This window comes from Kitasatospora sp. NPDC093679, from assembly GCF_040683455.1.
GTDB classification, from domain to species: Bacteria; Actinomycetota; Actinomycetes; order Streptomycetales; family Streptomycetaceae; genus Kitasatospora; species Kitasatospora arboriphila.
On sequence record NZ_JBFBDW010000023.1, the window covers coordinates 52711 to 110381 of the forward strand.

General features: G+C 73.7%; 47 protein-coding genes (2 of these 47 only partly in view). 36 read left to right on the forward strand and 11 right to left on the reverse strand.

The window, feature by feature from the left end:
* From AB0O09_RS20300 to AB0O09_RS20320, 5 genes are all read left to right on the forward strand, one after another.
* Positions 1 to 589, forward strand: the 3' portion of a protein-coding gene (locus tag AB0O09_RS20300) for a universal stress protein (RefSeq protein WP_363543120.1). The gene continues 212 nt to the left of window position 1, outside the view; only the last 589 of its 801 coding nucleotides appear in the window; its start codon lies off the left edge, out of view; it ends in the stop codon at positions 587 to 589.
* Positions 590 to 806: 217 nt separating this feature from the next.
* Positions 807 to 3443 (forward strand): bifunctional acetaldehyde-CoA/alcohol dehydrogenase, encoded by a 2637-nt coding sequence (gene adhE / locus AB0O09_RS20305; protein WP_363543122.1) that lies wholly within the window; start codon positions 807 to 809, stop codon positions 3441 to 3443.
* A gap of 58 nt (positions 3444 to 3501) precedes the next feature.
* On the forward strand, positions 3502 to 5769 hold the full coding sequence (pflB, locus tag AB0O09_RS20310) for a formate C-acetyltransferase (protein ID WP_363543123.1): 2268 nt from the start codon (positions 3502 to 3504) through the stop codon (positions 5767 to 5769).
* Positions 5770 to 5820: 51 nt separating this feature from the next.
* Complete coding sequence (gene pflA / locus AB0O09_RS20315; protein ID WP_363543125.1) at positions 5821 to 6612, forward strand: pyruvate formate-lyase-activating protein; 792 nt, start codon at positions 5821 to 5823, stop codon at positions 6610 to 6612.
* A gap of 210 nt (positions 6613 to 6822) precedes the next feature.
* The gene (locus tag AB0O09_RS20320) at positions 6823 to 7521 is read left to right on the forward strand and encodes a CBS domain-containing protein (RefSeq protein WP_363543126.1); all 699 of its coding nucleotides are present in this window, start codon (positions 6823 to 6825) and stop codon (positions 7519 to 7521) included.
* 178 nt (positions 7522 to 7699) lie between these two features.
* On the opposite strand, the gene AB0O09_RS20325 is transcribed toward AB0O09_RS20320, so the two are convergent.
* The 3 genes from AB0O09_RS20325 to AB0O09_RS20335 form a co-directional block, all read right to left on the reverse strand.
* Complete coding sequence (locus AB0O09_RS20325; RefSeq protein ID WP_363543128.1) at positions 7700 to 7939, reverse strand: hypothetical protein; 240 nt, start codon at positions 7937 to 7939, stop codon at positions 7700 to 7702.
* Positions 7903 to 9039 carry a hypothetical protein gene (locus AB0O09_RS20330; protein WP_363543130.1) on the reverse strand — a complete coding sequence of 379 codons (1137 nt, stop codon included), beginning with the start codon at positions 9037 to 9039 and terminating at the stop codon, positions 7903 to 7905. Before AB0O09_RS20330 ends, AB0O09_RS20325 begins: the two co-directional genes overlap by 37 nt.
* 307 nt (positions 9040 to 9346) lie before the next feature.
* Positions 9347 to 9880 carry a DUF4383 domain-containing protein gene (locus tag AB0O09_RS20335; protein ID WP_363543132.1) on the reverse strand — a complete coding sequence of 178 codons (534 nt, stop codon included), beginning with the start codon at positions 9878 to 9880 and terminating at the stop codon, positions 9347 to 9349.
* A gap of 254 nt (positions 9881 to 10134) precedes the next feature.
* Here AB0O09_RS20335 and AB0O09_RS20340 point away from each other — a divergent pair, with 254 nt between their 5' ends.
* From AB0O09_RS20340 to AB0O09_RS20355, 4 genes are all read left to right on the forward strand, one after another.
* The gene (locus AB0O09_RS20340; RefSeq protein WP_363543134.1) at positions 10135 to 10314 is read left to right on the forward strand and encodes a hypothetical protein; all 180 of its coding nucleotides are present in this window, start codon (positions 10135 to 10137) and stop codon (positions 10312 to 10314) included.
* Positions 10308 to 10448, forward strand: coding sequence for a rhodanese-like domain-containing protein (locus AB0O09_RS20345; protein WP_363543135.1), 141 nt, complete (start codon positions 10308 to 10310; stop codon positions 10446 to 10448). Before AB0O09_RS20340 ends, AB0O09_RS20345 begins: the two co-directional genes overlap by 7 nt.
* A 25-nt stretch (positions 10449 to 10473) precedes the next feature.
* On the forward strand, positions 10474 to 10863 hold the full coding sequence (locus tag AB0O09_RS20350; RefSeq protein WP_363543137.1) for a DUF302 domain-containing protein: 390 nt from the start codon (positions 10474 to 10476) through the stop codon (positions 10861 to 10863).
* Between the two features lie 104 nt (positions 10864 to 10967).
* Positions 10968 to 13127 carry an MMPL family transporter gene (locus tag AB0O09_RS20355; protein ID WP_363543139.1) on the forward strand — a complete coding sequence of 720 codons (2160 nt, stop codon included), beginning with the start codon at positions 10968 to 10970 and terminating at the stop codon, positions 13125 to 13127.
* Between the two features lie 561 nt (positions 13128 to 13688).
* Here the strand turns inward: AB0O09_RS20355 and AB0O09_RS20360 are convergent.
* Complete coding sequence (locus AB0O09_RS20360; protein ID WP_363543141.1) at positions 13689 to 14588, reverse strand: universal stress protein; 900 nt, start codon at positions 14586 to 14588, stop codon at positions 13689 to 13691.
* Between the two features lie 718 nt (positions 14589 to 15306).
* Positions 15307 to 15840: an ester cyclase gene (locus tag AB0O09_RS20365; protein WP_363543143.1), complete on the reverse strand. Its 534-nt coding sequence runs from the start codon at positions 15838 to 15840 to the stop codon at positions 15307 to 15309.
* Between the two features lie 814 nt (positions 15841 to 16654).
* Between AB0O09_RS20365 and AB0O09_RS20370 the strand changes: the two genes are divergently transcribed.
* Entirely contained in the window at positions 16655 to 19714 is a 3060-nt protein-coding gene (locus tag AB0O09_RS20370) for a glycosyl hydrolase (protein ID WP_363543145.1), read from the forward strand.
* Positions 19715 to 20028: 314 nt separating this feature from the next.
* Positions 20029 to 21054, forward strand: a complete 1026-nt coding sequence (locus tag AB0O09_RS20375; RefSeq protein ID WP_363543147.1) for a beta-1,3-glucanase family protein — start codon at positions 20029 to 20031, stop codon at positions 21052 to 21054.
* Positions 21055 to 21119: 65 nt separating this feature from the next.
* Here AB0O09_RS20375 and AB0O09_RS20380 read toward each other — a convergent pair whose 3' ends face one another.
* From AB0O09_RS20380 to AB0O09_RS20390, 3 genes are all read right to left on the reverse strand, one after another.
* Positions 21120 to 21848 carry a pyridoxamine 5'-phosphate oxidase family protein gene (locus AB0O09_RS20380; protein WP_363543148.1) on the reverse strand — a complete coding sequence of 243 codons (729 nt, stop codon included), beginning with the start codon at positions 21846 to 21848 and terminating at the stop codon, positions 21120 to 21122.
* A 73-nt stretch (positions 21849 to 21921) separates the two neighbouring features.
* Positions 21922 to 22203, reverse strand: a complete 282-nt coding sequence (locus AB0O09_RS20385) for a dsRBD fold-containing protein (protein WP_363543149.1) — start codon at positions 22201 to 22203, stop codon at positions 21922 to 21924.
* Positions 22200 to 23042 (reverse strand): slipin family protein, encoded by an 843-nt coding sequence (locus AB0O09_RS20390; RefSeq protein ID WP_363543151.1) that lies wholly within the window; start codon positions 23040 to 23042, stop codon positions 22200 to 22202. The genes AB0O09_RS20385 and AB0O09_RS20390 overlap by 4 nt, the downstream gene beginning before the upstream one ends.
* Before the next feature lie 705 nt (positions 23043 to 23747).
* Here AB0O09_RS20390 and AB0O09_RS20395 point away from each other — a divergent pair.
* The 10 genes from AB0O09_RS20395 (at position 23748) to AB0O09_RS20440 (ending at position 36190) form a co-directional block, all read left to right on the forward strand.
* Positions 23748 to 26282 (forward strand): cation-translocating P-type ATPase, encoded by a 2535-nt coding sequence (locus AB0O09_RS20395; protein ID WP_363543153.1) that lies wholly within the window; start codon positions 23748 to 23750, stop codon positions 26280 to 26282.
* A gap of 102 nt (positions 26283 to 26384) precedes the next feature.
* Complete coding sequence (locus AB0O09_RS20400) at positions 26385 to 27665, forward strand: DnaJ C-terminal domain-containing protein (protein WP_363543155.1); 1281 nt, start codon at positions 26385 to 26387, stop codon at positions 27663 to 27665.
* A gap of 247 nt (positions 27666 to 27912) precedes the next feature.
* Entirely contained in the window at positions 27913 to 28374 is a 462-nt protein-coding gene (locus tag AB0O09_RS20405; protein ID WP_363543157.1) for a universal stress protein, read from the forward strand.
* Positions 28371 to 29585 carry a SpoIIE family protein phosphatase gene (locus tag AB0O09_RS20410; RefSeq protein ID WP_363543159.1) on the forward strand — a complete coding sequence of 405 codons (1215 nt, stop codon included), beginning with the start codon at positions 28371 to 28373 and terminating at the stop codon, positions 29583 to 29585. The genes AB0O09_RS20405 and AB0O09_RS20410 overlap by 4 nt, the downstream gene beginning before the upstream one ends.
* Positions 29586 to 29721: 136 nt before the next feature.
* Positions 29722 to 31500, forward strand: a complete 1779-nt coding sequence (acsA, locus tag AB0O09_RS20415) for an acetate--CoA ligase (RefSeq protein WP_363543160.1) — start codon at positions 29722 to 29724, stop codon at positions 31498 to 31500.
* Complete coding sequence (pdhA, locus tag AB0O09_RS20420) at positions 31497 to 32516, forward strand: pyruvate dehydrogenase (acetyl-transferring) E1 component subunit alpha (RefSeq protein ID WP_363543163.1); 1020 nt, start codon at positions 31497 to 31499, stop codon at positions 32514 to 32516. Before acsA ends, pdhA begins: the two co-directional genes overlap by 4 nt.
* Complete coding sequence (locus tag AB0O09_RS20425; protein ID WP_363543164.1) at positions 32513 to 33508, forward strand: alpha-ketoacid dehydrogenase subunit beta; 996 nt, start codon at positions 32513 to 32515, stop codon at positions 33506 to 33508. Before pdhA ends, AB0O09_RS20425 begins: the two co-directional genes overlap by 4 nt.
* 1 nt (position 33509) lies before the next feature.
* Positions 33510 to 34931: a 2-oxo acid dehydrogenase subunit E2 gene (locus AB0O09_RS20430; protein WP_363543166.1), complete on the forward strand. Its 1422-nt coding sequence runs from the start codon at positions 33510 to 33512 to the stop codon at positions 34929 to 34931.
* A complete protein-coding gene (locus AB0O09_RS20435) occupies positions 34928 to 35170 on the forward strand; it encodes a phosphopantetheine-binding protein (RefSeq protein ID WP_363543168.1) in 243 nt (80 codons plus the stop codon). Before AB0O09_RS20430 ends, AB0O09_RS20435 begins: the two co-directional genes overlap by 4 nt.
* Positions 35171 to 35527: 357 nt before the next feature.
* On the forward strand, positions 35528 to 36190 hold the full coding sequence (locus tag AB0O09_RS20440) for a DUF4389 domain-containing protein (protein ID WP_363543170.1): 663 nt from the start codon (positions 35528 to 35530) through the stop codon (positions 36188 to 36190).
* 87 nt (positions 36191 to 36277) lie between these two features.
* Here the strand turns inward: AB0O09_RS20440 and AB0O09_RS20445 are convergent, their stop codons facing one another.
* Complete coding sequence (locus AB0O09_RS20445; RefSeq protein ID WP_363543172.1) at positions 36278 to 36946, reverse strand: hypothetical protein; 669 nt, start codon at positions 36944 to 36946, stop codon at positions 36278 to 36280.
* 414 nt (positions 36947 to 37360) lie between these two features.
* On the opposite strand from AB0O09_RS20445, the gene AB0O09_RS20450 reads away from it, so the two are divergent.
* From AB0O09_RS20450 to AB0O09_RS20490, 9 genes are all read left to right on the forward strand, one after another.
* Positions 37361 to 38872, forward strand: a complete 1512-nt coding sequence (locus tag AB0O09_RS20450) for an amino acid permease (protein ID WP_363543174.1) — start codon at positions 37361 to 37363, stop codon at positions 38870 to 38872.
* Between the two features lie 20 nt (positions 38873 to 38892).
* Positions 38893 to 40116, forward strand: a complete 1224-nt coding sequence (locus AB0O09_RS20455; RefSeq protein ID WP_363543177.1) for an arginine deiminase — start codon at positions 38893 to 38895, stop codon at positions 40114 to 40116.
* 23 nt (positions 40117 to 40139) lie between these two features.
* Positions 40140 to 41144 (forward strand): ornithine carbamoyltransferase, encoded by a 1005-nt coding sequence (argF, locus tag AB0O09_RS20460; protein ID WP_363543179.1) that lies wholly within the window; start codon positions 40140 to 40142, stop codon positions 41142 to 41144.
* A gap of 2 nt (positions 41145 to 41146) precedes the next feature.
* The gene (locus tag AB0O09_RS20465; protein WP_363543182.1) at positions 41147 to 42109 is read left to right on the forward strand and encodes a carbamate kinase; all 963 of its coding nucleotides are present in this window, start codon (positions 41147 to 41149) and stop codon (positions 42107 to 42109) included.
* 22 nt (positions 42110 to 42131) lie between these two features.
* Positions 42132 to 42917: an HPF/RaiA family ribosome-associated protein gene (locus tag AB0O09_RS20470; protein ID WP_363543184.1), complete on the forward strand. Its 786-nt coding sequence runs from the start codon at positions 42132 to 42134 to the stop codon at positions 42915 to 42917.
* A 434-nt stretch (positions 42918 to 43351) separates the two neighbouring features.
* Complete coding sequence (locus tag AB0O09_RS20475) at positions 43352 to 45739, forward strand: phosphoketolase family protein (RefSeq protein ID WP_363543186.1); 2388 nt, start codon at positions 43352 to 43354, stop codon at positions 45737 to 45739.
* A gap of 174 nt (positions 45740 to 45913) precedes the next feature.
* Positions 45914 to 46771 carry a universal stress protein gene (locus AB0O09_RS20480; RefSeq protein ID WP_363543188.1) on the forward strand — a complete coding sequence of 286 codons (858 nt, stop codon included), beginning with the start codon at positions 45914 to 45916 and terminating at the stop codon, positions 46769 to 46771.
* A gap of 372 nt (positions 46772 to 47143) precedes the next feature.
* Positions 47144 to 47605 carry a universal stress protein gene (locus AB0O09_RS20485; RefSeq protein WP_363543190.1) on the forward strand — a complete coding sequence of 154 codons (462 nt, stop codon included), beginning with the start codon at positions 47144 to 47146 and terminating at the stop codon, positions 47603 to 47605.
* A gap of 33 nt (positions 47606 to 47638) precedes the next feature.
* A complete protein-coding gene (locus AB0O09_RS20490; protein ID WP_363543192.1) occupies positions 47639 to 48310 on the forward strand; it encodes a CBS domain-containing protein in 672 nt (223 codons plus the stop codon).
* 127 nt (positions 48311 to 48437) lie between these two features.
* On the opposite strand, the gene AB0O09_RS20495 is transcribed toward AB0O09_RS20490, so the two are convergent.
* Complete coding sequence (locus tag AB0O09_RS20495; protein WP_363543194.1) at positions 48438 to 50795, reverse strand: isoamylase; 2358 nt, start codon at positions 50793 to 50795, stop codon at positions 48438 to 48440.
* Between the two features lie 488 nt (positions 50796 to 51283).
* Here AB0O09_RS20495 and AB0O09_RS20500 point away from each other — a divergent pair, with 488 nt between their 5' ends.
* Both AB0O09_RS20500 and AB0O09_RS20505 read left to right on the forward strand, forming a co-directional pair.
* Positions 51284 to 51859 (forward strand): hypothetical protein, encoded by a 576-nt coding sequence (locus AB0O09_RS20500; RefSeq protein ID WP_363543196.1) that lies wholly within the window; start codon positions 51284 to 51286, stop codon positions 51857 to 51859.
* Between the two features lie 96 nt (positions 51860 to 51955).
* Positions 51956 to 52318 (forward strand): TetR-like C-terminal domain-containing protein, encoded by a 363-nt coding sequence (locus AB0O09_RS20505; protein WP_363543197.1) that lies wholly within the window; start codon positions 51956 to 51958, stop codon positions 52316 to 52318.
* Positions 52319 to 52440: 122 nt separating this feature from the next.
* Here AB0O09_RS20505 and AB0O09_RS20510 read toward each other — a convergent pair whose 3' ends face one another.
* Positions 52441 to 52680 (reverse strand): DUF1918 domain-containing protein, encoded by a 240-nt coding sequence (locus tag AB0O09_RS20510; protein ID WP_363543199.1) that lies wholly within the window; start codon positions 52678 to 52680, stop codon positions 52441 to 52443.
* 228 nt (positions 52681 to 52908) lie between these two features.
* Here AB0O09_RS20510 and AB0O09_RS20515 point away from each other — a divergent pair, with 228 nt between their 5' ends.
* The 4 genes from AB0O09_RS20515 to AB0O09_RS20530 all read left to right on the forward strand — a co-directional run.
* Positions 52909 to 53640 (forward strand): ABC transporter ATP-binding protein, encoded by a 732-nt coding sequence (locus tag AB0O09_RS20515; protein WP_363543201.1) that lies wholly within the window; start codon positions 52909 to 52911, stop codon positions 53638 to 53640.
* A gap of 2 nt (positions 53641 to 53642) precedes the next feature.
* On the forward strand, positions 53643 to 56564 hold the full coding sequence (locus tag AB0O09_RS20520) for an FtsX-like permease family protein (protein WP_363543203.1): 2922 nt from the start codon (positions 53643 to 53645) through the stop codon (positions 56562 to 56564).
* Between the two features lie 332 nt (positions 56565 to 56896).
* On the forward strand, positions 56897 to 57418 hold the full coding sequence (locus tag AB0O09_RS20525) for a flavodoxin domain-containing protein (protein WP_363543204.1): 522 nt from the start codon (positions 56897 to 56899) through the stop codon (positions 57416 to 57418).
* 47 nt (positions 57419 to 57465) lie between these two features.
* Positions 57466 to 57671, forward strand: partial view of a hypothetical protein gene (locus AB0O09_RS20530; RefSeq protein WP_363543207.1) — the 5' end (the start) only. 436 nt of this gene lie beyond the right edge of the window; the window shows 206 of its 642 coding nt (coding positions 1-206); the start codon lies at positions 57466 to 57468; its stop codon lies off the right edge, out of view.

The following is a 57671-nucleotide window of genomic DNA, read 5'->3' on the forward strand; positions in this document are numbered from 1 at the left end:
CCCGCGGCTGCGGATGCGCACCGAGCAGGCCCACGACACCGCCGCCCCGGCGCTCCTCGCGGCGGGCGAGGACGCGGACCTCCTGGTGCTCGGGGCAAGGGGGAACGGCGGCTTCCCGGACCTGCGGGTCGGCTCGACCGCGCTGCAGGTCGTCGCCCGGACGGGCTGCCCCACGGTGGTGCTGCCGGTGGAGGCCGCCGGGCCGCATCCCCGCGAGTTCGTGGCGGTAGGGGTGGACGCGCGGCGCCCCGCCGACGCGGCCCTCGGCTTCGCCTTCGCGGCCGCGCACCGGTACGGCCTGCCGCTGCGGGCCGTCCACGCCGGGGCCGCACGCCCGGCCGGCTCCGGCGGTGAGGCCCGGCTGCTGGCCGCCGCCCTGGAGCCGTGGAAGGCGCTCAATCCCGAGGTCGAGGTGCTGGAGGACGTCGAGGGCGGGGGGCCGGCCGGGGTGCTGGTGGACGTGTCCGCCAAGGCGCGGTTGATGGTGCTGGGGCGTCGGCCCGTCGGCTCCGTGATCCCGCTCGGCCCGGTCGTCCATGCCGTTCTGCACCACGCCGCCTGCCCCGTGGCGGTCGTGCCCGGGTCGTGAGCACGAGCGCGCGGACTCCCACCCGGGCGGACCGGCGGACCAACGGCCCTGCGGCCGGCTGCCGAGAAGGGACCTTCGGCCCGAAGACCCGGTCCCCATCGGCGCATCCCCGGCCCGTGCCGCGCGCAGGAAGCTTCTCGTCGAGAGCCGGGCACGACCCGCCGGCCGCCGCTCTCCGGACGATCCCCGGACGATCCCACTGAAAGGTGGTCCTGCCATGACCCGCCGCCCGCACACCGTGCAGCCGCCCGCTCCGGGCGGCGCCGCGCCGGCCGTCGACACGCTCGTGGCACACGCCCTGACGGCACTTCGGGAGTACGCGGACTCCACCCAGGAACAGATCGACCACATCGTCAAGAAGGCGTCCCTGGCCGCGCTGGCCCAGCACACCGGTCTCGCGGTCCTGGCGGTGGAGGAGACCGGGCGCGGGCTGTTCGAGGACAAGGCGGTCAAGAACGTCTTCGCCTGCGAGAACGTCACCCATGTGATGGCCCGGACGAGGACGGTCGGGGTGGTGCGCCGCGACGACATCGAGGGCATCGTGGAGATCGCCGAACCGGTCGGCGTCGTCGCCGGTGTCACCCCGGTGACCAACCCCACCTCGACCACGATCTTCAAGAGCCTGCTGGCCCTGAAGACGCGCAACCCGATCGTCTTCGCCTTCCACCCGGCGGCGCAGCGCTGCTCCGCGGAGGCGGCGCGGATCGTCCGCGACGCCGCGGTGGCGGCCGGGGCGCCCGAGCACTGCATCCAGTGGATCGAGGAGCCGTCGATGGCGGCCACCCAGGCGCTGATGAACCATCCGGACGTCGCCACGATCCTGGCCACCGGCGGCAACGCGATGGTCCGCGCCGCCTACTCGTGCGGCAAGCCGGCCCTCGGCGTCGGCGCGGGCAACGTCCCCGCGTACGTGGAGCGGAGTGCCGACCTGAAGCGGGCGGTCAACGACATCGTCCTGTCCAAGACCTTCGACAACGGGATGATCTGCGCCTCGGAGCAGGCGGTCGTCCTCGACGCGGAGATCCGCGACGCCGCACTCGCCGAGTTCCGCACGCTGAAGGCGCACCACGCGAGTGCCGAGGAGAAGGCCCTGCTGGAGCGCCACCTGTTCGGCTCCGCGGACGGCACCTCCTGCGCCGGGGAGCGGCTGAACCCCGGGGTGGTGGGCCGCTCCGCGGCGCAGATCGCCGAAGCGGCGGGGTTCGAGGTGCCGGCGGACACCTCGGTGATCCTGGTGGACGTCGAGCGGGTGGGGCCGTTCGAGCCGCTGACCCGGGAGAAGCTGTGCCCCGTGCTGGCGGTGCTGACCGCGGGATCGCGCCGTGAAGGCGTCGAACTCTCGGCCGCCATGGTGGAGTTCAACGGGCTCGGGCACACGGCGGCGGTGCACACCGAGGACGCCGCGTTCGTCGAGGAGTTCGGGCACGCGGTGAAGGCCTGTCGGATCATCTGGAACGCGCCCAGCTCCCAGGGCGGCATCGGCGACGTCTACAACGCCTTCACCCCCTCGCTGACGCTCGGCTGCGGCAGCTACGGGCACAACTCGGTGTCGGGCAACGTGTCGGCACCGAACCTCCTCAACATCAAGCGGATCGGCCGGCGGAACACCAACATGCAGTGGTTCAAGGTCCCGCCGAAGATCTACTTCGAGCGCAACTCGATCACGTACCTGGCGAGCATGCCGAACGCCCGCCGGATCGTCGTCGTCACGGACCGGACGATGGTCGAGATCGGCCACCTGGAGCGGATCAGGGGCGTCCTCGACCGCCGCAGCGAGCCCGTCGAGGTGCGGGTGGTCGACTTCGTCGAGCCCAACCCCAGCATCGACACCGTCCGCAAGGGCGCCGAGCTCATGCGGGAGTTCCGGCCCGACACGATCGTCGCGCTCGGCGGCGGGTCGCCGATGGACGCCGCCAAGGTGATGTGGCTGATGTACGAGCACCCGGAGGTCGAGTTCGCCGACCTGAAGGAGAAGTTCTTCGACATCCGCAAGCGCGCCTTCACCTTCCCCGACCTGGGGGAGAAGGCGAAGCTGGTGTGCATCCCCACCACCTCGGGCACCGGGTCCGAGGTCACCCCGTTCGCGGTGATCACCGACACCGCCACCGGCCAGAAGTACCCGCTGGCGGACTACGCGCTCACCCCGAGCGTCGCGATCGTCGACCCGGCGCTCACCACCCGGTTGCCGAAGGACGTCACCGCGGACTCCGGCTTCGACGCCCTCACCCACTGCATCGAGACCTACGTGTCGGTCTACGCCAACGACTTCACCGACGGCCTGGCGTTGCAGGGCATCCGGCTGATCTTCGAGCACCTGGAGCGGGCGGTGTCCGACGGGCCGAACGACACGGTGGCCCGCGAGAAGATGCACAACGCCGGCACCATCGCCGGCATGGCCTTCGGCTCCGCCTTCCTCGGCGTGGTGCACGCCATGGCGCACACCCTCGGCGCCACCTTCCACATCGCGCACGGGCGGACCAACGCCCTGCTGCTGCCGCACGTCATCCGGTACAACGGCGCCGCGCCCGGCAAGGTCACCAGCTGGCCCAAGTACCGCAGCTACGCGGCACCGGAACGCTACCGGGCCGTCGCCGAGGCGCTCGGCCTGCCCGCCACCACGCCGGAGCAGGGCGTGGAGTCGCTCGCCGCGGCCGTCGAGGACCTGCGCGACCGGGTCGGCATCCCGCGGTCCTTCAAGGAGGCGGGCGTGGACGAGGCGGCGTTCCTGGCGGCGCTGCCCCGGCAGGCGATGAACGCCTACGAGGACCAGTGCGCCCCGGCCAACCCGCGGCTGCCGATGCTCGCCGACATGCAGCAGCTCATGACCCAGGCCTACTACGGCACCCGGGGCTGAGCACCGACGGCCCGAGCAGCACGACCGTTCCGACGACAACACGACGGGAGCAACGACGATGACGGTCCGGCAGACGGAGACGGCCACCCGCGGAGCCTGGGACGGCTTCCGGGGCGGCCTGTGGCGAGACGCGATCGACGTCCGCGACTTCATCCAGCACAACTACACCCCCTACGAGGGCGACGCCGCCTTCCTGGCCGGCCCGACCGAGCGGACCCTGGCGGTGTGGAAGCGGATCACCGACCGCTTCCCCGAGGAGCGCGCCAAGGGCGTGTACGACGTCGCGTACGACGTCCCGTCCGGCATCACCGCGCACGCACCCGGATACATCGACCGGGAGCGGGAGTTGATCGTCGGCCTGCAGACCGACGCCCCGCTGAAGCGGGCGATCATGCCGAACGGCGGCTGGCGGATGGTGGCGGGCGCCCTGCGCGCCTACGGCTACCCGGTGTCGCCGGAGCTGGAGAAGGTCTTCACCACCTACCGCAAGACCCACAACGACGGCGTCTTCGACGCCTACACCCCCGAGATCCTGGCCGCCCGCAAGGCCGGTGTCATCACCGGCCTGCCGGACGCCTACGGCCGCGGCCGGATCATCGGCGACTACCGCCGGGTCGCGCTGTACGGCGTGGACCGGCTGATCGAGGCCAAGCGGGCCGAGAAGGCCGGACTCGACGCCGCCCCCCGCGACCCCGGCGCACTGGAGGAGACGCTCCGCGAGCGCGAGGAACTCGCCGAGCAGATCAGGGCGCTGGACGAGCTCAAGCGGATGGCGGCGTCCTACGGGCACGACGTCTCCGGGCCGGCCGCCACCGCCCGGGAGGCCGTCCAGTGGCTGTACTTCGCCTACCTCGCGGCGGTGAAGGAGCAGAACGGCGCCGCGATGTCGCTCGGCCGCACCGCCACCTTCCTCGACGTCTACCTGGAGCGCGACCTCGCGGCCGGGCTGCTCACCGAGGAGCAGGCCCAGGAGCTCGTCGACGACTTCGTCGTCAAGTTGCGGATCGTCCGCTTCCTGCGCACCCCCGAGTACGACGAGCTGTTCTCCGGCGATCCGACCTGGGTCACCGAGTCGATCGGCGGCATCGGCGAGGACGGCCGGCCGCTGGTCACCCGCACCTCCTTCCGGTACCTGCAGACCCTCTACAACCTGGGCCCGGCGCCGGAGCCGAACATGACCGTCTTCTGGTCGCCCGAACTGCCGGAGGGCTTCAAGGAGTTCTGCGCCAAGGTGTCGATCGACACCTCCAGCGTGCAGTACGAGTCGGACGAGCTGATGCGGCCCCGCTTCGGCGACGACACCGCGATCGCCTGCTGCGTCTCGGCGATGGCGGTCGGCAGGCAGATGCAGTTCTTCGGCGCCCGGGTGAACCTCGCCAAGACCCTCCTCTACGCGATCAACGGCGGCCGGGACGAGGTGTCGGGGGCGCAGGTCGGCCCGCGGACGGGCGCCGTCACCGCCGAGGTCCTCGACTACGAGGAGGTGCTCGCCCGGTTCGACGAGCAGCTGGAGTGGCTCGCCGAGACGTACGTGCACGCGCTCGACGTCATCCACTACATGCACGACAAGTACGCCTACGAGCGCCTGGAGATGGCCCTGCACGACCGGGCGGTGCGGCGCACCATGGCCTGCGGCATCGCCGGCCTCGCGGTGGCCGCGGACTCGCTGTCCGCCGTCAAGTACGCGACGGTGCGGCCGGTCCGCGACGCGAGCGGCCTCGCGGTGGACTACGTCGTCGAGGGCGACTACCCCGCGTACGGCAACAACGACGACCGGGCGGACTCCATCGCGGTGTGGCTGGTCGAGGAGTTCATGCGCAAGGTGCGCAAGCACCCCACGTACCGGCAGGCGGAGCACACCCAGTCGGTGCTGACCATCACCTCCAACGTGGTCTACGGCAAGAAGACCGGGGCCACCCCGGACGGCCGGCGGGCCGGCGAGCCCTTCTCCCCGGGCGCCAACCCGATGAACGGCCGGGACCGCCACGGGTACGTCGCCAGCGCCCTGTCGGTGGCCAAACTGCCGTACGCGCAGGCCGAGGACGGCATCTCGCTGACCAGCACCGTCACCCCCGACGCGCTCGGCCGCACGGAGCAGGAGCGGGTGCGCAACCTGGTCGGCGTGCTGGACGGCTACACGGCCTGCGGCGGCTTCCACATGAACGTCAACGTGCTGAACCGCGACACCCTGCTGGACGCGATGGCGCACCCGGAGAAGTACCCGCAGCTGACGATCCGGGTCAGCGGCTACGCGGTCAACTTCGTCCGGCTGACCCGTGAGCAGCAGCTCGACGTGGTCAACCGCACCTTCCACGGCTCGCTGTAGCAGCGGCCCGCCACACCCCGGGAGCCTGCCATGTCCGAAACCCCCGTTCCCATGAGGACACCGGACCGACCCGGGTCCGCCGCCACACCGGCCGCCGCCGTCACCCGCCGCGAGCCGGGCGGGATGTTCCACTCCTGGGACCTGTCCACCGGCGTCGACGGCCCCGGCACCCGCTTCGTGGCCTTCCTCGCCGGATGCCCGCTGCGCTGCCAGTACTGCCACAACCCCGACACCCGGTACATGCGGGACGGGCGGCGCGTCCTCGCGGACGAGGTCGTCGGGGAGGCCGCCAAGTACGTCGACTTCATCGCCGTCTCCGGCGGCGGCGCCACCGTCAGCGGCGGCGAGCCGCTGCTGCAGCCGGTCTTCACCGGGGAACTCCTGCACCGCTTCAAGCACGAACTCGGCCTGCACACCGCACTGGACACCTCCGGCTACCTCGGTTCCCGGGCCACCGACGCGCTGCTCGCCGACACCGACCTCGTCCTGCTGGACATCAAGTCGTGGGACCGCTCCCTCTACCGCCGGCTGACCGCCCGCGAGTTGGGGCCGACGCTGACCTTCGCCCGCCGGCTGGCCGACCTCGGCAAGGAGGTGTGGGTGCGCTTCGTCCTCGTCCCCGGGCTGACCGACCGCCCGGAGAACGTCGAGGGCGTGGCCGCCTTCACCGCCTCGCTGGGCAACGTCTCGCGGGTCGACGTGCTGCCCTTCCACCGGCTCGGCGCGGAGAAGTGGCGCGCACTCGGCCTGGAGTTCACGCTCGCCGACACGCCCGTGCCCACCGCCGGGCAGACCGCCGCCGCCCGCGCGGTGTTCGCCGCCCACGGCCTGTACGCCGTCTGACGCCCCGCCGCCGCGTCGTGACCGGCCCCGGCCGCCGGCGCGGGCGGGCTGAAGGTCCCGGCGCGGCGGGCCCGCACGGCCCTCACCGACCGCCGCCGGACACAGCACGGTTGAGGGGACAGGCCGGGCCCGTGAGGAACGACGGCCGTGCACGACCGTACCGACGCGGCGGCCGTACCGGGCCGCCGGAACCAGAAGGGAACAGAGCCCATGCGACACCGCCTCGTCGGCGAGCTGATGACCTCCGCCGTCGTCCACGTACGGCCCGACACCGCCTTCAAGGAGATCGTCCGGCTGCTCGCCGAGCACGACATCACCGCCGTGCCCGTGCTCGACGACGAGGACCGGCCGCTCGGCCTGGTCTCCGAGGCCGACCTGCTGCTCAACGAGGCCGCCCGGGAGGACCCCGCCGGACTGCTGCTCACCCCGCAGCTGGCGGCCGCTGAACGCGCCCGCAGCCGGGCCACCACCGCGGAGGGCCTGATGACCGCGCCGGCGGTGTGCGCCCGTCCGGAGTGGACGGTGGTCGAGGCCGCCCGGCTGATGCAGAGCAAGGGGCTCAAGCGGCTCGCGGTGGTCGACGAGGCGGGACGGCTCGTGGGCGTCGTCAGCCGCAGCGATCTGCTGCGCGTCTTCCTCCGCCACGACCGGGCGATCCGCGAGGAGATCCGGCACGACGTCCTGCGCCGCACGCTGGGCATCGACCCGGACACCCTCGGCGTCCGGGTGCGCGACGGGCTCGTCACCCTGACCGGCACCGTCGACCACCGCGGCCAGGTGCCGGTCGTGGAGCGGCTGTGCCGGAGCGTGGACGGCGTCGTCGGCGTGAACTGCCTCCTCGACCACCGGACGGGTGCAGTCGTCGCCCCCGCCCGCCGCGCCGACGGGCCACAGGCAAAGACGCCCTGACCGTCCGTCGGCCACCGCCCCGTGGCCCGGGGACCGGGAGCCCGGCACCGGACTCCCGGCCAGAACGCCCGTCCCACGGGTCCGGTACCGGCCGACACCGCCGGTGCCGCCCGTCGCCCCGCCGGTGCCGTCCGCCGCCCCTCCGCCGTACGAGGCGCGGCGGAGGCTTCCCCGGCGGCTACCTGAAATCGGTGACCGGGGGCTTCTCGTGGTTCGCCAGGGCAAGGCCGAGGGCGAAGAAGGTCGGTGCCCACTCGCCGACGAAGATGCCCCAGCGGTCGGCCCGTTCGACGCCGGCCTGTTCCGCCTTCATCGAGATGCCCCAGCTGAGCAGGGACAGGCCGATCGACGCGAAGGCGGCCGTGTAGGCGTGCTCGCTGGTCAGACCGGCCTCATGAAGCTTCCGAACGACGGACATGATCTGCTCCTTCTCGTGAACTTCTTGCTTTCCACCATCTGCGGCTCCGTCGCCGGACCGTACTCGCAGCGCTCCTGCATCGAGTCACGCCGACGACTTCTCGCGGCGACGAACCGCGCCCCGGGCACAATGGCCCGGCACCACGGTTCGACGGGGCGCCAAGGTGCCGCCGTGTAGGCGCGGGCGAGTGCCCCCGCCATGGCATCGACGGAGTAGCCGCGCCGAACGGTCCGTCGGGCGCGCGCGGCCATCGCGTCCAGCTCCGCCCGGGGCGTGGCGCACACCGGCACCAGCCCGGCCCCAGGGCCGTACCCGAGCCGGTGTCCAGCAGGAACCCGTTGACGCCGTCCCGGATGTAGGGCGGGACCCCGCCGCGTTCCGGCCCGGCCGCGGCGAGACCGGCGTCCATGACCTCCAGCACGGCCGGGCCGAACTCCTCCTTGGCGTTCGCACACGTAGACGGCCGAGCCGGCCTGCCGCTCCGCGAGCGCCCGCTCCAGGATGCGCACGCGCCGGTTGGGCAGCGCAGGCCACAGTGCCGTCCGCCGGCGGACGAGCGGCTGCCCGTCGAGGAGCTTGGCAATGGCGGCGCGCACACCGGCCTCCACGGCCGTGGGGCTGTTCGGGGATCCGCCGACAAGGAGGAGGGTCGTCGAGCGGTGCGGCCCGGTGTCCAGCCAGGCCTCGACGAGCCGGTCCTGTTGCTTGACGGGATGCAGGTGCCCGACGTACAGGAGAAGCCGAAGATCCCGGTCCTCGGGGTCGAGCCCGTCCGGCAGACCCCCACCGGCGAACAGCCGGGCCATCGTCGCATCCGCGACCGCGGAGTCGCCGGGGCGGGGAACGAAGGGCGGGAGCCCTTCCGGGACCTCCGCGCGCCCCGCCCCGGCGGTGGGGGAGAGCTGCGGGAAGTGCGCGGCGAGATCGTCAGCGCCGGCCCGGGCCGGGACGGTCACCAGGAGACCGGCACGGGCGACCAGCCGGTCCGCGACGAAGACGCGGTGCAGGTGGGTGCGGATCGGCCGGGCCGCTGCGTCCTCCGCATGAAGCGGAAGGCCGGCGTGACGCTCGGCCGTCGTGCGGTGCGGATCGGGCGTCACGGTGAACGTCAGACGGGCGCCGCAGCGGCGAGCCGTCGTCCGCGAACCGGATGCTCCGGCTCATGCGCTGACGTGCGATCCGCCCGGACGGCGGCGCGCCCGTGCCGACGGGCTCCCGTCCCCGGGCCCGGTGAACCGCACCGGCGGCGGAGCCCCGACCGGTGGCGGGCGCAGGGCGGGTCCGCGGACGTGCCAGGGCCCTGTCGCCGTGTTCCGCCGGGTGCCCGGCGCGTCGGTGCGGCGACGGAACGCGGTGCCGCCCGCAAGAAGGTGCCCGGCGCTCGCGGCGCCGGGCAACCCACCCGTCTCAGACCTTCTGGCCGCTGATTTCCGGCCGTGCTGCGGCGGCGGTCAGGGCCGCCGGGCGGGCCGGTTTGGCCGCTGCGGGGTGGCGGTGGCGGTAGTAGGGGTTGTCGAGCGGCAGTCTGCCGCTGACCCGGCCGTACATGCCGAAGGTGGCGATGATCAGTCCCATGACGAAGCTGAAGAGCACGTTGGGCATCCGGAAGGCCAGGACGTTGGCGTCCGAGTCCAGCAGCGCCAGGTTGGCGAATCCGCTGAGCACGAACAGGGCACCGACCGTCATGTTGATCGTCGAGGCGGTGTTGCCGCCGACGACGGCGCCGAGGATGAGGACGAGGGCGGTGACGATCGAGACGAGGCTCAGCAGACCGTTGCTGGACAGTCCGGCGATGCTCGGGCCCTGGGTGCTGAAGAGTTCGAGACCGTCGGCGAGGCCCAGGCAGCCGAAGACGAGCAGAGCAGCGCCGCAGAGGCCGGCGCCGATCCGGTAGACCTGGGCGAGCCGGTGGTCGACGGGGAGTTCGTCGCGAAGGTCCATGACCACACTCCAGTCGGTGTTCGAGCGGGACCGTTGTGCCCACTCTGTCCGGGGATGCCCGCCGCCCCCATGTCGCAGCGTTCCCGCATCGACCGCCTGGCGGCGCCGGGCACCACGACGGGGGACTGCCGGCGCCGGCGGCACCGCGTCGGGGCACGCCCACCGCGGACGGTGGCGCGCCGCCGAGGGAATGCACTCCTCCCGGTGGGGGTTGTCCTGGTATATATACCCCCCAGGGTATTGAAAGGTGAACCATGGTTCAGCAGGTCGACATCGAGGCGTTCACCGTGGCGCGAACGGCGGGCGCACTGGTACTTGACCTGCGTGAGGCGTTCGAATTTGCCGCAGGCCATGTGTCGGGCGTTCGTTGGATTCTCTCGGCATGCTTGCGGGCGGCCTCACCGGTCCGCCCCGTGATCGTGCTCTCATGGTGATCTGCGCTTCCGGCAACCGGAGCCGGGCCGGGGCCGAACTTCTCGTTCGGGCCGGCTTCGACGCGGCCTCCGTACAGGGCGGCGTCGCCGGCTGGTCGCTCTCCGGCCGTGACCTGGCAGCCGAATCCGCCTGACCGTCCACCACGAATGGAGCTCAGCATGGACTACGGGATCCCCGTCACCCTCGACCTGCCCTTCGCCCCCGCCGTCGAGCGGGTGCGGGCCGCACTCGCCGAGCAGGGTTTCGGCGTCCTCACCGAGATCGACGTCCGCGCCACGATGCAGGCCAAACTCGGGGAGGAGATGGAGGACTACCTGATCCTCGGTGCCTGCAACCCGGCGCTCGCCCACCGCGCCCTCGGGGCCGACCGCCGCATCGGGCTGCTGCTGCCGTGCAACGTCGTGGTGCGCGCGACCGACGGGCACACCGTGGTCGAGGTGATGGACCCCCGGCTGATGGTCCGGGTGACCGAGCAGCCCGCGCTGGAACCGGTGGCCGACGAGGCGGCCGCCCGCCTGCGTGCGGCACTGGACGCCCTCGCCGGGTGACCGGTACCTCCGGGCCCGCCCTGTGCGGGCCCTTTTCCCAGCCTTTTCGCATACCCCCACCCGTATTTTGCGCCCCGTCGGGCCGCCCAGGAACGGAGCACCACGTGAAGCACCCGGACACCGCCGTCGCCCGGCCGTCCACCCCGAAAGCCGCGCAGCTGCCGGGCCTGCTCGGCCGCCTCGGCGCCTGGTCGGTACGGCACTTCAAGCTCGTGCTCGCCGGCTGGCTGCTGGTCGTGATCGGGCTCGGAGCGTTCGCCCCCCAGGTCACCACCGCGCTGTCCGGCGCCGGCTGGCAGGCCGACGGCTCCGAGTCCGTGAAGGTCAGGCAGGTCGCCGAACAGCACTTCGCGGGCAACGCCTCCACCGCGCTGCAGATCGTGGTCACCGCCGACCGCCCGGTCACCGAACCCGCCGTCCAGCAGGTCGTCACCAAGGCGGGCGAGCTCGCCGCCGCCGACCCGCGGATCTCCACCGTCGTCCCGCCCCAGCCCGGCGCCACCGTCAGCCAGGACGGCCGCACCGCGATCCTGCTCGCCGGGGCCAAGGCGTCCCCGGACGACATGGTCCGCGCCGCCGACGACCTCAAGGGACCGCTCAACGCCCTGTCCGCCGACGGGATCAGCGTCCACGCCACCGGCGCGTCCGTCCTGTGGAGCGACTTCAACAAGGCCAACCACGACGCCATGATGAAGTCCGAGATCATGTCCTGGCCGGTGACGCTCGCCATCCTGGTGCTCGCCTTCGGCTCGCTGGTCGCCGCCGGACTGCCGCTGCTGCTCACCATGGCCGGACTCGCCGCCTCCGCCGGCTCGCTGGTGCTGATCAGCCACCTGTTCCCGGTCTCCATCTGGGCGATGAACTTCGCCATGATGTTCGCCCTCGCGCTGGGCATCGACTACGCGCTCTTCCTGGTCGTCCGCTTCCGCAGCGCCCGCATGGGCCGCTCGCTGAACAGCGCCGAGGCGGTCGCGGAGACCATGGACACCGCCGGCAAGGCCGTCCTGCTCTCCGGGGCGACCGTGCTGGTCAGCCTGTCCGCGGTGATGCTGGTGCCGTCCCCGGCGTTCCGCTCGATGGCCGGCGGCATCATGCTCGCCGTGCTGTTCGTCCTGGCCGCCACCCTCACCCTGCTGCCCGCCGTCCTCGGCAAACTGGGCCACCGCGTCGACGCCCTCGCCCTGCCCTGGGTGAAGACCGGCGAACACCGCTCCCCGCGCTTCGCCGCCTGGGGCGAGCGCCTGTGGAAGCACCCGCTGCGCTACGGCGCCCTCGCCCTGGCCGCCCTGATCGCCCTCGCCGCACCGGTGATCGGGCTGCGCACCGCGATGCCCTCGATCACCGTCGTCCCCGCCCACGACAGCGCCCGGGCCGGCTACACCGCCGTCCAGCAGGCCTTCGGCCCCGGCGCGCCCGGCACCCTGCAGATCCTCACCCCCACCGGCCAGGCCGCCGCCGTCGGCACGCAGATCGCCCACACGCCCGGCATCGCCGGCGTCATGCCCGCCCAGGGCGCCGCCGACGGCTCCGGCTGGTCGATGATCCAGGCCGTCCCCACCGTCGACCCGTCCAGCCCGCAGCTCGGCTCCACCGTCCACACCCTGCGGGCCGAACTCCCGCACGACACGCTGGTCGGCGGCGCGGCGGTGGAGAACCTCGATCTGCAGTCACTGCTGACCGAGAAGACCCCGCTGGTGATCGGCGTGGTGATGGGCCTGGGCTTCGTGCTGCTGCTCGTCGCCCTGCGCGCGCCGCTGATCTCCGCGCTCGGTACGGCGGCCAGCCTGCTGTCCACCGGCGCGGCGTTCGGCGTCGCCCGGCTGGTCTTCCAGGACGGACACGGCTCCGGCCTGCTCGGCTTCAAGCCGCAGGGCTTCCTGGACGGCTGGGCGCCGGTGTTCTTCTTCGCGATGATCTTCGCCATCGCGATGGACTACACCGTCTTCCTGCTCGCCTCCGCCAAGGAACACTACGAGCGCAGCGGTGACCCCAAGGAGGCCATGGTCGGCGCGCTCGCCCACTCCGGACGGGTGATCTTCGCGGCCGCCGGCGTCATGTTCGCGGTGTTCTTCACCTTCGCGATCTCCGGGCCGCTGCCGCCCAAGGAGATGGGCATCGTCCTCGGCGTCGCCGTGCTCCTCGACGCCGCCCTGGTCCGCTTGGTCCTCCTCCCGGTCGTCCTCCGGCTGACCGGCCGGGCCGCCTGGCACACCCCCGCCTGGCTCGACCGCATCCTGCCGAAGGTCACCTTCTCCCACGGCTGACCTGGACACCGACCGCCGGTGGCGGGGACGCAGTCCGGCGTTCCCGCCACCGGCGGCTCCGTCATGCCGGCGGCGGGTCCGTTCGAGCCCGGGGACACCCGGTCTGCAGGGCGCGGGCCCGTGGAGAAAGCGGCCGGTCCGAACCGCAGCGCTGCACCGGGTGCTGCCACCGCAGCAGGGCGGAGTACCGGCCGGCGGTGCGCCCGACACGAATCCTGCCGGGAGGATCAGGGAGTGCCGGGGTTGCGGGGCCGTGCCCGCGCAGTTTCACCCGCAGGGAACCACGGGACGGCCGGACCGGGCAGGAATCCGACCGAGTCCCGATGAACGGTGGCGCAGGCGGTGGTCAGTCCGGTTCCGGTCACGCCGACGACGTGACGGCACCGGCTCCCGGAGGCGGCCCGGTCCACCCGGGGCACGCCGGGCCGCGTCCGTCGACCTGGCCCGTTCGTGCCCCCGCCGTCCGTCGGTGCCGGTGCCGAGGGACGACAGGGGGCGGGCCGGCCGTCGTAGCGGTGCACCGGGGGCAGAGCCGGAACCCGTCCCGGGAGCGCGTGGGCGTCAGGTGTAGGGGACGACTGCAAGCGGGCTGCGGACGTGGTGGACCGCCGCCTGCGCAACCGGCCCCAGGCGGGTGCCGAACCCTCGGCCACGGGTGCGTCGGCCGACGACCAGGAGATCGGGCCGGCCCGCGGCCTCGACGAGCGTCGCGGCGGCACTGCCCCGTAGCAGGGAGGCCACCACCTCGACGTCCGGGTACTTCTCCTGCCAGGGGTGGACCGTGCCGGTGAAGTGCTGCATCGCCTCGGTCGCCAGTTCCTTGCCGAGGGTCGCCGCGGCAGCCGGTGCCAGATCACCGCCCATCGGCGGCCGCCAGGCATGGACGATCCGCAGCGGCACCGAGCGCAGGGCGGCGGATTCGAAGGCGAAGTGGAGCACCTCGTCGCAGCGGTGGTCGAGGTCCAGTCCGAGGACGACCTCTCCGGCGGGCCCCGGGGCCTCCTCCGACGCGCGGACGAGGACGACCGGGCACCGGGCGCGGTCGAGGACGTGCCGGGTGACCGACCCGACGAGGAAGCCGTGGAGCACGCCCAGGCCGCGGGAGCCCAGTACGAGCACGGAGGAGCGCTCGGTCGCGGCGACCAGCGCCTTCTCGGCGCTGCCGGTGCGGTAGAGCGCGGTCACCTCGACGCTCGACAGTTGCGCCCGCAGGTCGGCCTCCTGCCGGCCGAGCCGTCTGCGGCTCTCGGCCACGGCGTCCGGCTGCCCGAGTACCTCCTGGGCAGTCCACGGCCAGGCGAGCAGCAGTTCCAACCGGGTCCCCCGCAGTTCGGCCTCGGACACGGCCCACTCGGCGGCAGCGATGCTTTCGGGTGATCCGTCGTATCCGACGGTGATCGGGACGTCCACGGCGACCTCCGAGGGCTTCGGACGGGTGGCTCTGCGGTCAGTCTCGCTCACCGTCACCGCCGTGTCCGGTGCCGTTCGGCCCCGATGGCACGGCTGATCGGCCCGAAACCACCACGGACCGCCATGACCTGAGACCTCGCCGCCACGCCGGACACCCGGGCACCGGGGCCGGGCGGTCATGCGGTGCGTCCGGGCCCGTGCGGAGGCGGTCGCGCCAGCAGCAGGGCGGCCGCCTCGGCGCCGGTCCGCGTGTCCGGTCCGGCGCCCGGGACGTGGGGCCGGACGCCGTCCGCCGGTGCCGGGCCACCGGCGGGCACCGGCACGCCCGGCAGGTCTCGGCCGTGCGGTACACCCGGGGAAGCCGTGCCGCGGGCAAGCAGGACAGCGCGATCGGATCGGCACGGTTCTGGCGCTGGCACGTGGGCGGACGCGCGGTGGGCACGTCCGGTGCCGAGGAAGTCCACGACATGTCCGGGCAGCCGCGGCACCTTCGCGACGAGGCAGGCAGGTGTGCCACGCCCCGTCAGGGCCGGCAGCGCGCTGCTCCCCCGAGGACCGGGGTCGCCGAACCGTACGCCACGGCGCCGCCCCAACTGCGCCGGGCGAGCCCGCCACTCGGAAGGGGGCGAGGGTGACGCAGGCCGGGTCCTCGGCGGGCCAGGGATTCGTGAGGAGCCGGTGGGCCGTGCGGTCCCGGCCGACGCGGTGCGGCCGTGAGCCGTTGTTCCCCGGTCACCGGCGCCGGGGGCGTCGGGGGTCTGATCGAGGTTCAGGTGTGGCTGTCGTGCCGTCCGTGCGTGCGCTCCTGCCAGTGCTTCGCGATGCGGGTCTTCGTGTTGAAGGCGGTGACCATCGCGCGCTCGGCCACCGAGTCGTGGCGCGGCAGCAGCCCCAGCTGGCGGGCCCACTCGGCGCCGTCGAAGGCCGTCCGGTCGTGCCGGATCCGACCGGAATGGATCTCCAGGAAGTCGATGCCCCGGATGTCGAACCGGCGTCCGTTCGGCGTGAATCCCTGGAACGGCTTTCCGTCGAACGTGCCGCGGATCCGCCACTCGACCGCCGCGTGCTGCTCGTCTCCGGTCACTGCCTCGGCGGTGAACGAGAAGTCGGGCAGAGCTTCCCGGAGGTCGTCGAAGAAGCCGCGGACAGCGGTGCGACCGCGCCGCTCGCCGAACGGGAGGACCTCGAAGACGGCGTCGTCGTGGAGCAGTTCGCCGTATCGGTCCAGATCGCCGGCGGCAAGGGCCTGTGCCGCGCTGCGGGCCACATCCACGGGAGGGAGAGGCAGTGAGGGTGCGGCCATGTCGTCTCCCGGCAGTGATCTGCGGTTTACCGTGGGTCTCCTACCAGCCTGGCGCGGTGGGGACGGCGCCGCCAGTCAGGTCGGAGGGACCGGCCCCGGCCAGTCGTCACTCACCCGTCGCCGACAGCCGCCGTCGGGCCGGGGCGGCATCGAAGCCGGGGTCGTCGGGGCGGAAGGGGTAGGCCGGTGCAGGACGCCGGCCCCGTGAGGAACCGGGTCGGCGGCGGTCGGGGCCGCCGGCGCGGCCGGGTGCAGGTCCTTCGGCCGCGGGCTGACCGGCGGCGTCCGGCGGCGCCCGAAAACATGAGAGCGCTCTCACGCTGCGCCGGCGGGTATGCCGGACTCGATGTGTCGGCCGGCCGGCGGTGCGCATGTCCCTGACTGTCCGACCGGGTTTTCCGGCATGCCTGGTCCCGTCCTGTCCGGCTTGCCGGATCGGCGCCTCCGGGGGTGTCGTCCGCCGGTTCGAGTATCCACGATTTCCGCTGTTCAAAGAGGTTTTGACGCCCAGGCGGAAGCTGTGGTCGCTCCGTGTCGAACCGCGCGCCTGCGGGCCGGCCGGCCCCCGGTTCGGCCCGCCTCGGCGCAAGGGGTGCCGTTTCCGGTCGAAGGGTGTCCTTTCGCCTCGGCGCGTCGGAGTCATTGACTCCTCTCGGACGCGCCCCTAACCTCCTCCACTTGAGAGCGCTCTCAACCGGGCGGCCGGGCTCACGTATTCCGCAGGCCGTCCCGGAAGCTCCTCCCGCACGTCCTCCGGTCCTCCCCTCCGCGCATCCCGTCCCGATGCGCGGTCCAACCCCAGGGAGTTCTCATCGTGCTCAGACCTCATGACCGTTCCCGCAGAGCCGTGCCCGACCACCGCCCGTCCGAAGTCGCCCTCCCCCGCGGGGCGGTGGTGTCCCGCCGCCGCCGGCGGCTGCTGCGGCCGGGCACGGTCGCCCTCGTGGTGGCCCTGCTCGGAGCGGCCCTCGCCGCGCTCGGCCCGCAGACGGCGTCCGCCGGCACGGTCGGTGCCGGCAGCTACACCACCCAGCCGCCGGGCCCGCTGCCGTCGGGGTGCGGAAACCTGTCGACCAATCCCCGGCAGTGGGTGACGGCGAACGCGCCTGCGGGTGCGGTGCCCACCAACGACTGGTGGTCCTCGATCCTGTGGAAGAAGACCAACTGTGCCTACGGCGAGCCGCTGTTCGCGCACCCGCTGGGCTACCGCGCCCAGTCGGCGGGACTCGGATTCTCCTACACCACGGCGCCCGCGATCTCCGGCAGCGGGACCGGAGTCGGCGAGTACCACTTCCCGTACAGCGAGGACTTCGTCGCGGGTGTGACGGGTCTGGGTGCCCCGGAGGTGAAGGTCGACGGGTGGAGCGACTGGACGGTCAGTCCGTACTTCTCCGACGGTGCGCGCACGGTGCGGGCGACGATCGGTGAGGGCCTGCCTTTCGCCTACTTCCAGGTGACCGGCGGCAACGCGCAGATCTCCGTCGCACCTGGTGCGAGTGCCGCCGTCTGGTCCAACACCGGCTCGGCGATCGGCTACACGATCAAGGGGCACGACTACGTGGCGTACGCACCGACCGGTGCGACCTGGTCGGTGAACGGCTCGGCCATCACCTCCCCGCTCGCCGGCAAGGGCTACTTCTCGATCGCGGTGCTGCCGACCACGTCCACGACGCCGGCCTCCGAGCGCGCGGCGCTGGCGGATTCCTACGGCCGGTACGCGCACAGCCACGTCACCGGCAGCACCGTCGACTACCGCTACGACGAGGCGAGCAGCACGGTCACCACCGACTACCGGTTCACCACGGTCGCCCGTGAAGGCAACGAAACCGGCACCGTCGCCGCCCTGCTGCCGCACCAGTGGCGGTACCTGGCCGGCGGCAGCCCGCTCCCGCAGACGTACGTCTCGGCGCGCGGCGCGCTCAAGGTCCTCAGCGGCGTCTCGTCGTTCACCACCTCGATGGTCTACCACGGCGTCCTGCCCGAGGTGCCGGCCGTCGGTGACGGCAGCGGCACGGACGCCACCGTGCTGCAGACCTACCTGAACGCCGAGAAGGCCGACCCCGCGAGGCAGGTGAGCGACGACACCTACTGGACGGGCAAGGGCCTGGGACGGGCCGCGCGGATCGCGGAGATGGCCGACCAGACGGGGAACACGGCCGTCCGCGATTCGGCGCTCGCGACGATCAGGTCGAAGCTCACCGACTGGTTCACTGCCCCGCAGGGCAAGACGGCGCACCTGTTCTACTACGACCAGAACTGGGGCACGCTGATCGGCTACCCCGCCTCGTACGGCTCGGACCAGGAGCTGAACGACCACCACTTCCACTACGGGTACTACGTCGCGGCGGCCGCGACCCTCGCCAAGTTCGACCCCGCGTGGGCTGCGGAGGGCCAGTACGGCGGGATGGTGGACATGCTGATCCGGGACGCGAACAACTACGACCGCAGCGACACGCGCTTCCCGTACCTGCGGGACTGGGACATCTACGACGGCCACGACTGGGCGTCGGGCCACGGCTCGTTCGGTGCGGGCAACAACCAGGAGTCCTCGTCGGAGGGCATGAACTTCGACAACGCCCTGATCCAGTGGGGCGAGGCCACCGGCAACAGGGCCGTCCGCGACGCCGGCATCTACATGTACACCACCCAGGCCGCGGCCATCCAGGACTACTGGTTCGACAGCAGCCACCAGACCTACCCGGCCGCCTTCCCGCACGACGAGGTCGGCATGGTGTGGGGCGACGGCGGAGCGTACGCCACCTGGTTCTCCAGCGCTCCGGAGCAGATCCAGGGCATCAACCTCCTTCCGATCACCGGCGGCCACCTCTACCTCGGCCAGGACCCGGCGTACGTCAAGGCCGACTACCAGGACATGCTCACCAACAGCGGCCACACCCAGCCGACGATCTGGACGGACATCTGGTACGAGTTCCTCGCCCTGGGCGACGGGGACAAGGCCCTCGCGGCCTTCCGCGCCAACAACTCCTTCACCTCGGAGGAGGGGGAGAGCAAGGCCCACACCTTCCACTGGGTCCGCAACCTGGCAGCCCTCGGCACCGTCGACACCACCGTCACCGCCGACACCCCGCTCGCCTCGGTCTTCGTGAAGAACGGCGCCCGCACCTACGTCGCCGCCAACATCACCGGTACCGCCCGCACCGTCCACTTCTCCGACGGCACGGTCGTGGACGTGCCGGCCGGCAGGACGCTGGCCAGTGGTGCGAACACCTGGAGCGGCGGTACCGCGACCGGGGGCAAGGGCATCGGTGACGGTGGTGGCGGCTCCACCTCCAGCGCCTCACCGTCCGCGTCGCCGTCGACGAGCGCCTCGGCCAGTGCGTCAGCCAGTGCTTCGACCAGCACCTCCGCCTCGCCCTCCGCGTCATCGACGGGTGGCACCCCCTCCTCGCCGACGCTGTACCTGCAGTCCGACGGCACCCTGACCGGCAGCACGCAGGCGGCCGGGACGGCCACGGTGGCCTCGGCGGGCGGGGCGAACCACGACGGCGCGCCGTCGAACCCGCTCACCCTGACCGCGACCGGCCTCAACCTCACCCACAACGGCGGCACCACCGCCTTCGACCTGGCGGTCGACGCGAACACCGCGGTCGGCAACGCGACGCAGATCCGGCTGTCCTACGACTGTGCGGGCAACGGGACCTGGAACCGGGTGGAGACGTACCACTACTTCGCCACCGACCCGGTGGCCGGGTGGGAGCACTACACCCAGACCGCCGGCCTCGTCTCGGCCACCGGCACGGCCTGCGACCTGGTCAACGGCACGGTCAAGGCGGAGATCTGGAACGCCCTCGGCTCCGGCCCCAGCGTCCTGGGCACCGGCAACCTCACCGTCCTGCGACTGCCCTACAGCTGACCTGACAGCAGCAGTGGGCGAATCAGGGCCGGGGCCCGCACGCGGGGCCCCGGCCGACCACCCATCACCCCGGCTGCACCGGCCGTTCGCTGTGCTGCACCAGTCCCGTACGGTCCCCGTCGTGCACTGCCGGGGCTCGTGCACCGGCCGCGGACACAGCCGACTGGACACTCCCCACCCACGCATCTGTTCGGAAGGGCACCCGTCCGTGACGAGAAGACCTTAGGCCCGGCCCGGCCGCAGGGCCGCTGCCGGCATGCCGGCCGCAGGCCTGCTGGCGGCCGGTCTCACCACGGCCCCGGCTTCAGGGAGCGGTGCCGGACACCATCCCGCTCACCCCGACCAACCAGTCCGGCCTGGCCGACCAGGTGTTCATCTACGACCTGGGTACCGAGCTGTCGACCGGACGGCAGGGCTGGGCCGACGCCACCGGGACCTTCCATCCGTGGCCCGGCGGCGCCGTGCCGCCCGTCCCCGCCCCCGATGCGGCGATCGCGGGTCCGGCGAACGGCCAGTCGATCACCCTCAGGATCCCGAAGTTCTCCGGCCGGATCTACTTCTCCTACGGCCGCAAGCTCGACTTCAGGCTCGCCACCGGCGGCCGTTCAGCCTGCGGTGCAGAACCCCACGGACCCGAACCGGGACATCCTCTTCAACTGGTCCGGTTGGCCGAGCGGCTGAGGCATCTCGCGGGCGGGGACGTGGTCGTGGACGCGGAAGGGGCCCGGCTCGGCGGTCAGCTGGCCCTGCCCGAGGAGGCGAAGGGCATCGTGCTGTTCGCCCATGGCAGCGGCAGCAGTCGGCACAGCCCACGCAATCGCTTCGTCGCCCGTGCCCTGAACCGGGCGGGTCCGGCCACCCTGCTGTTCGACCTGCTCACCGAGGACGAGGAGCTCGACCGGGCAAACGTCTTCGACACCGCGCTGCTCGCCCGCCGCCTGACCGACGCCACCCGCTGGCTGCCCGGCCGACCGGAAGCCCGTGGCCTCGCGGTCGGCTACTTCGGTGCCAGCACCGGAGCCGCCGCTGCGCTGAGGGCGGCGTCGGAGCCGGACTCCCCGGCGGCAGCGGTCGTCTCGCGCGGCGGACGGCCCGACCTCGCCGGAGCGCGGCTCCCGGGGGTGACCGCACCCACCCTGCTCATCGTCGGGGGCCTCGACGACGTGGTGATCGACCTCAACCGGCAGGCGCAGGCCCGACTGCGCTGCGAGAACCGGCTGACCGTCGTCCCCGGCGCCACGCATCCGTTCGAGGAGCCCGGCGCCCTGGAGGAAGTGGCGGACCTCGTCACGCGGTGGTTCACGAGCCACCTGCTCCCTGCGCCCCACGCGGCGGCCTGACGTTCGGACAGGCACCGGCCGGTGGCGGGCGCCCCTGACGACGGTGTGCTGTCCGACCGAGGCCGTCAGTCCCCCCGCCCTCCCGGGCGGTCGGGGCCGTCCCCGGGTGCCGCCACCGGCGGCGGCCCGATGGTCCGGCCCGTGACGACGGAGGGCGCGATCCCGATCCACACGTGGCGTTCACCCCCGGCCCACGGGTCCGGGTCCCCCTGCCGTGTCAGCTGCTCGACCGCCTCCGGGTCGTCGACACGGACCGCCATGCCCGAGACCAGGACGCTCCATCCGCGGCGCGCCGCCTCGTCGAGATGGTCCACCTCGAAGGCGACCCGGTGGCCCGCGGCGCTCGCGGGGGTGCTCCCGATGCTGGTGCGGTAGACCACGGTGCCGTCGTGGACACGGTAGTTGACCGGCATCACGACGGGACCGCGGCGGGTCGACAGGGCGACCCGGCCGATCCCGCCCGGCGCCAGCTTCGCCCAGCACAGCTCCTCCGGCAGCTCCGCCAGCACCGCCCCGCCCGCCGCCGGGGCAGGGCCGGGCGCCACATCCGGCACGCCGCCCAGGAGTTCCCCGGGGGACGTGCCGAGTGCTGCCGCCAGGCGGGTGAGCGTGACGGCGTCGACGGGGCCGGACGACGACTCCACGTGGTCCACGTACCCCGGTGCCATGCCTGCCCGGTCGGCCACGTCCCTGCGGCTGAGACCGAGCAGTTGCCTGCGCCGGGCCACTCGCAGGCCGATGTCTCCGGGGCCGGGCAGGCCGGGGTCACCTGTCCTTCCGCCTGCGGATGCCATGGGCACGTTCCCTCCGTGGGGGGCGGACGCCGCCGCGCCGACAAGCCGCTGCGACGGGCGGGCGTCCTGGCGATCAGCCGTGCAGCGGCGGCTCGTTGGCGTCGGCGTCGGCCGTGCCGGCGCGGAGCAACTGGTGGCCGAGGTCGACCAGGGCACGTCCGGCCGCGTACTCGTCGCCGATCTCCGGCACCGGGGGGTCGTGCGGGTTGCGATGGGCGTCGGTGCGGCTTTCGAGCCGTCTGCCACCGGTGTCGAGGACGGCGTGCACCCAGGTGAGGTCGCCCTCCTCGAAGAGGTCCAGGTGCAGCGTCCACCTCCTGGTGCGCACCGGTGTGTTCGTCGTCCGGTCGTTCATGTCCAGACCTGTCCTTTCAGCGGATCGGTGAGGGTTTCGTCCTGGGGGACGGGCCAGTCCGGCCTCGGGGCCTGACCGCCGTCGGGGTCTGGCGCGGTGACCGACCGCGGGTAGGCCGCGGACCGGCTCTCCTGGCCGACGAAGCGGGTGAGCGCCCGTGCGCTCTCGAGGAACTGGGCGGGGAAGACGATGGTGGAGTTCTTCTCGGCGGCGATCTCGGCGAGGATCTGCAGATTGCGCAGTTGCAGGGCGATCGGGTGGCCGGCGATGACGTCGGCGGCCTCGGCGAGGCGGCCGGCGCTGAGGGCCTCGCCCTCGGCAGCGATGATCTTGGCGCGCTTCTCGCGTTCGGCCTCGGCCTGGCGGGCCATCGCCCGCTGCATGGTCTGCGGCAGCTGGATGTCCTTCAGCTCGACCACCAGGACCAGGACGCCCCACTGCTGGGTGAGGCCGTCGAGGATCTCCTTGATCTGCTCGTTGAGGGTCTCGGTGTCGGTGAGCACCTGGTCCAGCAGGGAGCGGCCGACCACGTTGCGGACGGTGGTCTGGGCGATCTGCCCGATCGCGCTGGACACGTCCTCGATCTCGACGATCGACTTCACCGGGTCCACCCGGCGGAAGTAGGCGACCGCCGCGACGCCGATGGAGACGTTGTCCCGGGTGATGACCTGCTGGGAGGGGATCGGCATGGTCACGGTCCGCAGGGTGACCTTCGACATCCGGTCCGCCAGCGGGATCATGAACCGGATCCCGGGGTCGCGCACCCCGCGGAGCCGTCCCAGCCGGAACACCACCCCGCGCTCGTAGTGCCGCACGATCGCCACGCCCAGATTCGCCACGGGGACCACCCACTTCGTCCGGAGCCCGCACCTCCAGAGTGAACGAGGCCGGGCCGTCCGACATGGGCCGCACGGCCCAACGCGAGGCAGCGGTCGGACGTAGTCTTCGGGCGCCGACCACCCCCGCCCGCCGCGGCCGGCCTCCCCGCAGCAGTGAACCGTCACCACCCCGCCGTCGGGTTCCCCCTGCCGCCAAGGCGTCAGCACGTCGGTGAGGCGAAGCGTCGCCCCGGTTGCCGCCTCCCGGGCGAGGCGCACGGTCGCCGTCGGGGCCGGATCGCTGCTCACCGGCGCTGCACGGCCGCCTGCCGGTGCCGTCACGGCGGTGCCGCTGCGGCAGGAGGCTTCAGGTCGAGCGGCACCCCGCAAGATCGAGATCGCCGAGGGCGGCTGCGGCCGGTCGCGCCCGAGGTCCTGCGGACCGCCGCCGCGGTGGCGGCACCAGGGGCGTGAGGAACGACGCCGACATGCGCGGCCGGGTGGGACGGTTGCCGTCGGCACAGGGCCGCCCGGCCCTGTCGGGCGGCGGCCGCCGGTAGCACGATGGGAACCGCCGACCGTGTGTGGGCCGGTGGAGTCCCTCCCCGGCAGCCCGCGCCATGGCGGACAACGCGGTCACGGCCGGTGGCGCCGGGTGTTGCGCGGACGTGCCGGGCCTGTCCGCGGCCGCCGGCACGCCGATGCGACCGGGCAGGAGGTGGGCCAGTGACAGCGGCCGTCGAGCACCGCCGCGGCCTGACCCAGCGGGAGGCCGACGCGCTGCTGGCCCGGCACGGCCCGAACGAGGTGGCCCCCTCGGCCGGCACCCCGCTGTGGTTCCGGATCGCCACGCAGCTGCGTGACCCGCTCATCCTGGTCCTGCTGGCCGCGGCGTCGCTGACGCTGGCCACGGGCGATCACGCGGATTCGGTGGTGATCGGGCTGGTCGTGGTCGTCAACACGGCCGTCGGCGTGGCCCAGGAGGTCCGCGCCGACCGCGCGGTCGCTGCCCTGTCCGCGCTCTGCACCCCGAGAACGCGCGTGGTCAGGGACGGCGTCGAGGGCGAGGTCGCCGCGACCGGGATCGTTCCGGGGGACGTCGTCCTGCTGGGGGAGGGGGACGTCGTCCCCGCGGACGCCGCGGTGGCGGAGGCGTCCGCACTGCTGGTGGACGAGTCCGTCCTGACCGGCGAGTCCGTGCCCGTGGACAAGGACCCCGCACACGACTCCGCCCTCAGCGCCGGCACGGTGGTGGTCCGCGGCCGGGCCGTCGCCACCGTCACCGCCACCGGCGCGGACAGCACGCTGGGCCGGATCGCCGCCTCGCTGCATCCGCGTCCGCAGCGCACACCGCTGCAGCGCCGGCTGGCCGGGCTCGGCAGGGTGCTCGCCGCCGTGACACTGGCCCTGTGCGCCGTGGTGTTCGCGGTGGGCCTGCTGCGCGGCCAGGACCTGGAGACGATGGCCGTCACCGCGATCAGCCTTGCGGTCGCCGCCGTCCCGGAGTCACTGCCGGCCGTCGTCACCCTGGCCCTGGCGATCGGCGCGCGCCGGATGGCCGCCCGGCACGCCGTCGTCCGCAGGCTCCCCGCCGTCGAGACCCTCGGCTCGGTCACCGTCCTCGCGACGGACAAGACCGGAACCCTCACGGAGGGCCGGATGGTGGTCGAGCGGTTGTGGGGCCCGGGATGGGACGCGACGGTCACCGGGACCGGCTACCGGCCCACGGGCGAGATCCGAACCTCCGGACCCCGGGGCCACGACCGGGCGGTCGCCCTGCTGAGGGCCGCTGCACTGTGCAACGACGCGTCCCTGCAGGCACCGGCCACCGCCGACGACGAATGGACGGCCCTCGGCGACCCGACCGAGGCCGCGCTCCTGGCTGCGGCGACCAAGGCCGGCCTCGACCTCGCGGAGCTCGCGGCGGAGCGTCCGAGGACCGACGAACTCCCCTTCGACAGCGTCCGCAAACGGATGACCACGGTCCACCGGGCGCCGGACGGCACCGTGGAGCTGTGCCTGAAGGGCGCCCCCGAAGCCGTTCTGCAGCCCGCCGTTCTCGTGGACGGCCCGGACCGCCTCGACCAGGCCCGCCGAGCGGCCGCCCGGCTGGCCGCCGACGGATTCCGGGTGCTGGCCGTGGCCGCCGCCACCCGCGAGGGCGCGGCGGCCGTCACCGAGGAGGGGCTGCACCTGCTGGGGCTCGCCGCGCTCAGCGACCCGCCCAAGCCGGCCGCCGCCGCCACGATCAGGGCCTGCCGCCGGGCCGGCATCACCCCGGTGCTCATCACCGGAGACCACCCGGCCACCGCCCGGGCGCTCGCCGCGCGCGTCGGACTGACCTCCCCCGAGCCGGGTGGTGCGGCGGACGTCGTCACCGGCGCCGACCTCGCCGCCGGTGTCCACCCCGACCTGACCTCGGTGCGCGTGTTCGCCCGCACCGACCCGCAGCAGAAGCTCGACATCGTCGATGCCTGGCGCGAGCACGGCGCCGTCACGGCGATGACCGGCGACGGCGTCAACGACGGCCCGGCCCTGCAACAGGCGGACATCGGCGTCGCCATGGGCCGCCGCGGCAGCGAGGTGGCACGGCAGGCCGCCGACCTGGTGCTGGCGGACGACGAACTGGCCACCGTGGTCTCCGCGATCGAGGAGGGCCGCCGGGTCTACGACAACATCCGCCGCTTCCTGCTGTTCGCGATGTCGGGCGGTGCGGCCGAGATCCTCGTCATGCTGCTCGGCCCCGCCGTGGGCCTCCCGCTGCCGCTGCGGGCCGGCCAGATCCTGTGGATCAACCTGCTGACCCACGGCCTGACCGGTGTGGCGGTGGGCGCCGAGCCGGTCGCCGCGCGGACCATGAGCCGACCGCCGAGACCCCCGCGCGAGCACGTCCTGGGCGCCGGGCTCTGGCAGGGCGTGCTGCGTCTCGGCGTCCTGGTGACGGCGCTCAGCCTCGCGGCCGGGGTCTGGTCGCAGGACCGCGGCGGTGCGTGGCAGAGCCTCCTCTTCCTGACCCTGCTCGCCGCGCAGCTCGGCGTGGTCCTCGGCCTGCGCGAGCGACTGTTCACCCGGGCCAATCCCTTCCTGCCGCTGGCCGTCGCCGCCTCGGCGGTGCTCGGTCTCGCGGCGTTGTACCTGCCGGCCCTGCAGGACGTGCTGGGAACGGAGCCCGTCGCGTGGCCCGGCCTCGGCGCGGCCGCCGCCGGCGGCCTGGTGGCCTTCGCCGCCGCCCGGTTCGACCCGACCACGCGGCACGGATAGGCCGGGCGCCGGCGGCCCGCGCCCGCGGACGGGTCCGGCCGCCGGGCCGGTGGGGGCCGGTCGGCCCTCACAGCAGAGCGGCGCGGGAGCGACGCTGGATCCATGGCGACCACCCGTGGCAGGGACTACTACGACGTGCTGGGCGTGCCCCGCGATGCGGACCCGAAGACGCTGAAGCGGGCCTTCCGCGAACTCGCCCGCCGCTACCACCCCGACCTCAGCACCGAACCGGGCGCGCAGGACCGGTTCAAGGAGGTCGCCGAGGCGTACAGCGTGCTGTCGGACCCGGAGCGGCGCGACGAGTACGACCGGCGCGGCACGGCCCGGCCCACCGCCGTGTCCGTCGAGGACCTGCTGGCGGGGCTCGACCTCGGTGACGTGTTCGGCGGTGACGTGTTCGGAGGCGGCGGCGGGGGCAGGGTCTTCGGCGGGGGCGGCAACGTCTTCGGCAACCTGTTCGACGGCTCCTTCGGGGCGCCGCCGGGCGGTGGCGCGGGATCCGCTCCCGAAAGGGGCGCGGACATCGAACTCGAACTGACCGTGCCGCTCTCGGCCGTGATGACCGGATCCACCGGGGCGGTGACCGTCCGCAGGCCCGCCGCCTGCCCGGACTGCGGCGGGACGGGTGCCGCCGACGGTGCACCGCAGCAGTGCCTCCGCTGCCGCGGCAGCGGTCAGCAGGTCACCGAGCGCCGCCGCGGCAGCACCGTCCTGCAGCAGGTGGCGACCTGTCGGGCGTGCGGCGGCCGGGGCACCGTGGTCCGGCACCCCTGCAGCAACTGCGCCGGTTCGGGCAGGGCGGTCGTCGAGGACCCGGTCAGCTTCCGGATCCCGGCCGGCATCGCGGAGGGCACGATCTTCCGGCTGCCCGGCAGGGGCATGCCGCCGCCGGGCGCGCGCGGGCGGCCGGGCGACGTGTACGTGACCGTGCGGACGGCCGCCGATCCGCGCTTCACCCGCCAAGGGGCGGACCTGTGGTACCGGCTGGAGATCCCGGTGCACCAGGCCGTTCTCGGCGCGACACCGACCGTCCCCGGACCGGACGGCCCCGTCCTCCTCACCGTTCCGCCCGGTACCCAGCCGGGGGCCGTGCTCGACCTGCCCGGCCTGGGCCTGCCGCGCGCCGAGGGCCGGGGCCGGGGCAGCCTCCGGGTATCGGTCGCCGTCCGCATACCGGAACACCCCGCCGAGGAGGAGCAGGAGCTCTACCGCAGACTGGCCGCCCTCCACGCCCCGCACCTGCCCGCCACCCGTGGCGTGCCCTCGCAGCCGGAGACCGGCGCCCCGGTTCCGGAGCCCCCCGGTGCGGACCGGACCGTCCGGCACCACTGGTGGCACCGGTGGTGGAGGCGACGGGGCGCTGGACCGCACGACGGGACGTGAGGCGTTCTCGAACCGGTCGGCCGGATCGACCGCCCGCGCGGGTGGTGCTGCCGGGCCGCATGGTCCGGATGGCGGAGCCTTCGGCGAGGAGCGGGGCCGCCGGTGTGCGTAGCGTGGAAGGCGGCCTGCGCCGCCGGACCGGCGTGTGATGGTGCGGCTCGCCCGATCACCAGTCGAGCCCGGAGGACGGCCCGGTGCCGCTCGCGGACGGCGGCCGCGAACACGGCCGCGAACACGGAGGTGCGCAGTGGACGACGGAACCGGCAGGGCACCGCGGATCGTGGTCGGCGTGGACGGTTCGTCGGCCGCGGAGGAGGCCCTGCGCTGGGCCGTCCACCAGGCCGGCCTGGTCGGCGGCACGGTCGACGCGCTGATCGCCTGGGACTATCCCACCGGCTACGGCTGGCCGTCGCCGATCCTGGAGGGCGTCGACCTGGAGGGCGATGCGCGTCGCTGCCTGGCCGAGGCCGTCGGCAAGGTCACCGGCGGCGACGGTCGGGTCCGACAGCTCGTCGTACAGGGCCATCCCGCAGCCGCCCTGCTGGAGGCATCCAAGGGGGCCGACCTGCTGGTCGTCGGCAACCGCGGCCACGGCGGCTTCGCCGAGGCGTTGCTGGGCTCCGTCGGTCAGCACTGCGTGCACCACGGCCGCTGCCCCGTGGTCGTCGTCCGTCCGGACTCCGACCGAGAGCCGGCGAAGGACAGGTGATCGACTACGCGGCGGTCTTCCGGGCCCTGCCGGGCATGGTCGCCCTGCTCACCCCGGACCTGGTGTACGCGGACGCGAACGAGGAGTTCCTGCAGCTCTCCGGGCGGACGCGCGACCAACTCGTCGGCCGGTACCTGTTCGACGTGTTCCCGGACAACCCGAACGACCCCGAAGCCACGGGAGCACGCAACCTGGGGGCCTCGCTGCACCGCGTCCTGGCGACCGGCGAACGCGACAGCATGGCGCTCCAGCGGTACGACGTCGAGAGCCTGGAGCGGCCCGGCGAGTGGCAGGAGCGCTACTGGAGCCCGGTCAACGCGCCCGTGCTCGGGCCCGACGGCAGGGTGGTGCTCCTGGTGCACCGGGTCGAGGAGATCACGGAACTGATCAAGGCGCACGGCCTGCCCGAGGGGAACCGCGCCCGCGTCCTGGAGGCCGAGCTCTACACCAGGGCCCGCGAACTCCAAGCGCTGAACGAGCGCCTGCGCGAGGCCCATGCCCGCGAACGCGAGGTCGCCCTCGCCCTGCAGGCGGCGATGCTGCCGGCTCCCGCACCGCTCGAACAGCTGCGTGCGGCCGTGCGGTACCGGCCGGCCGTCGGCACGTTGAACGTGTGCGGCGACTGGTACGACCTGGTCGCCCTGCCCCGGCACCGCACGGCGATCGCCGTCGGCGACGTCGTCGGACACGGGCTCGCCGCGGCCGGTGTCATGGGCCAGCTCCGCAGCGCGCTCAGCGCCGCCTCGCGCGTCACCGAAGGCCCGGCGCAGTCCCTCGAGGTACTCGGCCTGTACTCGCGCTCCGTCGAGGGCGCGGAGAACACGACCGCCGCGACCGCCTTCATCGACCACGGGGTCGGAACGATCACCTACAGCAGCGCAGGCCACCCGCCGCCGGTGCTGCTGCGGTCCGACGGCTCCTTCGAATTCCTCGACCGGGCCACGGACCCCCCGCTCGGCGCCCGCCCGGAACACCTCTCACGGCCCCAGGCAACCGTCGCCTTCGAGGAGGGCGACACCCTCGTCCTGTACACCGACGGCCTGGTCGAGCGGCGCCGCGAGGACATCGACGTCGGCCTCGACCGCCTTGCCCGGGCGCTCGCGGCGAGGGCATCCGACCCTCCCGAGGCGTTGGCCGACAGCGTGCTGGCCGACCTGCTGCCACCCGGCGGTGCCACCGACGACACGGTGCTCGTCGTCGCCCGGCTGTGAACCGCTCCCGTGCGCGGGCCGCGAGTCCGTCGCGCGACGGCTGCCCGTTCATCGCACGATGGAAGTGCGGGTCCGGACACTGCGCGCAGACGCCGTCCGGACCGGACGGTGAGGTCCTCGGTCGGGAGGAGCGAACGTGCACCCTGACGGCCCGGAACGAGCCACGGACGCAGCCGCTGCCAGCACCCCGGAGGCACCCGCGGACCACTGGCGCCGCGCCCGGGACCGGCTCGACGGCCTGCCCGGCGGACGTGGGCTGAACATCGCCCACGAGGCCGTCGACCGGCATGTCGCCGCCGGCCGGGGGGACAGGCCGGCACTGCGCTGCATCGCCGCCGACGGCACCGTCACCGAGATCACCTACGGCGGACTCGCCCGGCTCAGCAACCGGTTCGCCGGCGGGCTGCAGGCACTCGGAGTCGGTCCCGGCGACCGGGTCGCCTCGCTGCTCCACCGCTGCCCCGAGCTGTACGCGTCGGTGCTCGGCACGCTGAAGAACACCTCGGTGTTCTGCCCGCTGTTCCCCGCCTTCGGGCCGGTGCCGGTCGAGGAGCGGCTGCGGCTGGGCGACGTGCGGGTGCTGGTCACCACCGAGGACCTCTACCGCCGCAAGGTGGCCGGCCGTCGGGAACACCTGCCGCGCCTCGAACACGTCCTGATCGTCGGACCGACCACCGAGGCCTTCCCGGGCACCCTTCCCTTCGACGCGCTCACCGCCGGCGCATCCGACGACTTCACCATCCCGGACACCGACCCGCAGGACATGGCGCTGCTCCACTTCACCAGTGGGACCACCGGCACGCCCAAGGGGGCCGTCCACGTCCACGAAGCCGTGGTCGCCCACCACGCCACGGCCGCACTCGCCCTCGACCTCCGACCGGACGACGTGTTCTGGTGCACCGCCGACCCCGGGTGGGTCACCGGAACGTCCTACGGGATCATCGCCCCGCTCACCCACGGGGTCACCGCCGTCGTCGACGCCGGCGAGTACGAGGCCCGGCGCTGGTACGGCATCCTCTCCCGCGAGCGGGTGAACGTCTGGTACACCGCGCCCACGGCCATCCGGATGCTCATGCGGGTCTCACCCCGCGGATCCCCGCCCGAACTCCCGCGCTCCTTCGACCTGTCGGCGCTGCGCTTCATCGCGAGCGTGGGCGAGCCGCTCAATCCCGAGGCCGTCCGCTGGGGAGAGGAGACCCTCGGCATGCCCATCCACGACAACTGGTGGCAGACCGAGACCGGCTGCATCATGATCGCCAACGTTGCGGGCGGCGAGGTACGGCCCGGGTCCATGGGACGGCCGCTCCCGGGCGTCGAGGCGGGGGTGCTGGAACGCGGGCCCGACGGCCGCGCGGCCGTCCGCAGCGGTCGGGTGACCGTCCTGCAGGAGCCGGACGCCGAGGGCGAGCTCGCACTGCGCCCCGGGTGGCCGTCGATGTTCCGCGGCTACCTGAACGCCGACGACCGCTACCGGGCCTGCTTCGCCGACGGCTGGTACCTCACCGGCGACGTGGCCCGGCGGGACACCGACGGCTGGTACTGGTTCGTCGGCCGGGCCGACGACGTCATCAAGTCCGCGGGCCACCTCATCGGGCCCTTCGAGGTCGAGAGCACGCTGATGGAACACCCGGCCGTGGCCGAGGCCGGAGTGATCGGGCGCCCCGACCCGGTCGCGGGGGAGGTCGTGAAGGCCTTCGTCTCGCTCAAGCCGGGATTCGAGCCGGGAACCCCGCTCGTCCGCGACATCACGGCCTTCGCCCGGCGGCGGCTCGGCCCCGCCATCGCCCCGCGCGAGATCGTCTTCGACCAGCACCTGCCGAAGACCCGCAGCGGGAAGGTGATGCGTCGGCTCCTGCGGGCCCGTGAACTCGGCCTCCCGGAGGGCGACCTCTCCACCCTGGAGGAGACGCGATGACCGCCCGCAAACGCGCGCACGCCCGCCGCTCCGCGGATCACGCCGGTGGGCGGGCCGGGCACCGGCACGAGCTGCTGCGCGAGATGGTGCGGATCCGCCGCTTCGAAGAGCTCTGCGTGGAGCTGTACAGCGCCGGGGAGATCCGTGGGTTCGTCCACCTGTGCATCGGCGAGGAGGCCGTCTCCGTCGGCGTCCTCGGCGCCCTGACGCAGGACGACGCCGTGGTGACCACCTACCGGGAGCACGGCCACGCCCTGGCGCGCGGCATTCCGGCCGAGGCCGTCCTCGCCGAGATGCTCGGCAGGATCACCGGGTGCAGCCGGGGGCGGGGCGGGTCGATGCACCTGTTCGACACCGGCCGGCGGTTCTACGGAGGCCACGGCATCGTCGCCGGCGGCCTGCCGGTGGCGGCCGGGCTGGCCCTCGCCGACCGGCTCCGCCACGACGGGCAACTGGCCTGCTGCCTCTTCGGAGACGGCGCCTTCGCCGAGGGCGAGTTCCACGAGACCGCCAACCTGGCCGCCCTGTGGGAGCTGCCCCTGCTGCTCGTCTGCGAGAACAACCTCTATGCCATGGGCACCCCGCTGGCCAGGGAGCACGCCCAGATCGACCTCGCCGCCCGCGCCGCCTCCTACGGCATGGTCGCCTGGGCGGTGGACGGCATGGACGTCCTCGCCGTCGAGCGGGCGACGCGCCGGGCGGCCGAGCTCGTCCGCGAGGGCCACGGCCCCTGCTTCCTCGAACTGCGCACCTACCGCTTCCGTGCCCACTCGATGTACGACCCCGACCTCTACCGTGACAAGGCCGAGGTCGAACGGTGGAAGCACCGCGACCCGATCACCGCCCTCGTCCGCCGGATGCAGACCGTGGACGGCTACGACGACGACGCGCTCGCACTCCTCGAGAAAGGCGTCGCCGACGAACTCGACCGGGCCCTGGAAAAGGCCCGCGAAGGCGCCCCGGAGCCGGTGGAGGACCTCCTGCGCTTCGTGCACAGCCCCCGGGAGGCGCCGTGACACCGGCCAGGACCGTCGCCAAGGGCGTCACGTACCGTGAGGCGCTCCGCGAGGCCATGCGCGAGGCGCTGGCTGCCGACGACCGGGTCCTCCTCATGGGCGAGGACGTCGGACGCTACGGCGGCGCGTTCGGCGTGAGCCTGGGCCTGCTCGACGAGTTCGGACCGGACCGCATCCGGGACACGCCGCTGTCGGAGTCCGCGTTCGTCGGCGCGGGCATCGGCGCCGCCATCTCGGGGATGCGTCCGATCGTCGAGATCATGACCGTCAACTTCAGCCTGCTGGCGCTGGACCAGATCCTCAACAACGCCGCCACGCTGCTCCACATGTCCGGAGGCCAGGTGGCCGTGCCCCTGGTGATCCGCATGACCACCGGTGCCGGGCGCCAGCTCGCCGCCCAGCACTCGCACAGCCTGGAGGGCTGGTACGCGCACATCCCCGGCATCCGGGTCCTCGCCCCCGCGACGGTCGCCGACGCCCGGCACATGCTGGCACCGGCACTGGCCGACCCCGACCCCGTGGTGATCTTCGAACACGGCTCGCTCTACAACGCCTCCGGCTCCCCGGATCCCGACGGCGGGCCGGTGGACCTGGCAACGGCAGCCGTCCGGCGCCCCGGCACGGCCGTCAGCCTCGTCACGTACGGGGGTTCCCTCGGCAAGGCGCTGGAGGCTGCCGAGCGGCTCGCCGAGGACGGGACGGACGCCGAGGTCGTCGACCTGCGCACGCTCCGGCCGCTGGACGACGACACCGTCATGGGCTCCGTGCGCCGGACGCACCGGGCCGTGATCGTCGACGAGGGCTGGCGGACCGGCGGCCTCTCCGCCGAGATCGCGGCCAGGATCACCGAGCAGGCCTTCTACGACCTCGATGCACCGGTGGAGCGGGTCTGTGCGGCCGAGGTACCGGTGCCCTACGCCCGTCAGCTGGAGGAAGCGGCGCTTCCCCAGGTCGCCGGCATCCTTGCGGCCGTCCGACGGGCGGTCGGCTGACATGGCCGAGTTCACCATGCCCTCGCTGGGGGCCGACATGACCGAGGGCACCCTCCTGGAGTGGCTCGTCCACCCCGGGGACAGGGTCGACCGCGGTGACATCGTGGCCGTGGTGGACACCGCCAAGGCCGCCATCGAAGTGGAGTGCTTCGAGACCGGCACCGTCGAAGAGCTCCTGGTCGAACCCGGGACCGTGGTGCCGGTCGGCGCGCCGCTGGCGGTCATCGCCGCGGACACCGGCACGGACTCGGGTACGGGCACGGGGACGCCGGCCGGGGCGCCGGTCGCCGCGGCGGACGAGCGGCCGGCGGAACAGCACGCGCAGCCGGTCGCCACCCCGTTGGTCCGACGGCTGGCCGAGGCGGGCGGCGTCGACCTGGCCGACGTCCACGGGACGGGGCCCGGCGGGCGGATCACCAGGGCGGACGTGGAAGCCGCACCGCACGCGTCCGCCGAGCACCCGGCGGAACCGGCGGCCGCAGGACCGTCGAGAACCCGTTCCCGCGACCAAGGCCCGTCGGAGCCGGGCCCGCCCACCGCGGTGCAAGCGGCCGGTGTGCGGATCCGGGCCACGCCGATGGCCCGGCGGATCGCCGAGGAGGCGGGGCTGGACCTGGCCCTGGTACGGGGGAGCGGTGCCGACGGAGCCGTCCGCGCGGCCGACGTACGCGCCGCGCTGCGCCCGGCGGAGACGGAGGAACCGCGGACGGCCGCCGAGCCGCCGCGGACGACTCCCGAGCCGGCGCGGACGGCCGGCGCACGGGCCGAGGCGATGCGGCAGGCCGTCGGCGCCCTGATGGACCGCTCCAAGCGGGAGATCCCCCACTACTACCTGTCGACCACGGTCGACCTCGCGGCCGCCATGCGCTGGCTGCGCGACCGGAACCGGCAGCTGCCGGTCTCCGAACGGTTGGTGCCGGCCGCCCTGATGCTCAAGGCCGCGGCGCTCGCCGCCCGCGAGGTACCACAGCTCAACGGATGGTGGACCGACGGATTCACCCCCGCACCCGCCGTCCACCTCGGCGTTGCCGTCGCCCTGCGCGGCGGCGGGCTGATCGCGCCCGCCATCCGCGACGCCGCCGATCTGCCGCTGCCCGAGCTCATGGCACGCCTGCGCGACCTGGTCGCACGCGCCAGGGCCGGCCGACTGCGCCACTCCGAGACGTCCGACCCGTCGATCACCGTGACCAGCCTCGGTGACCAGGGAGTGGAGGCGGTGTTCGGAGTGATCTATCCGCCCCAGGTCGCCCTGGTCGGCCTGGGCAAGGTCGTCGAGCGCCCCTGGGCCGCGGACGGCATGCTCGGTGTCCGGCCCGTGGTCACGGCCACCCTGTCGGCCGACCACCGGGCCAGTGACGGCGCCACCGGCGCCCGCTACCTGTCGGCACTCGACCGACTGCTCCAGCAACCGGAGGAACTGTGAACCAGGCCCAGGCCGAGGAACTCGTCAAGGAGGTCCTCCTCGACATCGTGCCCGACGCCGACTTCACCGAGACGGACGCGCAGGCCGACCTCAGGCAGGAACTCGAACTCGACTCCATGGACTTCCTGACGCTGGTGGAACGGCTGTCCGTGCGAGCGGGCTGCCGGATCGACGAGGACGACTACCCGCGCATGGCCACGCTCGCCGGGAGCGCCTCCCTCCTGGCCGAACGCACCTGACCTCGCCCGAGGACACCGCCCACGGCCGTCGGCCGCCCGGACCAGGGCCGGTTGGGAGCCCTCCTTGTGGTCCACGCCGCCGACGACCGGGCGGGACCGCCGAAGACCGACGGCTTCCCGGGGCCGGGTGCATCCGGTCGATCCGCCACGTGCCGGGTGGGGGCCGGAGGCCGGACCTACGGTTCCCCCTGCGGCCGATCCCGGCCCCGCGGCCCTGGGGTCGGGGCCGGCCGGCCCTGCCGCCGGCCGTCGCGGCCGTTCGACCATGGGGGTGTCCGGAGCGTGTCGCAGGTACGGCCGGGTTCCGGCCGTGCCGGACTGCCCGGCCTCGCGCCGACCTGCCAGGAGGTGATCGCCGTGACCGGCGTGAAGGTGAATCCCGTACGGCTCGAAGCCAGATTGGACCTACCGGTCTCGCGCTGGCTCTGGCTGGTCAAGTGGCTTCTGGCGATACCCCACTGGATCGTCCTCTGCTTCCTCTGGGCGGCCTTCTTCCTGCTGACGGTGGTCGTGTTCTTCGCGGTCCTCTTCACGGGCGCCTATCCGCGGTGGATCTTCGACTTCAACCTCGGGGTGCTGCGATGGACATGGCGGGTCTCGTACTACTCCTACGGCGGCCTCGGCACCGACCGCTACCCGCCGTTCAGCCTCGGGGAGGAGCCCGACTACCCCGCCACACTCGCCGTCGCCCGCCCGGAACGGCTGTCCCGGGGGCTGGTGCTGGTCAAGTGGTGGCTGCTGGTGCTCCCGCACTACGCCGTCCTCGGCTTCTTCCTCGGCGGCGCGGGAGACCGGGGCGGCGGCGGTCTGATCGGCCTGCTCGCCCTCTTCGCCGGTGTGTCGCTGGCCTTCACCGCCCGTTATCCGGCGGGCATCTTCGACCTGATCGTCGGGCTGAACCGCTGGGTCTTCCGCGTCGTCGCGTACGCGGCCCTGATGACCGACGTGTACCCGCCCTTCCGCCTCGACCAGGGCGCCACCGACCCGGTCGGCGAACCGATGCCTGCACAGGGCCGGTGACCCGGCCCGCGAACCGCGGACAACGGCGGGTCGTGGACGGCGAGCCGGGACGCGGGCCGGGGCCCGAGCCTTCGGGTGCGGTCCGGTTCAGCCGCGGCGGGCCTCACCGTTGCCGGGCTTGCGGGCGGCGCGTCCGCTCCAGACGGGTTCGAGTTCCGCCCACGAGCGCTGCCAGGCCGCGTCCGCCCGGCGGTTCAGAGCGGTCAGACGGAGACCGAGGACGCAGGCGGTGAGGAGGGACAGGCAGCCGAAGACGAACAGGCCGAGACTCACCGCGTCGGAGACGAGATCGGCGGTGCCGGGCGGCGCGGGGACGGGCTGCCCGGAGTCGCCCACCCAGACGGTCGTCGTGGCGCCCGTCGGGGTCGGCCGATCCAGCTGGACGGTGCCGGTGTTGTGCTGTCCGGCGGGGTAGGTCCAGGTCGCGGCGGCACGGTAGCGGCCGGCCACGGCATCGGCCGTGCCACCGGAGTTCCGGGTCGGCGTGAGCAGGACCGCGTCGATGCGGTGCAGGTGGGGCGCCGCCGCCTCGGCGCGCCGTTCGGCCGAGCCGAGGTCGGCTCGGGCAGCCACGGCACCGAGCAGTGCCGCCACGACCACCGCGAGGACCGCGAGGACGAGCGAGCGGCTGCGGGCGCGGTCCGCGGCCCGGGCCAGGGCGTTGTGCTCGGTGCCGAGAGCCCGGCGCAGGTGGCGCTGCCATGGGCGGGTGACGCGGGTGACGCGGGTGACGCGGGTGGCTCGGGTGCCGGCCATCGGGGACTCCTTTGCGGACGGGGGGTGCACGGTCGGGAGCGGACCGCCGCCACCCGCCGCCTTCCGGCAGCCGGGTGGTGCAGGGCCGGGGGCTCCTGCAGGTCTCGTTCGAGAAGAACTCTGCGGGCCACGGTCCGGGCAGGCACAGGGACCGACCGGGCCGACCGGAGGGCCGGTGGTCCCTGACCGGCCGCGGCTCCGCGAGCGGGACGACGTGTCCGGTCCGGTGACGAACCGTCAGTCCGACCGCCCCGGCCGGGACCATCGGGGCACGGGCGACGGGACTGCCGGCGAGGAGGACAGGGCCGTCGGTCCCTGGGAGGGCACCCGGCCTCTCTCCGAGGATCTTCACCGTGGGTCACGGGCACAGCAGTGTCCGCCCGCTTCCCCGAGCACACCGCAAAGGAGCGCGTGATGTCCCTACACGGCCGTGGAAAGGCCCTGCGGAGAAACCCGGATGACGGCCCGTCCGGCACGGCCGACGGCTTCGGCCTGCCGGCGGCGACCGCACTGGTGGTCGGCAGCGTCATCGGCACCGGCGTCTTCGCGCTGCCGTCCGCACTCGCCCCGTACGGGCCGATCGCCCTGGTGGCGTTCGCCCTGGTGACGATCGGAGCCCTGGCCCTGGCGGTGACCTTCGGCCGGCTGTCGGAGCGGGTGCCGGGAAGCGGCGGACCGTACGTCTACGCCCGGGAGGCGTTCGGGGAGTTCGCCGGGTTCCTCACCGCGTGGTCGTACTGGATCACCGCCTGGGCGGGCAACGCGGCCATCGCGGTGGCCTGGGTCGGCTACGTCGAGGTGTTCGTCAACAAGGGACACCACACCGGTGGTTCGATCGCGATCGCGCTCGCGGGCCTGTGGGTGCCGGCCGTCGTCAACCTGACGGGCGTCCGGGCCGTCGGCGCGTTCCAGATCGTCACCACGGTGCTGAAGTTCCTGCCGCTGGCCTTCATGGGCACGGTCGGCCTGCTGTTCGTGAAGTCCGGGAACTTCGGTGCCTTCAACGCCAGCGGGACGTCGGCGCTCGGGGCGGTGTCGGCGGCGGGGGCGATCGCCCTGTTCAGCTACATCGGCCTGGAGACCGCCTCGGTGGCCGCCGGACGGGTCCGCGATCCCAGGCGCAACGTCCCGCGTGCCACGGTGTACGGCACGCTGGCGTGCGCCGCGATCTACCTGCTGGGCACACTGGCCGTCTTCGGCACCGTGCCGCACGCCCGACTCGGTTCCTCCACCGCGCCGTTCACGGACGCGGTGAACACCGTCGCGGGCGGCCACTGGGCCGGTGACCTGGTCGCGGCGGCGGCGATCGTCTCCGGCATCGGCGCACTCAACGGGTGGACGCTGATCTGCGCCGAGATGCCGATGGCCGCCGCCCGGGACGGACTCTTCCCGTCCGCCTTCACCAAGGTCCGCGGGCGCGCCGGCGTGCCGGCCTTCGGCATCCTCTCGGCGACCGTCCTCGCCTCGGTGCTCACCGTGGTCAGCTACACCCGCTTCACCCAGGTCTTCACCGGGATCGTGCTGCTGAGCGTGCTCACCGCAGCCGTCCCGTACCTGGTCGCGGCCGCCGCCCAGCTGCTCTGGCTCGTGCAGCACGGCCGTGAGGAGCTCGACCGGCGCCGCCTCGTCCGGGACACCGCCGTCGCCGTCGCGGCCCTGGCGTTCTGCTACTGGTCCATCCAGGGCAGCGGCTACCAGACCGTCTACTACGGCCTGTTCACCATCCTGCTCGGCATCCCCGCGTACATCTGGCTGAAGCGCCCGCGCACCCGCACGGCCGGAACCGGTGCCCCCACCGGAACTCCGCACACCGGGACCGCGCAGGCCGGGCGCGGGGAGCCGCTGCCCGCGGCGGCCCGCGGTGCACGCCGTGCGGGCCTGCCCGCCCTCCTCCGTCGCGCGCTGACGCCGCGCCACCAGCACTGAGAACCAAGGAGCACACCGACATGTCCACTCTGCGTGTCGACTCGGAAGCCGGCCGGCTGCGCCAGGTGATCCTGCACCGCCCCGGCCTGGAACTCTCCCGACTCACCCCGCGCAACGTCGACGAGCTGCTCTTCGACGACATCCTGTGGGTCAAACGGGCCCGCGAGGAGCACGACGCCTTCGCCCAGGTGCTGCGCGACCACGGCGTTCGCGTCCACCACTACGCCGAGCTGCTCGCCGAGACCCTCGACCTGGCACCCGCCCGTGCCTGGCTGCTGGGCCAGGTCGTCACGCCGGCCGCCGTCGGCCCGGCCCTGGTGGAGCCGGTGCGGGAGCTGTGCGACCAGCTCGACGGCACGACGCTCGCCGAGTACCTGATCGGCGGCGTCCTCAAGAACGACCTGCCGCTCCGCAGGCCGCACAGCCTGCTCTGGAACACGCTGGGCGATCAGGACTTCGCCCTCCCACCGCTGCCCAACCACCTCTTCCCGCGCGACAACTCCTGCTGGATCGGCGCCCGCTACAGCCTCAACCCGATGGCCAGGCCCGCCCGCCGCCGGGAGACCCTGCACACGGCGGCGATCTACCGCTTCCACCCGCTGTTCGCCGAGACCGCGCCGCCGCTGCTGGACGGCACCGCGGCCGGCCCCGGTCCGAGCCTGGAGGGAGGCGACGTCCACGTCCTCGCCCCCGGGGTGGTCATGGTCGGCATGGGTGAGCGCACCACCGCGCAGGCGGTCGAGCTGCTGGCCCAGAACCTCTTCCTGTTCGGCGCCGCCCACCGGGTGATCGCCGTGCGGCTGCCGGAGAGCCGGGCGTTCATGCACCTCGACACCGTTCTGACGATGATCGACCGGGACACCTTCGCGGTCCACCCCGGCCTGGCCGACCGGCTGCGCTCGTGGACCCTCACCCCCGCCCCCGAACGGCCCGGCGGACTCGAGGTCACCCCGGACGCCGACCTGGCGGCCTCCCTCGCCGAGTCGCTCGGCGTGGACAAGGTCCGCCTCCTCTCCGCCGAGCAGGACGCCCGGGCCGCCGAGCGCGAGCAGTGGGACGACGGCAGCAACTTCCTCGCCCTCGAACCCGGCGTCGTCGTCGGCTACGAGCGCAACACCACCACCAACACCCACCTGCGCAAGCAGGGCATCGAGATCGTCACCATCGCCGGCTCCGAGCTCGGCCGCGGCCGCGGCGGCCCCCGCTGCATGAGCTGCCCGATCCAGCGCGATCCCGTCGACTGACCCACCCGGAGGACGAACCCGCCATGACCGTCAACCTGAACGGCCGCCACTACCTGACCGAGTTCGACTTCACCGCGGCCGAGATCCACCACCTGCTCGACCTCGCCGCCGAGCTGAAGGCCGCCAAGCGGGCCGGCACCGAGACCCCGCGGCTGACCGGCCGCCGCCTCGCGCTGATCTTCGAGAAGAACTCCACCCGGACCCGCTGCGCCTTCGAGGTCGCCGCGGCCGACCAGGGCGCCACCACCACCTACCTCGGCCCCGACAGTTCCCACATCGGCCACAAGGAGTCCGTCGCCGACACCGCCCGCGTGCTCGGCCGGATGTACGACGGCATCGAGTACCGCGGTTTCGCCCAGGCCACCGTCGCCGGACTCGCCGCGCACGCCGGCGTCCCCGTCTACAACGGCCTGACCGACGAGTGCCACCCCACCCAGAGCCTCTGCGACGTCTTCACCATGCGTGAGCACAGCGGCAGGCCGCCGGAGCAGATCTCCCTCTGCTACCTGGGCGACGCCCGCAACAACACCGCCAACTCGCTGATGGCGATGGGCAGTCTGCTCGGGATGGACGTGCGCGTCGCCGCGCCGCGCGAGCTCTGGCCCGACCCGTCCCTGGTGGAGGAGTGCCTGCTGCGCGGCCGGGACAGCGGCGCCCGGCTCACCCTCACCGAGGAGGTCGACGAGGCCGTGCGCGGCGCCGACTACCTGTACACCGACGTCTGGGTCTCGATGGGGGAGGACCACGGCCGGTGGAAGGAGCGCATCGACCTGCTGCTGCCGTACCAGGTCAACGCAGGGGTCATGGCCGCGACAGGCAACCCCGGCACCGCCTTCCTGCACTGCCTGCCCGCCCTGCACGACCGCGGCACCGACCTCGGCGCCGAACTCGCCGAGCAGCACGGACTCGACGGCCTCGAAGTCACCGACGAGGTGTTCGAGTCGCCCGCGTCGCTGGTCTTCGAGCAGGCCGAGAACCGCATGCACACCATCAAGGCGATCCTCGTCGCCACCCTCGGGAGGGACTGACCATGCGCATCGTCGCCGCCCTCGGCGGCAACGCCCTGCTCCGGCGCGGGGAGCACCCCGACGCCGCCGTCCAGCAGCACCACGTCCACGACGCCGCCCGGTCACTGGCCGAACTCGTCCTCGCCGGACACGAGGTGGTGATCACCCACGGCAACGGTCCGCAGGTCGGCCTGCTCGCCGCCGAGAGCGAGACCGACCCGGCCCTGACCGTGCCCTACCCGCTGGACGTGGTCGGCGCCGAGACCCAGGGCATGATCGGCACCCTGCTCGTCCGCGAGCTGACGGCCCGCCTGCCGGGGCGGAGCGTGATCGCACTGGTCACCCACACCGAGGTCGATCCGCACGACCCGGCGCTCCGTCGGCCGACCAAGTTCGTCGGCGGGCAGCTGACCGACCGCCAGGCCCGGCTGATGGAGGCCGAACGCGGCTGGACCACCGCCCGTGACGGCGACCGGCTGCGCCGCACGGTGCCCTCGCCGCGGCCGGTCGCGATCACCGAAATGCCGGCGATCCGCACACTGCTCGCCACCGGAACCGTGGTCGTCGCCGCCGGAGGCGGCGGCATCCCGGTCGTCCGCGATCCGGACACCGGGCGCGTCCGCGGCGTCGAGGCCGTGGTCGACAAGGACCTCACCGCCGCCCTGCTCGCCGAACTGCTCGACGCGAACGTCCTGCTGATCCTCACCGACGTCACCCACGTGTTCACCCGCTTCGGCGCCGGCCACCCCGGTCCGCTCACCGATGTCACCCCCGACGGGCTGCGCGCACTCGACCTGCCCGCGGGCTCGATGCGGCCCAAGGCCGAGGCCGCGGCCGCCTTCGCCGAACGGACCGGCCGCCCCGCCGTGATCGGACCGCTGGACGACGCCCTCGGCGCGCTCCTCGGCACCACCGGCACCACCGTCCGTCCGCAGCTGCCGCGGCCGGCAGTACCCCGCACGCCGGCGCCCCGAACCGCAGTCTGAACCCACCGGAAGAGGAACCCCGATGAACCGTCTGCAGACCCGCCCCGCCCGAGGCGTCCTGGTGGAGACCCGCGGCGAGGTCACCCTGGCCGCGCCCGACTACGCCCGCACGAAGCTGCTCGCCGTGCTGGAACGGCTGGACGAGCCCGTCCTCGCAGCCCGGGTGAAGCTCACCCAGGAGCCCAACCACGCGGTGGCCCGGCCCTCCCGCGCCCAGGCCGTGGTCGACCTCAACGGCAGGCCCGTACGGGCCCACGTGGCGGCCGCCACCATGCAGGAGGCGATCGACCTGCTCCAGGACCGGCTGAACGCGCGGATCGCCCGCGTCCGCCGGCACCACGACCACCACCGCCGCCACGGGACGGCCCCGGACACCGGGGCCGACGGCGCCGGCCGCGGGCACCGCCCGCAGCGGCCCGCCCGCAGCACGGGGGACCGCAGGATCGTCCGGCACACGTCCTACGGCCCGGCGCGGCAGACCGCCTGGGAGGCGGTGCTCGAACTGGAGGCGATGGACTACGACTTCCACCTGTTCACGGACACGGCGGGCGGTGGCGACGGTGTGGTCCACCGGGACGCCGCCGACGGCGGGTACCGGCTGGCCACGGCCGGTCCCCGGGCCGAGCAGGTCCCGGGCCTGCCGGCGAGCACCGTCGGCGCGCCGGAACTCACCGTCGCCGACGCGGTCGAGCGCCTCGACCTGAGCGGTCTGCCGTTCGTGTTCTTCACCGACGCCGAGACCGGTCGCGGCAACGTGCTTCACCACCGCCACGACGGCCACTACGGCCTGATCACTCCCGTGTCGTAGCGACACGGGTCCGACCCGGCGGCCGTGGGGGGCCGGCCGGGGAACGGAACGCGGAACCGGGGACGGCGTGGGGGCCGTCCCCGGTTCCTGCACGTCGCCGTGGTGCGCCGCCGGCCGGGCCGTTCCCGCGCGGCTGCCGGCACGCGGATCCCGCCGCCGACCTGACGGGCCGTCGCGACGCTTCCACTGCCGCTCGCGCCTCGCCCCGGCCGTCGTCGGCCCGGCCCGCGGCGGTCGGCAGGCACCCCCGGCGTCCGGAACCCGGATCGTGCCGCGCAGGGCCCCGCAGCCGTGCTCGCCGGGGCCGCTGGTCCCGGCCCGGACCCGGTTCCGGGGCCCGATCGGCCCTGTGCCCGGGCGGTCGCAGCAGGTGACGATGGGCGCCGGGCCGCCGCGCGGCGGCCGTCCGGACCGATGCCGAGGAGGCAGCCGACATGCCCGCTACCCCAAGCACGCAGCCCGGCACCCTGTCCGAGGAGGAGCTGCGGTCGCTCGACGCCCACTGGCGGGCCGCCAACTACCTCGCGGTGGGACAGATCTACCTGACGGCCAATCCGCTGCTGCGCGAGCCGCTGCGCCCCGAGCACATCAAACCGCGGCTGCTGGGGCACTGGGGCACCTCGCCGGGACTGAACCTCGTGCACACCCACCTCAACCGGGTCGTCAGGAACCGTGACCTCGACGCGATCTGCGTCTGGGGCCCCGGACACGGCGGCCCGGCCGTGCTGGCGAACTCGTGGCTGGACGGCAGCTATGCGGAGACCTACCCGGACGTGAGCCGGGACGAGGCCGGGATGGCCCGGCTGTTCCGCCGGTTCTCCTTCCCCGGTGGAGTGCCGAGCCACGTCGCGCCGGAGACCCCGGGCTCGATCCACGAGGGCGGCGAGCTCGGCTACGCGCTCTCGCACGCCTACGGCGCGGCCTTCGACAACCCCGGTCTGCTGGTCGCCTGCGTGATCGGCGACGGAGAGGCCGAGACCGGCCCGCTGGCCGCCTCCTGGCACGGCAACAAGTTCCTCGACCCGGTGCACGACGGCGCGGTGCTGCCGATCCTGCACCTGAACGGATACAAGATCGCCAACCCCACGGTGCTGTCCCGGCTGCCCGAGGGCGAACTCGACGCCCTGCTGCGCGGATACGGCCACCTCCCGCTGTACGTCACCGGCGCCGACCCGGCGGCCGTCCACCGGGCGATGGCCGAGGCCATGGACACCGCCCTCGACCGGATCGCCGCGATCCAGTACGAGGCCCGCACCGACGGGTCCACCCGGCGCCCGCACTGGCCGCTGATCGTGCTGCGCACCCCCAAGGGATGGACCGGCCCGGCCGAGGTCGACGGCCTGCCGGTGGAGGGCACCTGGCGGGCCCACCAGGTGCCGCTCGACCACGTACGGGACCACCCCGGGCACCTCGCCCAGCTGGAGGCCTGGCTGCGCTCCTACCGACCCCGGGAACTCTTCGACGAGCACGGCGGGCCCGCCGCCGACGTGCTGGCGTGCATACCCGACGGCACCCGCCGGCTCGGGGCCAACCCGCACGCCAACGGCGGCCTGCTGCTGCGCGACCTGCCGCTGCCGGACCTGGACCGTTACGCGGTTCCGGTGGACAAGCCGGGCACCACCCGGCACGAACCGACCCGGGTCCTGGGCGGTCTGCTCGCCGACCTGATGGCCGCCACCGCCGACCGCCGGGACTTCCGCCTGGTCGGCCCGGACGAGACCGCCTCCAACCGGCTCCAGGCCGTCTACGCCGCCACCGGCAAGGCCTGGCAGGCCGACACGCTGCCCGTCGACGAACACCTCGCCCGGGACGGCCGGGTCATGGAGATCCTCTCCGAACACACCTGCCAGGGCTGGCTGGAGGGCTACCTGCTCACCGGACGCCACGGCCTGTTCTCCTGCTACGAGGCGTTCGTCCACATCGTCGACTCGATGGTGAACCAGCACATCAAGTGGCTGCGCACCACTCGCGCCCTGCCCTGGCGGGCGCCGATCGCCTCGCTCAACTACCTGCTCACCTCGCACGTCTGGCGCCAGGACCACAACGGCTTCTCGCACCAGGACCCGGGCTTCGTCGACCACGTCCTCAACAAGAGCCCCGAGGCCGTCCGGGTCTACTTCCCGCCGGACGCCAACACCCTGCTCGCCACCGCCGACCACGTGCTGCGCAGCCGCGACTACGTCAACGTCGTCGTCGCCGGAAAGCAGCCCTGCTTCGACTGGCTCACGCTGGACGAGGCCCGCACCCACTGCGCCCGGGGCGCCGGAATCTGGGAGTGGGCGGGCACCGACGACGGCGGCCGCGAACCCGACGTGGTCCTGGCCTGTGCCGGCGACGTCCCCACCCAGGAGGTCCTGGCCGCGGCCGACCTGCTGCGCCGTCACCTGCCCGACCTGGCCGTACGGGTGGTCAACGTGGTCGACCTGGCCCGGCTGATGCCCGCCGAGGAGCACCCGCACGGCATGCCGGACTCCGAGTTCGACGCCCTTTTCACCCGCGACCGGCCGGTGGTCTTCGCGTACCACGGCTACCCGTGGCTGATCCACCGCCTCGCCTACCGCCGGGCCGTTCACGCCCAGCTCCACGTGCGCGGATACAAGGAGTCCGGCACCACCACCACGCCCTTCGACATGGTCGTCCGCAACGACCTCGACCGCTACCGGCTGGTCATGGACGTGATCGACCGCGTCCCCGGCCTCGCCGTCCGCGCCGCCGCCGTGCGACAGGAGATGGCCGACCGGCGAACCCGCCACCACGACTGGATCCGCGAACACGGCACCGACCTGCCCGAGGTCGCCGACTGGAGCTGGAGCCGCAGCTGACCCGCGACATCAACACCCTCGGCGCCGCCCCTGGACCGGGACCTTCGGGCCCGGTCCAGGGCTGCCCGGCCCCTGTGGCCGCCGGGCGTCCGCCGAGAACCTGTCCTGCAGAGACGAAGTGACGAAGTCGCGCGCGCCGATGCCGCGCGACACCGAACGAAGGAGGCTGTGATCATGGTTCAGTCCGTGGTGGTGGGGGTCGACGGTTCCGCGGAGAGCACGGCGGCGGCCGAGTGGGCGGCCCGGCAGGCCCGACGCGGCGGCCGGGCGCTGCGGATGGTCCACGCCGGGGGACCGCAGGCCCCGCTGTCGGAGCAGCCCGTGAACCCGGCGGAGGCGCTGCCGGAGGAGGTCCGCGCGCTCCGCGACCGTCTCGTGGACGCACTGCCCGAGCTGGAGATCCACTGCGAGCACGTGCCCGGGAGCCCGGCGCACGCGCTCGTTGCCGCAGGGGAGCGCGAGGGGCAGCTGGTGCTCGGTTCACGCGGCCTGGGCGGGTTCGCGGGGCTGCTCGTCGGGTCGGTGGCGCTGCAGGCGGCGGCGCACGCCGCCTGCCCGGTGGTCCTGGTCCGGGCGGGTGCGGACGGCGGCGGTGCGGGCGGCGACGTGGTGGTCGGCGTGGAGGGCAGCAGGCCCTGCGACGAGGTACTGGCCTTCGCCTTCGAGCAGGCGGCCGAGCGCGGCACCGGTCTTCGGGCGCTGGAGAGCCTGACCCTGCCCGCCGGGCCCTACGTGACGGACGCTCCGATGGCCCGGCCGGAGATCAGGGAGTCGATGGCCGCGTCCGAGACGGTGCGGCTCCAGGACGCGCTCGCGCGCTGGCGGGAGAAGTACCCCGAGGTGAGGGCCGAGGCCGAGGTGACCGGGTGGCCGGCCGGACGTGCCCTGGTGGAGGCGTCACGCTCGGCCGCCCTGGTGGTGCTCGGCCGCCGGACACCGCGGCTGCTCCCCGCGGCCCCGCGGCTCGGCGGTACCGCGCACACGGTGCTGCACCACGCCCACGGCCCGGTCGCCGTCGTGCCGCACGAGTGAGCACGCCCGCACGCCGGCTTCCCGTGGCCCGGACCCCCCAGCGGTCCGGGCCGCGTCCGCGTTCGCCGGGGTCGGACGAGGACCGGTCCTCCGGCGCCTCGACGGACCCGGCGGCCGCCTCCGGGCACGCTGCCCGAGCCGCAGCCCGCGCAGGGCGGCGCCCGGGCGGTCGTTGCCGCGCCCGTTGGCGACGACGCCCTGACGGCATGTCGGGACGAGGCGGCGAACCGAAGCGATCGGAGCTTCCGGTGGGGCACGCACGGACGCCGTTCCCCCGGGGCTGAAGGTCCCACCCGCGGGTGCCCCTCCGGCCCTTCGCCGCCGGCCCCGGACGGAGGAGGGTGGAGACAATCGCGAAGAGGGAGGAACACCGTGACCGAGCAGGACGTGACGCGGCGCAGGATCGTGGCCGGAGTGGACGGATCGCCGTCCTCGGTCGACGCGCTGCGCTGGGCCGTCGGCCAGGCCCACGAGACCGGCGCCGTCGTCGAGGCGGTGATCGCCTGGGAGTACCCCGTGACCCCGGGCTGGACCGGACCGGTCGGCACCGACGGGTTCGGAGCCGGCATCGCACGCAAGATCCTCGACGAAGTCATCGCCGAGGTGAGCGACCCGGACCGCCCGGTCTGGATCGGCGCCCGGGTCGTGGAGGGGGGCGCGGTGCCGGCCCTGCTGGACGCCGCGCGAGGCGCCGACCTCCTGGTGGTCGGAAGCCGCGGACACGGCGGCTTCACCGGCGCGCTGCTGGGATCCGTCGGCCAGCACTGCGTCCAGCACGCGCCCTGCCCGGTCGTCGTGGTCCGCCACCGCGAGGACCGACAGCCCGTCGGGTGACCCCGACGGCCCACCGAAAGGAGGAAGCCGACCATGAGACACCGAATCGTGGGCGAGTTGATGACCCGTGCCGTCGTCCACGTGCGGCCCGGGACGGGCTTCAAGGAGATCGCCCGGCTCCTCGCCGAGCACGACATCACGTCCGTACCCGTTCTGGACCGCGAGGACCGGCCGCTCGGAATCGTCTCCGAGGCCGACCTGCTGCTCAACGAGGCGGCCCGGGAGGACCCGGCCGGCCTGCTGCTCACCCCGGTTCTGGCGCCGCGCGAGTACGCCCGCAGCCGGGCCGCCACCGCCGAGGGCCTGATGACCGGTCCGGCCGTCTGCGCCCGGCCCGAGTGGACGGTGGTCGAGGCCGCCCGCCTGATGCAGCGCGAGCACCTCAAGCGGCTCCCCGTCGTCGACGAGGCGGGCCGGCTGATCGGCATCGTCAGCCGGAGCGACCTGCTGCGGGTCTTCCTGCGCCGCGACGGGGCGATCCGCGAGGAGATCCGCCGGGACGTCCTCGACCGCATCCTGGGACTCTCCCCGGACTGCATCGACGTCCGGGTGGACGAGGGGCGGGTCACCCTGAGCGGCACGGTCGAGCGCCGCAGCCTGGTGTCCGTGCTGGAGCGGCTCTGCCGGAGCGTGGACGGCGTCGTCGACGTCACCGTCCGCCTCGACCACCGCACCGACGACAGCGCCGTGTCCCCGGCCCGCTGACCCGGCGCCCGCCGGCCCCGGTCGTCCGTCCGGTGGGCCCTTTGCGCCAGGCGGCGCGCGCGGAGGGCCCCGGCCGGTGCCCCACCGGCCGCCCGGCTTCCCGAAGCAGGCGGTGGGACGTCACCGGCTACCTGGCGACGAGGAGCAGGACGGCGCGCCCGTGGAGGCGGTAGACGGTGCCGGCGCCGCCGATGAAGGCCTCGGCGCCGGGCTGGGCGACCTGGTCGGTGCCTTCGGCCCAGGTCGAGGTGTCGGTGACGCGGTACCAGTTCCTGCCCGCCCCCGGGGAGGGCAGGGTGAAGTCCACGTCGCCGGACCAGCCGTTGTAGCCGGCGTAGACCGCGCCGTTGGGGTCACCGAGTTCGGTGCCGTCGTAGCGCCAGGCCAGGGCGTGGTTGCCGGGGCTGCCCCAGTAGGTGCCGTCGGGGGCGGTGCCGGTGGGTGTGAACCAGTCGAGTTGGCCCATGCCGTTGCCGTTGCCGTCGGTGGCGGAGTAGAAGTCCGCCGGGCGCAGCGCGGGGTGGGCCCTGCGGAAGGCGATCATGCGCTGGGCGTAGGTGCGGAAGGTGCTCTGGTCCGACGTCCAGGAGGTGGTGAGCCAGTTGGCGGAGGAGTCGAGGTCGTAGGGGTTGTTGTTGCAGTTGACCGAGCGGAGGTACTCGTCGCCGCCGGTCATCATGGGGGTGCCGGCGGAGAGCATCAGCAGGGCGAGGCCGTTGCGGGCGGCCTTGCGCTGGTCGGCGGCGACGCCGCCCTGGTCCCAGGAGATGTTGGAGTCCGAGCCGCCGTCGGAGGGGCCGTACGGCCAGGGCTGGTTGTTGTTCTTGCCGTTGCAGGAGTACAGGTCCTTGAGGGTGAACCCGTCGTGGGCGACCACGAAGTTGACGGAGGCCGAGGGCTTGCGGCCGGCCGCCTGGTAGAGGTCGGAGGAGCCGGCGAAGCGGGTGGCCAGGTCGCTCGGGGTGACGTTCTGGCTGCCCATGGCGTTCTGGTCGCGGCGCACGGTGTCGCGGAACTTGTCGTTCCATTCCGACCAGCCGTTGGGGAAGTTGCCGACCTGGTAGGTGCCGGCGCCGAGTGCCCACGGCTCGGCGATCCAGTCCGTCCCGGTGCCGCCGGCCGCGGGGCGGGCGGGCATCGCGTCGGTGATCCGGTTGAGGGCGGTGTCCGGGTCGGTGCGGCTGTACTGGAAGCAGCCGTGCTGGCAGGTGTTGCCGAGGACGGGGGCGAGGTCGAAGCGGAAGCCGTCGACGCCCAGGTCGTCCTTCCAGTGGGCGAGGGAGTCGGTGACGAGGGTGCGGGTGGCGGGGTTGTAGGTGTTGAGGTTGCCGTTGACGCCGGTGTTGTCCCAGGAGGCCTGCATGTCGCTGGTGAGCGAGTAGTAGGCGGGGTTGTCCAGGCCGCGCATGTTCAACAGGCTGTAGGTGTTCTTGTCGCCTGCGTTCCACGGGCCGCCCTCGGCGGCGTGGTTGTACACGACGTCGGTGAAGACCTTGATTCCCGCGTCGTGGTAGGCCTTGACCATCTCCTTGAACTCGCGGGTGGGCCCGCCGGGGCTCTTGTCGGAGGAGTAACGGCGTTCGGGAGAGAAGAAGTTGAGCGTCTCGTAGCCCCAGTAGTTGTCGCCCGCGGTGCCGGTGGGGTCGGCGTCGTTGGCGTCGTTCTGGGTCTCCTGGACGGGCAGGAACTCCACCGCCGTCACGCCGAGTGCGGCGAGCGCGGACGCCTTGAGTGCCGCTCCCTTGTAGGTGCCCCGGTAGGCCGTGGGGACGCCCGGGTCGTTCATGGTGAGGCCGCGGACGTGGACCTCGTAGACGACGTCGTCCTTCAGCGCCCGGGTCGGCTTGCTGCCGGTGGCCGTGGTGTCGGCGGTCAGCACGATGCCCTTGGGGGCCTGCGCGCCGTCGTCGACGGCCCGGTACTGGGGGCCGGTGCCGTAGACGGTCTTCGACGGGCCGCCCGGGGTGAGCGGGTCGTGGGTGAGCTCCAGCGCGTACGGGTCGGTGAGCAGCTTGTTCGGGTCGAAGCGGTTGCCGGCCGCGTCCACGTCGGAGACGAAGCCGGCCGAGGAGCCCTTCGTCCAGGACGGGTCGTACGGCCAGTTCGGCCCCCAGGCACGGTAGCCGTAGTAGACCGGCCCGGTGATGCCGTACTGGCCCTGGACGGTCGCCACCGGCACGTTCGTCGACCACACGTTCGTCGCGGCGTCCTTCGTCAGCGTGATCCTGGCGGCCTCCTGGCTGCCGGATGCCGCCGCGTACAGGTAGAGCTCGATTCGAGTGGCCCGGGAGGAGTAGATCCGGAAGTCGATGCTCGTCCCGGTGCCGTCGTAACGGGCGCCGAGGGCCTGGCTGGTGGCGGCGGCCGCCGGAACGGACGAGCCCCCGGGGCCGGCCAGGGCTGTGGCCAGCGCGGTCGCGGTGGCGAAGGCGAGCGGCCTGAGGCGGGTCGATCTCCGGCTGCGGACAGGGCGGGGCAAGGGCATGGCAACTCCTGAGTCGGGGTGGGGGAGCGGCCGCGGATGCCGGGCGGCCGCACCGACTTCCTGCAATTACTTGCAGGATTTTGCTGCAAGGTATCGGTGGTCGAGGTGCACGTAAAGGCGTCGCGCGCGGTTCGCATGCGGCAGCCGGTGCGGCGACGGACGGGTGGGTGGGGGGAATGCGGCGGAAAACGCGGTCACGGCGGTGGGGGCCCGGGATCGAACGGCCCGAGTACCGAGCACGGGTGGCCGAGTGTCAGCCGAGCTGCGGGTGAGTACGCGCACTCATGGGTGCGGAGATCGCCGGCCGCCAGGGTTGCGGGCATGCGGAAGATCTCTCTCCCCGCGCCCGTCCTGGCCGCCGCGTTCGGCTGCCTGGTCCTGGCCGGCTGCGCCCCCCGGCCCACCGCCGCCGCAGGTCACACCCGCTCGGGCAGTGCCGGCTCGGCGCCGACCCGGCCGACGCCCTCGCGACCTCCGGTGACCCGGAGATGCGCTTCCTCGCGCTGGTCACCCGCATCATGCAGAAGTGCGCCCCGAACGCCCTGAGCGACAAGGGCGGCGGCGTGGTGCCCGGACCCGGGGAGCCGGCGGCCGCGGAGGAGGAGGTCCCACCGCGGTACGGTCCGGGGCAGACGCCGCCGGGCACCCCCGACGCGGACGGCGACATACCGGTCCCGCTTCCCTCGGACGCCCCCGAGCCGTCGGGTTCGGCCTCCGCCCCCGCCGGTGCCGGGCCGCTCGGGGAGGTGCCGCTGACCGGCGTCGACGAGTGCGCCGCCGGCGAGCACGCCGAGCGCATCCGCGAGGCGTTCGCCCGCACCGGAGCGACCGGCTTCGAGGCGATGCGCGACCGGCCGACCGGCCTGGACCACCCCGCCTCGCGGCTCCACCGGATGCCCGACCGGGCGGGCGCGCCGCAGGTCCGGATCGACCTGATCTTCATGGGCGACAACCTGGCCCTGGAAGTCACCGGCACCGGCGGCGGCGTGACCGTCGAGCCGTTCGGGGCATCCGAGCGGGAGGACGTCCAGGTGGCCGACGTCGAGCGGACGCCCACCTCCTGACCGGACCCCACCGGCCCGCCGAAGGAGGCACGGCCGGCGGGACCGCGGCCGCCCTCGCCACGCTGCGCCCTCGCCGCGCCGCACACCACGGGCGACGTGCGCGCCGACCTCGCAGCCGTCCTCACCCGCACCGGCGGCATGGCCCTGATCGGCACCGGCCTCGCCGAGGAGGAGCACACTCCCGAACTGCTGGAACTGCTGCGTGAACACGCGGTGCTTCCGCGCCGCGCCGGCCTCGTACGGGTCCTCGACCAGCCCCGTGCCGCGGGCACCGCCGCCGACCACCTGGACGCCGAGTCGCTCGCCTCCGCACTGCTGGGCGCCTTCTACGCCGACTACCTCGCCGGTCGCACCGCCGACCCCGGCTGGGCCGACCGCGTCGTGGCCGCACTGCTCCGACGCGGAGCCGACCCGCCCGGGCCACGCGGCACGCTGCGGCTCACGCCACCGCCCTCCTGACGCCGGTGGAACGGCGGCCCGCGCGAGCCGGCCGCCGGACCGACGGGCACGACCACCCGCGCACCGCCGCACTCGCCGCAAACGCCGCCTGCCGGCCGGACGCGCCCGACGCGGCCAAGGCCTCAGTCGGCGAAGGTGTGGAGCACACCGGCCGGCCGCAGGTCCCGCCCCGGGTGCTCGAAGTGGTGCAGCCGGGTGTCCGGGCCGGGGAAGAACATGGACACCCGGCCCGTCTCCGACCAGCGCACGTCCCAGGGCGGGCTGCCGTCCGGGTGGTGCAGGGCCACGATCTCCCCGTCGCGGCGCGCGGCGCCGGGGCGGGTGGCGTTCACGATGACCCGGTCGCCGATGTCGGCCTTCATGGCGGGCCTCCGTCCTCGAAGCGTTCCCGGGTGCGCCGGGCCCCGGCTCCAGACCAGCAGGGGATCCGCCGGCGGCGCCAGGGCCGGGCGGGCACCCCGCCTGGGCCGAACGGCCTCGCCGACCGGCGGGCCCGTCCGCCGCGGGCATCGGGCCGGTCGGCACTTGGGGCGGGCCGGCCCGCCGGAGGAGGCTGGGAGTCGGGGACCGCCCGCACCGAGGAGACGGCCATGTCCACCCCGACGAGCGACGCACCGCGGCCGCTGCTGGCCGCCACCGGCGTCCGCAAGGTCTACCGGACCGGCACCGTCGAGGTGACCGCGCTGCGGGACCTCGACCTCACCGTCCTGCCCGGTGAACTCGTCGGCGTGATGGGCCCGTCGGGATCGGGCAAGACCACCCTGCTCAACTGCCTGTCCGGGCTGGACGACATCGACGCGGGACGGGTCGAGGTCGAGGGCCGCGACCTGTTCGCCATGTCGGACGCCGAACGCACCGAGCACCGCGCCCGCGCGATGGGCTTCGTCTTCCAGGCCTTCAACCTGATCCCGGTCTTCTCCGCCGCCGAGAACGTCGAACTCCCGCTGCTGCTCACCGGCACCGCGCCGCGCGAGGCCCGTGCCCGGGCCGAAGCCATGCTGGACCGCGTCGGCCTCGGCCACCGCACCGCGCACCGGCCCGGCGAACTCTCCGGCGGCGAGCAGCAGCGCGTGACCATCGCCCGCGCCCTCGTCGCCCGGCCCGCCGTGGTCTGGGCGGACGAACCCACCGGCAACCTGGACAGCACCATGGCCGCCCAGGTGATGGACCTGCTGCACACCCTCAACCGTGACGAGGGCCAGACCATCGTGCTGGTCACCCACGACGAGGCCATCGGCGCCCGGCTGCCCCGCGTCATCCGGATGCGCGACGGACGGCTCGTCTCCGACACCTGCCAACCCGAGCTGCAGGCGGCGGGCTGACCATGTACCCGAACCTCCTCCTCCCGCTCCTCGGCGTCCTCGGGGCCGCCCTGCTGACGCTGCTGCTCGTCGCCGTCCGCAAGCCCGTGGTGCGCCGCCTGGCGCTGCGCCAGGTCGCCCGGCGCCGGACGGAGGCGGCCCTGGTCGTCACCGGATCCGTCCTCGGCACCGCGATCATCGTCGGCGCGCTCGTCGTCGGCGACACCCTGAACTTCTCCGTCCGCCAGGAGGCCTACCGCACCCTCGGGCCGGTCGACGAACGGATCGTCAGCACCGACCCGGCCGCGGGCCGCGCGATCGCCGACCGGCTCCGGCCGCTGGCGGCCGATCCCGATGTCGACGGCCTGCTCACCGCCGAGGTCGCGCAGGCCGCGGCGGTCAACACCCACGCCGCACAGCCCGTGGCCGAACCCCGGGTGCTGGCCTGGCAGATCGACTTCGACGCGGCCGCCCGCTTCGGCGCCGACGGCGGCCCCTCCGGACTCGCCGGACCGACACCGCCTCCGGGCCAGGTCGTGCTCAACGAACCCCTCGCCCGGTCGCTGAAGACCGGCGCAGGCCGTCCCGTCACGCTGTACCTGAACGGACACGCCGCCGAGTTCACGGTGGCCCGGGTCGTCCCGCAGCAGGGCCTCGCGGGTGCGGGACTCGGCGGACGGGTCAACCGCAACGCCTTCCTGCCGCCCGGCACGCTGGACGCCGCCGGAGCGGGCGCCACGCACGCGGTGACCCTGGTGTCCAACCGCGGCGGCGTCGAGACGGGCGAGAGGCTCACCGGCCCCGTCACCGCCGAGATCCGCAGTGCGCTCGGTCCGGACGCCGGCCGGGCCGCCGTCGACACCCCCAAGCACACCGTTCTCGACCAGGCCGCCGCGACGGGCGACGCGCTGGGCGCGCTCTTCCTGATGATCGGCAGCTTCAGCATCATCGCGGGCGCCCTGCTGCTGGTGAACATCTTCGTGATGCTCGCCGAGGAACGGAAGACCCAGCTGGGCATGCTCCGCGCGGTCGGACTCAAACGGGCCCACCTGGTCGGCTCGTTCAGCATCGAAGGGGCCCTCTACGCACTGGCCGCCGCACTGCCCGGCGTGGCCGTCGGCATCGCGGTCGGCTGGGGCGTCGCCGTGGCCGCCGCCCAGATCTTCCGCAGCTGGTCGGTCGACGGCAGCGGCCTCGACATCGCCTTCGCCGTCACCCCCACCAGCCTCGTCAACGGCGCCGCGCTCGGCCTGGTGATCGCCCTGGCCGCGATCGCCGCCACCAGCGCGCGGATCAGCCGCTTCAACGTCATCGCCGCCGTACGCGACCTGCCGGTCGAGTCCGGCCGCCGGCCGCGCCGCCGCCGGGTCGCCGTCTCCACGGCCCTGAGCCTGCTCTGCGCCCTGGCCGCCGTCCCGGCCCTCGCCCGGAGCCAGGCCGAACAGACCTACCTGCTGCCCGCGTTGGCCGTGGCGTTCGCGGTGCCCGCCGCGTCCAGGGTGATGCCGCGCCGGGCGGCCACCAGCATCGCGGCCGCGCTGGTCCTGCTGTGGACGCTGGCGGCGAGCGTGATCCGCCCCCGCGTCTTCGACACGCCGTCGATGGCCGTCTACGTCATCCTCGGCACCCTGGCCGCCTTCTCCGCCGTCGTCCTGGTCAGCGAGAACCAGCACGCCGTGCTGCGGCCGCTGCGGCGCCTGACGGACCGCCCCACCCAGCAGGGGCTCGCCACCCGGCTCGCCGCCGCGTACCCGCTGGCCAAACGGTTCCGCACCGGCTCGACCATGGTGATGTACACCCTGATCGTGCTCGTCCTGGTGCTGCTCACCGAGATCAGCGGCATCATGAACGCCAGCATCGACCAGGCCGCCGCCGACGCCACCGCCGGCTACACCCTCCGCGTCGACTACAACCCCCGGACCGCGAACCCCCTGACGGACCTGCGCACCGGCCCGCTCGCCCGGCAGATCGAGGCCGTCGCCCCGTTGCTGGAGGCCCGCGGACAGGCCACCGACCCCGGCCACCGCACCCCCGCGCCGTTGGAGACCTCCGTCGTCGGCGTGCCCGACGGCGCGACCAGTGGCATCGCCTTCCGTGACCGCCTGCCCGGCCTGCCCGACGACAAGGCCGTCTGGGACGCCCTCGCCACCCACCCCGACTACGTCGTCCTGGACAACTTCTTCGGCCACACCGGCGGCCCCAGCGGCAAGTTCTACGCCCCCGGCGACACCCTCACCCTGACCGACCCGGTGACCGGCCGCGCCGAGCCGAAGACCATCGCCGGGGTGCTGACCAGTGGCCTCGCCTTCTACCCCGGCACGGGCAGCAGCGCCACCGTCTACCCGCTGGTGATGGGCGAGCAGGCCGTCCGTACGCAGTTCGGGCCGCAGGCGCAGACCGCCGCCGCCCTGATCCGCACCGCCCCCGGCACATCGCCGGAGGACCTGGCGGGCCGGCTGCAGGGCAGCCACCTCTCCGCGAGCCTGGTCGCCACCCCGATCGCCGCCGACGTGCACCGGCTGTTCGCCGCCAACACCGCCTTCTTCCGGCTCATGCAGGGCTTCCTCGCCCTCGGCCTGCTGATCGGCATCACCGGGCTCGGCGTCGTCATGGTCCGCGCCGTCCGCGAACGCCGCCGCACCATCGGCGTGCTGCGCGCCCTCGGCTGCCAGGCCCGCACCGTCGAACGGTCCTTCCTGTGGGAGAGCGGACTCGTCGCCCTCGAAGGCACCCTGCTCGGCGCGGCCCTCGGCGTCCTCACCACCTGGCTGATGTACCAGAAGAGCTCCGCCTTCACCGGTCTCGACGGCGGCTTCCCCGTCGAATGGGCGCAGATCGCGGTCCTCGCCGCCCTCACCCTCGCCGCCTCCCTGCTCGCCGCCGCGGGCCCGGCCCGGCGCGCCGCACGGATCAGGCCCGCCCTGGCCGTACGCCTCCCGGACTGACCGCCCCCAGCCGCCCGCCGCGCCCCGGAGCTCCGCCGCGACGGCCGCCGCCCACGCGTCCACCCCGTCCCGGTCCGTGTGCTCGCCGTACCGGCCGCCCATCAGCCGGAGGACCAGCCGACCGGTCGCCGGCCAGTGCTCCGGCGCGACCGCACCCGCGAACTCCCGTGGCCCCGGTCCCTCCATCGCACACCCCGGCCTCCCCGCAGGCAGGGACCGTTCGGCCCTGGGAACGGGACACGCGGCCCTGTCGCCGCGGACCGGACCGGGACGACACTGGAAGCACAAGCCCGGCCGGCCCCTCAGGGGACCGATTCCGCGGGAGGCACACCATGACGAAGCAGCGGGTCCTCGTGGCGTACGGCACCAAGCACGGCGCCACGGCCGGCATCGCCGAGGAGATCGGGCGGGTCCTGGACGAGGAGGGCTTCGCGACCGAGGTCGTCCCCGCAGCCGAGGTCACCACCGTGGCGGACTTCGACGCCGTCGTCCTCGGCAGCGCGCTCTACATGAACCACTGGCAGCGCGATGCGCTCCGCTGCGCCCACCGCCACGCCGACGAACTGGCACGGCGGCCCGTCTGGCTGTTCAGCAGCGGGCCGGTCGACAGCTCTGCCGAACAGCACGAGATCCCGCCGGTCGCCCAGGTGGCCGAGGAGTTGGAGCACCTCCACGCGCGGGGGCACGTCACCTTCGGCGGCAGTGTGACCGCCGAAACGCCGGGCTTGGTCGCGCGGAGCATGGTCAGGCACGGCAAGGGCGGCGACTTCCGGAGCCCCGAGCACATCCGGCGCTGGGCACAGGAGATCGGCGCCGAGCTCCGCGCGGACGAAGCCGGCCCGGCCGGGGGCTGACGGTCCGTCACGACACTGTCCCGGCAGCAGACCCGAGGAGGCGTGCCATGCCCGCCGCAGCCATGTCGCCCCGCCCGTCCGAGGCGGGCCGTCCGGTCCTCCGCCACCTGCGCCGGGCCGCCGGCCTCGACCGCAACCCGCTCTGCCGCACGGCGGACCGCGCCCGCAGCCGGCTGCTCGTCGGCGCCGTGCTGCTCGCCGTCCTCTCGGTCGCCGCCGCCCTGGTGACCGCCCAGGTCCTGCTGCACGACAT

What these genes read in the sequence shown, in the direction of transcription:
- adhE (WP_363543122.1), top strand. Translation starts at nt 807, where the DNA reads ATGACCCGCCGCCCGCACACCGTGCAGCCGCCCGCTCCGGGCGGCGCC.
- pflB (WP_363543123.1), top strand. Translation starts at nt 3,502, where the DNA reads ATGACGGTCCGGCAGACGGAGACGGCCACCCGCGGAGCCTGGGACGGC.
- pflA (WP_363543125.1), top strand. Translation starts at nt 5,821, where the DNA reads ATGAGGACACCGGACCGACCCGGGTCCGCCGCCACACCGGCCGCCGCC.
- AB0O09_RS20320 (WP_363543126.1), top strand. Translation starts at nt 6,823, where the DNA reads ATGCGACACCGCCTCGTCGGCGAGCTGATGACCTCCGCCGTCGTCCAC.
- AB0O09_RS20325 (WP_363543128.1), bottom strand. Translation starts at nt 7,939, where the DNA reads ATGTCCGTCGTTCGGAAGCTTCATGAGGCCGGTCTGACCAGCGAGCAC.
- AB0O09_RS20335 (WP_363543132.1), bottom strand. Translation starts at nt 9,880, where the DNA reads ATGGACCTTCGCGACGAACTCCCCGTCGACCACCGGCTCGCCCAGGTC.
- AB0O09_RS20340 (WP_363543134.1), top strand. Translation starts at nt 10,135, where the DNA reads ATGGTTCAGCAGGTCGACATCGAGGCGTTCACCGTGGCGCGAACGGCG.
- AB0O09_RS20345 (WP_363543135.1), top strand. Translation starts at nt 10,308, where the DNA reads ATGGTGATCTGCGCTTCCGGCAACCGGAGCCGGGCCGGGGCCGAACTT.
- AB0O09_RS20350 (WP_363543137.1), top strand. Translation starts at nt 10,474, where the DNA reads ATGGACTACGGGATCCCCGTCACCCTCGACCTGCCCTTCGCCCCCGCC.
- AB0O09_RS20365 (WP_363543143.1), bottom strand. Translation starts at nt 15,840, where the DNA reads ATGGCCGCACCCTCACTGCCTCTCCCTCCCGTGGATGTGGCCCGCAGC.
- AB0O09_RS20380 (WP_363543148.1), bottom strand. Translation starts at nt 21,848, where the DNA reads ATGGCATCCGCAGGCGGAAGGACAGGTGACCCCGGCCTGCCCGGCCCC.
- AB0O09_RS20385 (WP_363543149.1), bottom strand. Translation starts at nt 22,203, where the DNA reads ATGAACGACCGGACGACGAACACACCGGTGCGCACCAGGAGGTGGACG.
- AB0O09_RS20400 (WP_363543155.1), top strand. Translation starts at nt 26,385, where the DNA reads ATGGCGACCACCCGTGGCAGGGACTACTACGACGTGCTGGGCGTGCCC.
- pdhA (WP_363543163.1), top strand. Translation starts at nt 31,497, where the DNA reads ATGACCGCCCGCAAACGCGCGCACGCCCGCCGCTCCGCGGATCACGCC.
- AB0O09_RS20430 (WP_363543166.1), top strand. Translation starts at nt 33,510, where the DNA reads ATGGCCGAGTTCACCATGCCCTCGCTGGGGGCCGACATGACCGAGGGC.
- AB0O09_RS20445 (WP_363543172.1), bottom strand. Translation starts at nt 36,946, where the DNA reads ATGGCCGGCACCCGAGCCACCCGCGTCACCCGCGTCACCCGCGTCACC.
- AB0O09_RS20450 (WP_363543174.1), top strand. Translation starts at nt 37,361, where the DNA reads ATGTCCCTACACGGCCGTGGAAAGGCCCTGCGGAGAAACCCGGATGAC.
- AB0O09_RS20455 (WP_363543177.1), top strand. Translation starts at nt 38,893, where the DNA reads ATGTCCACTCTGCGTGTCGACTCGGAAGCCGGCCGGCTGCGCCAGGTG.
- argF (WP_363543179.1), top strand. Translation starts at nt 40,140, where the DNA reads ATGACCGTCAACCTGAACGGCCGCCACTACCTGACCGAGTTCGACTTC.
- AB0O09_RS20465 (WP_363543182.1), top strand. Translation starts at nt 41,147, where the DNA reads ATGCGCATCGTCGCCGCCCTCGGCGGCAACGCCCTGCTCCGGCGCGGG.
- AB0O09_RS20470 (WP_363543184.1), top strand. Translation starts at nt 42,132, where the DNA reads ATGAACCGTCTGCAGACCCGCCCCGCCCGAGGCGTCCTGGTGGAGACC.
- AB0O09_RS20475 (WP_363543186.1), top strand. Translation starts at nt 43,352, where the DNA reads ATGCCCGCTACCCCAAGCACGCAGCCCGGCACCCTGTCCGAGGAGGAG.
- AB0O09_RS20480 (WP_363543188.1), top strand. Translation starts at nt 45,914, where the DNA reads ATGGTTCAGTCCGTGGTGGTGGGGGTCGACGGTTCCGCGGAGAGCACG.
- AB0O09_RS20490 (WP_363543192.1), top strand. Translation starts at nt 47,639, where the DNA reads ATGAGACACCGAATCGTGGGCGAGTTGATGACCCGTGCCGTCGTCCAC.
- AB0O09_RS20495 (WP_363543194.1), bottom strand. Translation starts at nt 50,795, where the DNA reads ATGCCCTTGCCCCGCCCTGTCCGCAGCCGGAGATCGACCCGCCTCAGG.
- AB0O09_RS20500 (WP_363543196.1), top strand. Translation starts at nt 51,284, where the DNA reads ATGCGCTTCCTCGCGCTGGTCACCCGCATCATGCAGAAGTGCGCCCCG.
- AB0O09_RS20510 (WP_363543199.1), bottom strand. Translation starts at nt 52,680, where the DNA reads ATGAAGGCCGACATCGGCGACCGGGTCATCGTGAACGCCACCCGCCCC.
- AB0O09_RS20515 (WP_363543201.1), top strand. Translation starts at nt 52,909, where the DNA reads ATGTCCACCCCGACGAGCGACGCACCGCGGCCGCTGCTGGCCGCCACC.
- AB0O09_RS20520 (WP_363543203.1), top strand. Translation starts at nt 53,643, where the DNA reads ATGTACCCGAACCTCCTCCTCCCGCTCCTCGGCGTCCTCGGGGCCGCC.
- AB0O09_RS20525 (WP_363543204.1), top strand. Translation starts at nt 56,897, where the DNA reads ATGACGAAGCAGCGGGTCCTCGTGGCGTACGGCACCAAGCACGGCGCC.